At 68.6% G+C, this 41,040-nt stretch carries 30 protein-coding genes (1 of these 30 running past the window's edge); 14 read left to right on the forward strand and 16 right to left on the reverse strand.

All coding sequences use genetic code 11. The features are described from left to right. The 4 genes from Van01_RS09675 to murJ all read right to left on the reverse strand — a co-directional run. On the reverse strand, positions 1 to 975 hold the 5' portion of the coding sequence (locus tag Van01_RS09675; RefSeq protein ID WP_204004258.1) for an RsmA family anti-sigma factor. 159 nt of this gene lie to the left of the window's left edge; 975 of the gene's 1,134 nt are visible here — the first part of the coding sequence; it begins with the start codon at positions 973 to 975; its stop codon lies off the left edge, out of view. Next, the gene (gene sigM / locus Van01_RS09680; RefSeq protein WP_239098964.1) at positions 972 to 1,712 is read right to left on the reverse strand and encodes an RNA polymerase sigma factor SigM; all 741 of its coding nucleotides are present in this window, start codon (positions 1,710 to 1,712) and stop codon (positions 972 to 974) included. The genes Van01_RS09675 and sigM overlap by 4 nt, the downstream gene beginning before the upstream one ends. Before the next feature lie 34 nt (positions 1,713 to 1,746). Then, positions 1,747 to 3,345: a protein kinase family protein gene (locus Van01_RS09685; RefSeq protein ID WP_204004261.1), complete on the reverse strand. Its 1,599-nt coding sequence runs from the start codon at positions 3,343 to 3,345 to the stop codon at positions 1,747 to 1,749. Positions 3,346 to 3,786: 441 nt separating this feature from the next. Next, the gene (gene murJ, locus Van01_RS09690) at positions 3,787 to 5,532 is read right to left on the reverse strand and encodes a murein biosynthesis integral membrane protein MurJ (protein ID WP_204004276.1); all 1,746 of its coding nucleotides are present in this window, start codon (positions 5,530 to 5,532) and stop codon (positions 3,787 to 3,789) included. A 126-nt stretch (positions 5,533 to 5,658) separates the two neighbouring features. On the opposite strand from murJ, the gene Van01_RS09695 reads away from it, so the two are divergent. The 3 genes from Van01_RS09695 to Van01_RS09705 all read left to right on the forward strand — a co-directional run bounded on the left by Van01_RS09695 (position 5,659) and on the right by Van01_RS09705 (position 10,023). Continuing rightward, positions 5,659 to 7,119 (forward strand): CCA tRNA nucleotidyltransferase, encoded by a 1,461-nt coding sequence (locus tag Van01_RS09695; protein WP_204004294.1) that lies wholly within the window; start codon positions 5,659 to 5,661, stop codon positions 7,117 to 7,119. A gap of 225 nt (positions 7,120 to 7,344) precedes the next feature. Then, entirely contained in the window at positions 7,345 to 9,417 is a 2,073-nt protein-coding gene (locus tag Van01_RS09700) for a S8 family serine peptidase (protein WP_204004309.1), read from the forward strand. Between the two features lie 126 nt (positions 9,418 to 9,543). Further along, positions 9,544 to 10,023 carry a methylated-DNA--[protein]-cysteine S-methyltransferase gene (locus Van01_RS09705; protein WP_204004312.1) on the forward strand — a complete coding sequence of 160 codons (480 nt, stop codon included), beginning with the start codon at positions 9,544 to 9,546 and terminating at the stop codon, positions 10,021 to 10,023. A gap of 170 nt (positions 10,024 to 10,193) precedes the next feature. On the opposite strand, the gene Van01_RS09710 is transcribed toward Van01_RS09705, so the two are convergent. Next, positions 10,194 to 11,273, reverse strand: a complete 1,080-nt coding sequence (locus Van01_RS09710) for an inositol-3-phosphate synthase (protein WP_204004555.1) — start codon at positions 11,271 to 11,273, stop codon at positions 10,194 to 10,196. Between the two features lie 23 nt (positions 11,274 to 11,296). Next, positions 11,297 to 11,935 carry a PadR family transcriptional regulator gene (locus Van01_RS09715; RefSeq protein WP_204004315.1) on the reverse strand — a complete coding sequence of 213 codons (639 nt, stop codon included), beginning with the start codon at positions 11,933 to 11,935 and terminating at the stop codon, positions 11,297 to 11,299. 174 nt (positions 11,936 to 12,109) lie between these two features. Here Van01_RS09715 and Van01_RS09720 point away from each other — a divergent pair, with 174 nt between their 5' ends. The 3 genes from Van01_RS09720 (at position 12,110) to Van01_RS09730 (ending at position 16,418) form a co-directional block, all read left to right on the forward strand. Beyond that, on the forward strand, positions 12,110 to 12,571 hold the full coding sequence (locus Van01_RS09720; RefSeq protein WP_204004318.1) for a DUF5318 domain-containing protein: 462 nt from the start codon (positions 12,110 to 12,112) through the stop codon (positions 12,569 to 12,571). Between the two features lie 196 nt (positions 12,572 to 12,767). Next, positions 12,768 to 15,641 (forward strand): transglycosylase domain-containing protein, encoded by a 2,874-nt coding sequence (locus Van01_RS09725; protein ID WP_204004336.1) that lies wholly within the window; start codon positions 12,768 to 12,770, stop codon positions 15,639 to 15,641. Positions 15,642 to 15,869: 228 nt separating this feature from the next. After that, positions 15,870 to 16,418, forward strand: coding sequence for a DUF2690 domain-containing protein (locus Van01_RS09730; RefSeq protein ID WP_204004339.1), 549 nt, complete (start codon positions 15,870 to 15,872; stop codon positions 16,416 to 16,418). 159 nt (positions 16,419 to 16,577) lie between these two features. Here Van01_RS09730 and Van01_RS09735 read toward each other — a convergent pair whose 3' ends face one another. Then, positions 16,578 to 17,126 carry a DUF2690 domain-containing protein gene (locus Van01_RS09735; RefSeq protein ID WP_204004342.1) on the reverse strand — a complete coding sequence of 183 codons (549 nt, stop codon included), beginning with the start codon at positions 17,124 to 17,126 and terminating at the stop codon, positions 16,578 to 16,580. Positions 17,127 to 17,345: 219 nt separating this feature from the next. After that, complete coding sequence (locus Van01_RS09740; RefSeq protein ID WP_204004345.1) at positions 17,346 to 18,101, reverse strand: AfsR/SARP family transcriptional regulator; 756 nt, start codon at positions 18,099 to 18,101, stop codon at positions 17,346 to 17,348. A gap of 501 nt (positions 18,102 to 18,602) precedes the next feature. Between Van01_RS09740 and Van01_RS09745 the strand changes: the two genes are divergently transcribed. Beyond that, a complete protein-coding gene (locus tag Van01_RS09745; RefSeq protein ID WP_204004363.1) occupies positions 18,603 to 20,135 on the forward strand; it encodes a glycosyltransferase family 87 protein in 1,533 nt (510 codons plus the stop codon). A 15-nt stretch (positions 20,136 to 20,150) separates the two neighbouring features. Here Van01_RS09745 and Van01_RS09750 read toward each other — a convergent pair whose 3' ends face one another. Continuing rightward, complete coding sequence (locus Van01_RS09750) at positions 20,151 to 22,511, reverse strand: ICP22 family protein (RefSeq protein ID WP_204004365.1); 2,361 nt, start codon at positions 22,509 to 22,511, stop codon at positions 20,151 to 20,153. Beyond that, entirely contained in the window at positions 22,508 to 23,299 is a 792-nt protein-coding gene (locus tag Van01_RS09755) for a deoxyribonuclease IV (protein WP_204004368.1), read from the reverse strand. Before Van01_RS09755 ends, Van01_RS09750 begins: the two co-directional genes overlap by 4 nt. Positions 23,300 to 23,806: 507 nt before the next feature. Here Van01_RS09755 and rpsF point away from each other — a divergent pair. The 4 genes from rpsF (at position 23,807) to rplI (ending at position 25,446) form a co-directional block, all read left to right on the forward strand. Then, on the forward strand, positions 23,807 to 24,097 hold the full coding sequence (gene rpsF, locus Van01_RS09760) for a 30S ribosomal protein S6 (protein WP_013736576.1): 291 nt from the start codon (positions 23,807 to 23,809) through the stop codon (positions 24,095 to 24,097). 98 nt (positions 24,098 to 24,195) lie between these two features. Continuing rightward, positions 24,196 to 24,705, forward strand: a complete 510-nt coding sequence (locus tag Van01_RS09765; protein ID WP_093409371.1) for a single-stranded DNA-binding protein — start codon at positions 24,196 to 24,198, stop codon at positions 24,703 to 24,705. Positions 24,706 to 24,746: 41 nt separating this feature from the next. Continuing rightward, on the forward strand, positions 24,747 to 24,986 hold the full coding sequence (gene rpsR, locus Van01_RS09770; protein WP_007073789.1) for a 30S ribosomal protein S18: 240 nt from the start codon (positions 24,747 to 24,749) through the stop codon (positions 24,984 to 24,986). A 13-nt stretch (positions 24,987 to 24,999) separates the two neighbouring features. Beyond that, positions 25,000 to 25,446, forward strand: a complete 447-nt coding sequence (gene rplI / locus Van01_RS09775) for a 50S ribosomal protein L9 (protein ID WP_204004371.1) — start codon at positions 25,000 to 25,002, stop codon at positions 25,444 to 25,446. A 77-nt stretch (positions 25,447 to 25,523) separates the two neighbouring features. On the opposite strand, the gene Van01_RS09780 is transcribed toward rplI, so the two are convergent. Further along, complete coding sequence (locus Van01_RS09780) at positions 25,524 to 27,179, reverse strand: hypothetical protein (RefSeq protein ID WP_204004375.1); 1,656 nt, start codon at positions 27,177 to 27,179, stop codon at positions 25,524 to 25,526. A gap of 376 nt (positions 27,180 to 27,555) precedes the next feature. Here Van01_RS09780 and dnaB point away from each other — a divergent pair, with 376 nt between their 5' ends. After that, entirely contained in the window at positions 27,556 to 30,507 is a 2,952-nt protein-coding gene (gene dnaB, locus Van01_RS09785; RefSeq protein WP_239098965.1) for a replicative DNA helicase, read from the forward strand. A gap of 44 nt (positions 30,508 to 30,551) precedes the next feature. Here dnaB and Van01_RS09790 read toward each other — a convergent pair whose 3' ends face one another. The 5 genes from Van01_RS09790 to Van01_RS09810 all read right to left on the reverse strand — a co-directional run bounded on the left by Van01_RS09790 (position 30,552) and on the right by Van01_RS09810 (position 36,305). Then, on the reverse strand, positions 30,552 to 31,226 hold the full coding sequence (locus tag Van01_RS09790; protein ID WP_204004378.1) for a maleylpyruvate isomerase N-terminal domain-containing protein: 675 nt from the start codon (positions 31,224 to 31,226) through the stop codon (positions 30,552 to 30,554). Positions 31,227 to 31,408: 182 nt separating this feature from the next. After that, positions 31,409 to 31,807 (reverse strand): TFIIB-type zinc ribbon-containing protein, encoded by a 399-nt coding sequence (locus Van01_RS09795; protein ID WP_204004381.1) that lies wholly within the window; start codon positions 31,805 to 31,807, stop codon positions 31,409 to 31,411. 19 nt (positions 31,808 to 31,826) lie between these two features. After that, the gene (locus Van01_RS09800; protein WP_204004384.1) at positions 31,827 to 32,459 is read right to left on the reverse strand and encodes a phosphoribosyltransferase; all 633 of its coding nucleotides are present in this window, start codon (positions 32,457 to 32,459) and stop codon (positions 31,827 to 31,829) included. Beyond that, entirely contained in the window at positions 32,456 to 33,781 is a 1,326-nt protein-coding gene (locus Van01_RS09805) for a glycosyltransferase 87 family protein (RefSeq protein ID WP_204004403.1), read from the reverse strand. Before Van01_RS09805 ends, Van01_RS09800 begins: the two co-directional genes overlap by 4 nt. A 13-nt stretch (positions 33,782 to 33,794) precedes the next feature. Further along, positions 33,795 to 36,305 (reverse strand): putative bifunctional diguanylate cyclase/phosphodiesterase, encoded by a 2,511-nt coding sequence (locus tag Van01_RS09810; protein WP_204004406.1) that lies wholly within the window; start codon positions 36,303 to 36,305, stop codon positions 33,795 to 33,797. A 639-nt stretch (positions 36,306 to 36,944) separates the two neighbouring features. Between Van01_RS09810 and Van01_RS09815 the strand changes: the two genes are divergently transcribed. Beyond that, a complete protein-coding gene (locus tag Van01_RS09815) occupies positions 36,945 to 40,040 on the forward strand; it encodes an AfsR/SARP family transcriptional regulator (RefSeq protein WP_204004410.1) in 3,096 nt (1,031 codons plus the stop codon). A 145-nt stretch (positions 40,041 to 40,185) separates the two neighbouring features. Continuing rightward, on the forward strand, positions 40,186 to 41,040 hold an 855-nt coding region (locus tag Van01_RS09820), incomplete at its 3' end, for an AfsR/SARP family transcriptional regulator (protein ID WP_204004413.1).

Raw genomic sequence — 41,040 nt, forward strand, 5'->3', positions numbered from 1 at the left:
CAGCGGTCCCACGCTGTGCTCCGCGCTGATCTCCGCGAGGCAGGCGCTCAACGCCGTCTGGTCGCCGAGCCGGTTCAGATCTCCCGGGGCGGGCAGGCGCTCCTGGTTCTGCGTGCCGACCTCAGGATCACCACTGCTGGAGAACTGCCTGACGCTCGGCGTCACGCGGGTCAGCGCCTCCGGCGTGTAGTCGGTGTCGCTGCGTTGCGGGGGACCGACGACCCGGTACGGGGTGCTGGCCGCCGCGGAGGCACGTTCGGGTGCCGTTGTGGTGCCGGCCTGCCCCGCCGAGTCCTGCGGATACGCGTGCGGTACCGCCGGACTGGCGGCCCGATCGCTCAGGGCGGTGTCCGTGGCCCGCTCGCCGCCCTGGTGCGACTGGGACAGTTGGAGCGCGCCCAACCCGACCACCGCGGCGGCGGCGAGCGCGACCGGCCCGGCCACCCGGGCCCAGCGGCGCCGTCGCGGACCGGGCCGTGACGACGCGGTCCGGTCCTGTCCCGGCCGGAGCGGACCTCCCGGACGCCGGGGACCGCCCAGCGGCTGGGTCGGTACGAGTGCCGTCTTCCCGCCTGTCGACTCCGACCCGACGTCGGCGCCTTCCTCGTCGGCTGCCGGATCGTCGGCGGCCACCGGGCCCCGGGTGGCCGACCTCGCGACCTCCGGGTCTTCGGTCGCCGCCGAGACCGGCGCGACCTCGACAGTGGGTACGGCGAGCGGAACTGCGGCGGCGAGGGCGGCGCTGATCCGGTCCGTGATCTCCGGCGGCAGTTCGAGTGTCGGCTCACCCCACCCGGCCAGTTCGGCCCGGACGTTGTCGACGGCCGAGGCCAACCGGGCGTGGGCGTGGGCCCAGGCCGGATCCTGCGCGACCAACCGGGTGATCTCAGCGTGCTCGGCGGTGCCGTCCAGCGCGCCGCCGAGGTAGTCGGCGAGCAGGTCGTGGTCGACCTCGCTGAACTCCCCGGTGCTCACGCTTCCTCCTGCTGTCTGGCGGCCGGCCGGGACCGCCCCGACCCTGATCGGACGCCGGATGGCGCTTGCGGGTTCCCGCCGGTGACCTCCGGCACGTTCGGACTGGACCCGGCCGTCGGCCCGTTGCCGGGCCTGAGGTGGCCGAGCATGACCGCGAGCCGGGCACGGCCCCGGGCGCAGCGACTCTTGACGGTTCCCTCGGCGACTCCGAGGATCCGCGCGACCTCGGCGACCGGATAGCCCTGCACGTCCACCAGGACGAGTGCGGCCCGCTGCTCCAGCGGCAACGCGGCCAGGGCGTCCCGGATGACCATCGCGGTGTCGTGGTCGCGTACCGGGGCGGCGGGCTCCACACCGCCGGTGGCGGGACCGTCGTCGGGGTTGTGCTGCCCGTCGGGCAACGGCACCGTCGGGTGGGCCTGCCGGCGGCGGATCCGGTCGAGGCATGCGTTGACCACGATCCGGTGCAGCCAGGTGGTGACCGCCGAGTCGCCTCGGAACCGGCCGGCCGCGCGATGCGCGGACAGCAGTGCGTCCTGGAGGGCGTCCGCGGCCTCCTCACGGTCGCCGAGCGTACGCAGGGCGACCGCCCAGAGCCGGTCCCGGTGACGGCGGAACAGCTCGGCGAAGGCGTCCCGATCGCCGGCGACGTGGGCACGCAGCAGATCGAGGTCGCTTACCGTGTCGTCCACGGAGGCGGCGCCCATCTGGTTGCGGCCGGCGTCGCGTACCTCCATCACCCGACCCGGTGGCTGCCGCCGTGCTGGTTTCTCATGACCCCTGGACCGTGATCTCCTGCACCCCGACCTTGTAGCCGCCACCGTTCGAGGGCAGCTCCGTGATCCAGAACAGCAGGTAGCGGTACTTCTTGTCGGCGTCGAAGCCGTCGAAGGTCATCGTGGTGCCGTCGTGTGCCTCGAACGGCTGCCCGATCTTGTTCTTCAGGTACGCCGTGAGGACCTGATCGTCACCTGAGCTGGACGACGGGGCGTCGACGGTGCCGGTGAGCAGTTCCGCTGAGGCGCCCCGGTCGGAGAGGTTGACCTGCACGGACTTGACGGTCCGCTCGGCGCCGAGGTCGATCCAGACGCCCATGCCCCGCTTGAGGTTGCCGAAGTTGCTGCGGTTGTACGTCTCGGTGGACCAGCCCTCGTCCTGGTCGCCGTCGAAGACCTTCTCGGCGTCGCGTACCTCGGTCCGGTCGTTGCTGTCCGGGTCGATGATCCGAGCATTGCTGATCTTGAGGTTACGCACCGCGGGCGCTGCCGGCTCCTCGCTCACCGGCGCGCTCGAAGACGGCGCCGCGACCGGGTTCGTCTGCGGATCGGCGTTGTCGTCGCCGAGCGTGCTGATTCCGATGAGCAGCCCGATCAGGGCCACCGTCAGCAGCCCGGCGATCCCCAGGGCGACCTTGCGCCCACCGGCCGCGGCCAGCGGTGACGGCTCCTCGCCGGTCTCGCCGGCGAACCGCAGCGGGCCGCTGTTGTCGAGGTAGTCGTCGTCGGGCACGTCGAGCCGGGCCAGCTCCGCGGTGAGGACGTCCGACGGAGGCGGTGCGATCTCGGCGTCGAGCAGATCCATTGTCAGGTCGTCCAGGTAGGCCGGCACACCGGCCCGGACCTGACGTGGCGCCGCGACCGACCCGTTGGCGTCGCGTACCGCGTCGGGAATGGCCGCCCGACCGTGCCCGGCGGTGGCACCCCGCAGCGGCGCCTCGGCGTGCGGCCAGTAGCCGGTCATCGCGAAGTAGAGGATGCCGCCGACGGCCCGGACGTCGCTCTCCTGGCTGTCGTCACCATCGGTGCGGGCGTCCGCGAGCACCACCCGGCCGTCATCACTGATCATCACCGTGCCGGGGTGCACGTTGCCGTGCACCATGCCGGTGGCGTGCACGGCGGCCAGGGCGCTGGCGACGGAGTTACCGACGGCGGTCGCGCGAGCGGCGTCCAGCGGCCCGCCCGCGACCAGGTCCCGCAGGGACTGACCGTCGACCCACTCGCGCACCACGTAGGCCCGCTCGGCCTCGTCGATGGCGTCGTACACGCCTACCAGGTTGGGGTGGACGACCCGGCTGGCGGCGACCGCAGCCTGCAGCATCTCGGTGGCGGACTCGCCGCCCGGGTAGCGCATGACGACCGCGACGGGCCGGCGCAGCACGACGTCGACCCCGCGCCAGACCAGCCGGCCCGCGCTGTCGTTGTTGATGTGCTCGACCAGTTCGTAACGTTCGGCGAGGATCTCACCGGCCGTCGGAGCACCGAAGGTCATGACCGGCGGAGTGGTCTCGTCCGCGTCCTGACCCTCGCCGACCTGGGTCACCCGTCCTCCCTCGGTGATCGTGTCGATCGATGGACCCGCGCTGCTGGGCATCTGCTTCCCGCTCCGCCTTCGTCTGGTACCGGCCGGCCGGTCGCAGCACGGTGCCGCGCGCCGGTGTCTGCCGTACCCGTCGAGTGCGACCTTACCCGGGATGACCCGATCCCCGACATGTCATCTTCCCGCCGTCCGGTGACGGTGGCGTCAGCAGTCGGTGGACTCGTCCCGTTACCACCGTTGTCGGCCCCGTTGCTGGTACATGTACCAGCCAATCTAGAGGTTGACCACAACCGGCTCCGGCTGGGGCGGAACCGGTCGCATCCGCAGGTTCGGCAGCGTCCGATTCCCCGTCAAACGGCCGGGCATGCTCGACCTTCCGGTTGGTTATCCACAGGCCGATCCGCCAGTTGAGCGGCGGCGCGCGGAGTTATCCACAGGCGCATCCCCAGCCTGGTGATCCGCTGTCACTCTGGGTGCACGTCGATCGGTGCGGGTTCAGCGACCGAGTCGACGACGGACCATCCTGACCACCTCGGTGATCTCGGAGATCCGCAGCACGGTCGCCAGGCCGAGGTAGGTACCGCCGATCACCGCGCCACCGACCACCAGCTGCACCATCGCCTCCAACCAGCTCGGCGTGTCGCCGCCGGGCAGCAGGACGACCACCAGCAGGCCGACGAGCGCGGCACCGACCGCCGCGACGGTCACCCGGCCGAGGGTACGCAGGATCGCGCCCAGCCCGATCCGACCCACCCGGGGGCGCAGCAGCCAGGCCGAGGCGATGGCGGCGGCCAGGTAGGAGACGGTATTGCCGATCATCATCCCGGCACCCGCGAAGCTCGGCGAGAAGACCAGGAAGAGCGCGATCTGCACGCCGACCCGCAGCGCCACCACCGGAATGTTGATCAGTGCCGGCATCCGGGTGTCCGGCAGCGCGTAGAAGGCGAAGGTGAAGAGCTGACTGATCGCGAACGGGACCAGTCCGATCGCGGCGACCAGCAGCACCGTCGACGTGGCTACCGCGTTGTCAGCGGTGAAGGCCCCGTAGCGGAAGACCACCACCGAGATCGGGGTGGCCAACACCGCGTAGCAGACCGCGATCGGGGCGAGCACGGCGCTGACGGTCCGCGTACCCCGGCTCAGGTCGCTCGTGAAGTCGCGGAATCGGCCGTCGGCCGCAGCCGCGCTCATCCGGGGCAGCAGTGCCGTGATGATCGAGACGGCGATGATGCCGTGCGCCATCATCAGCAACAGGAAGACGTTGTTGTAGATCAGCAGGCCGGCGTTCTCCTCGCCAGCCGCGCGGGTGAGCAGGTTGACCACCACGAAGAGTCCGAGCTGGTTGACAGCCACGTAGCAGAACATCCAGCCGCCGAGTCGAGCCAGCTCGCTCAGCCCGAGCTGCCGGAAGTCGAACCGCAGCTTCCACCGGAAGCCGACCTTGCGCAGCGCCGGCAGCAGGCCGGCGGCCTGCACCGCCACGCCGAGCAGCGTCCCCCCACCGATCAGCAGAACCTGGTTCAGCCCCACGTCGGCGGGCTGCCGGGCCTGGGCGCCGAAGACGACGATGTACGTGCCGAAGGTGGCGATAGCAACCAGATTGTTCAGGATGGGCGCCCACATCGGTGCCGCGAAGTGGCCCCGGGTGTTCAGGATGGCCGCGATCAGCGCGCTGATGCCGGTGAAGAAGAGCATCGGCAGCATCAGGTACGACAGCTTGGTGACCAGGCCGGTGTAGTTGTCGTCCTTGCCGCTGGCGTAGAGGCTGGTGAGCACCGGTGCCGCGATCACCGCGATGAGCACGGTCGCGGCGAGGGCGACCACCGCCAGGGTCAACAGCCGCTGCGCGTACGCCTGGCCCCGGTCCGAGTCCAGCTTGCTCCGGCGGACCAGCACCGGGATGAGCACGCTCGTCAGGATGCCGCCGAGCAGGAACTCGTACACCTGCTGCGGCAGGAACATGGCGGTGGTGAAGACGTTGCCGATCAGGTTGCCGAGCGCCGCGCCGATCATGAGGTTGCGGAGGAAACCCGTACCCCGGCTTACCAGGCTGCCGACCGCCATGATCGCGCTGTTGGCGGCGACGCTGCTCTCCGCCACCTGCTCCTGGGGCGGCGCGACCGCCTCGGCCGCCGGCTGGTTCAACGGCTCGGCGGAGATGAACGTGGCACCGTCACCGGGCCGGCCGCCGGCCGCGCCGCCCTGCTGGGCGTTCGCGCTGCGGTAGAGCCCGCCGCTCATCTGTTGCCTCCAAGGGGTAAGCCGGAGCCGGCACCGGCCCACACGCCACAGACCTTAGTCAACAGCCGTCCGTTACCCGCGCCCGGCGGAGGAGATGCGGCTCAGGACCGATAGGCTGCGGATCCGATGTCCGAAGCCGCCGCATCCCACGCCACCGACCGCCGCGATCTCACCGCCGCGCAGCGCAACGCCGTCGCCGAACTGCTCCGGGTCTCTCCGGTGGCCGACGAGCTGGGCCGCCGGTTCGCCGCCGCCGGTCACGAACTGCACCTCGTGGGCGGTTCGGTACGCGACGCCCTGCTTGGCCGGCTCGGTGAGGACCTCGACTTCTGCACCGACGCGCACCCCGACCAGACGCTCGACATCGTGCGGGGCTGGGCGGAGGCGATCTGGGAGACCGGCCGCGAGTTCGGCACCATCGGCTGCCAGCGGGGCGGTCTGCGCCTGGAGATCACCACCTTCCGGGCCGAGTCGTACGACCAGGTCAGCCGCAACCCGGTGGTCGCCTACGGGACCAGCCTCGTCGAGGATCTGCGACGGCGGGACTTCACAGTCAACGCGATGGCGGTGAGCGTCCCCGAGCACCGGTTCACCGACCCGTACGGCGGCCTGGCCGACCTGGCCGCGAAGATCGTGCGTACCCCGGGCACGCCCGCCGAGTCGTTCAGTGACGACCCGCTGCGGATGCTGCGGGCCGCCCGTTTCGCGGCGCAGTTGCGCTTCGCGGTCCACCCGGACGTGCGGGCGGCCATGACAAGCATGTCGACCGACCTGGACCGGATCACCGCCGAACGGATCCGCGACGAGTTCACGAAGCTGCTCTGCGGCGCGGACCCGATATCCGGCCTGCGGCTGCTCGTCGACACCGGGCTGGCCGAGCGCTTCCTGCCCGAGCTGACCGGGCTCAAGCTCGAGATCGACGAGCACGCCCAGCACAAGGACGTCTACGAGCACACCCTCACGGTGGTCCGCAACGCCGTCTCGTACGAGGAGGACGGAGCGGACTTCATCCTCCGGATGGCCGCGCTGATGCACGACGTGGGCAAGCCGGCGACGAAGGCGATCGGCCCGGACGGGCGAGTCAGCTTCCACCACCATGAGGTGGTCGGTGCGCGGCTGACCAAGATGCGGATGAAGGCGCTGCGCTATCCGAAGGACGTCACCGCGAAGGTCACCGCACTTGTCGCGCTGCACCTCCGCTTCTACGGGTACGGACGGGGCGAGTGGACCGACTCGGCAGTGCGCCGGTACGTCACCGACGCCGGTGACCTGCTGCCCCGGCTGCACAAGCTGACCCGGTCGGACTGCACCACCCGCAACCGGCGCAAGGCGGCCCAACTGGCGGCGGACTACGACGCGCTGGAGGAGCGGATCGCCCGCATCGCCGCCGAGGAGGACCTTGCCCGGGTCCGGCCCGACCTCGACGGCAACGCGATCATGGAGCTGCTGGGTGTGCCACCCGGTCCGGTGGTAGGACGGGCCTGGAAGTACCTGAAGGACCTGCGGCTGGAGCGTGGACCGTTGGATCGCGACACGGCCGAGGTGGAGTTGCTGCGCTGGGCCCGCGAAGAGGGCATCGTCAGCTGACCGCAGCCTGATCGGCGAGGGCCCTCCACTGCGGATGACGCAGGCCGTGACGGTCGATACGACGAGACGCTTACGTTTCGACCGAAAGGTTGACGCGGCTCTCTCGATGCTCATTCATGATGTTGGAACGTTCGCAGTCCGCTGCTCGGCAGCCGGAGCCGGACGATTCAATGTTTGTCCGACCGTCCATCGGACACGGTCGACGACCGACGGGGGTAACACCTAGTGAAACGCCGTGGCGTACTGCGCCGCTCGGCGGCGGCGGGGCTCGCCCTCGCCACCGCCTCGTCCATCATCGGCGTCGTCTCCGGCGGTGCCGCGACGGCAGCCCCATCCGACCAGGCCCGGCCCGAGGTGCTCGGCACCACGGCCGCCGGCATCGTGCCGGACCGCTACATCGTCGTACTCAAGGACCGTGGGGCCACCTACAGCTCGATCCGGGCGACCGCCTCGGCGCTGACCCGCGCCAACGGTGGTGCCGTCCGGATGGTGTTCGGCAACGCCCTGACCGGCTACTCGGCCAGTATGAACAAGCGGCAGGCGGAGAAGTTGGCCGCCAACCCCGCCGTCGCGTACGTCGAGCAGGTCCGGCGACTGTCGGCCAACGCGACCCAGAGCAGCCCGCCGTCCTGGGGCCTCGACCGCCTCGACCAGGCTTCGGCGAAGCTGAACAAGACCTACAAGTACCCGAACACCGGCAGCAAGGTCACCGCGTACATCCTGGACACCGGCATCAACGTCAAGCACCAGGACTTCGGCGGGCGGGCCAGCATGGGCTACGACGCCATTGAGCCGCCGCCGGCCGAGCCGACCGACCCGGGGGCGGTGCAGGCAAACGCGAACGGGGACTGCAACGGCCACGGCACGCACGTCGCCGGCACCGTCGGCGGCGCGAAGTACGGCGTAGCCAAGGGCGTCAAGCTGGTCGGCGTACGGGTGCTCGACTGCGAGGGCTACGGCACCACCGAGCAGGTTCTCGCCGGCATCAACTGGGTGACCACCAACGCCAAGAAGCCGGCAGTGGCAAACGTGAGCCTCGGCGACGTCACGGCCATCCCGTCCATCGACGAGGCGGTGAAGCGCTCCATCACCTCCGGCGTCACCTACGCGATCGCCGCCGGCAACGCGTGGATGGACGCCTGCAAGGCGTCGCCGGCGCGGGTACCGGATGCGATCACCGTGGGTGCGACCGACCGGGTCGACATGCGCGCCTGGTTCTCCAACTACGGCAAGTGCGTCGACGTGTTCGCCCCCGGGGTGAGCATCGTGTCGGCCCGGCACGACAGCAACACCGGCAGCGTGGGATACAGCGGTACCTCGATGGCGGCCCCGCACGTGGCGGGCGCGGCGGCGCTGCTGCTGCACAGCAACCCCACCTGGAAGCCGAAGCAGGTGCGTGACCGGATCGTCACTACCGGCATCGCCGGCGTGGTCTACGACACCAAGGGGTCGATGGACCGGCTGCTGACCGTGGGTTCGGTGACCCCGGTCCGCAACTCGTACGGCTTCAAGGCACTGTCGAACGGCAGGTACGTCACCGCTGCCAGCACCACCAAGGCACTTGTCAACAACGGCAAGAGCATGGGTACCGCGCAGCGGTTCGACATCGTCAACGCCGGTGACGGCCTGGTCGCGCTGCGCTCGAAGCAGACCGGCCGCTACGTGGTGGCTCCGAGCAAGGGCACCAAGCCGCTTATCGCCAGCCACAAGACGATCGTCACCCCGGCCAAGTTCACGATCGTGAACCACACCGACGGCAAGGTCAGCCTCAAGGCCAAGACCAACGGGAAGTACGTGACGGCGTCGAAGACGGGTACCTCGGTGCTCCGGGCGAACCGGACAAGCATCGGCACCAACGAGAAGTTCACCCTCGAGGCACCGGCGCCGGTGATCAGCATCAGGTCCAAGGCCAACAGCAAGTACGTGGTGGCCGCGAGCAGCACCAAGCCGCTTGTCGCCAGCAGCAAGACCGTCACCAAGTCGGCGAAGTTCCAGATCGTCAACCGGGGCGACGGCTTCTTCGGCCTCAAGGCGCTGTCCAACGGCCGGTACGTGACGGCGGCGAGCCAGGGCACCAAGCCGCTGATCGCCAGCAGCAAGACGCTCGGACTCTGGCAGACCTTCGACTTCGTCGACTACAACGGCGACGGAACCGTCTTCTTCCGGGCCAGCGACGACCAGGCGGTCTCCGCCGGGGCGTCCGGCACCAGCAAGCTCATCTCGAACAAGACGATCAGGTGGACGGCCTTCGAACTGGGGCTGGGCAAGGGCGAGAAGTTCACCGTCTCCGCCGCCTGATCAGTACGCGACCGATCCGGTGCCCGCCGGAGCTCCCGACAGCTTGGGACGCTCCGGCGGGCTTCGGCCGTTCCGGGGACCGTACGCCACCTGACCCCGGGCTGCTGTCGGGTGGACAATGGCGGGATGCGTTGGACGGTGCTCGACTCGCCGATCGGTGAGTTCTCCGTGGCCACCGACGGGGACAGCGTCTGCGGGACGCACTTCGGCCCGGTTGCCGAGGGGACCACCGAGCCGGCCGACGAGACCTCCCGGCGGGCGGTGACGGAACTGCGGGCGTACTTCGCCGGGGAACTCACCGACTTCGGTGTGTCGGTGACCGTGCCGCGCGGCTCCGAATTCGAGCGGGCGGTGTGGCGGGAGATGACCCTCATCCCGTACGGCGAGACACTGACCTACGGTGAGGTCGCCCGGCGGGTCGGTGATCCCGGAGCGGCCCGGGCGGTCGGCGTGGCCTGCAACCGCAACCCGATTCCGGTGATCGTGCCGTGTCACCGCATCATCGGGGCCGGCGGGAAGCTTGTCGGCTTCGGTGGCGGCCTGGACCGCAAGGTCAAACTGCTGGAGCTGGAAGCCCGGGTGGCGCTGCAACGCGCCTGGTCCTGATCAGTCGGTCACGACGTGCGGCAGGTCGGGCGGTCAGACCGGCGGTTGGGCGCGACATGCCGTACGTCGCGACGTCCACCGCGTACCTGATGACGCCGGCCTGCGCAGAGACGGCGAGGGCCGGGTCCGCATGGACCCGGCCCTCGCCGGTGTTGCTGATGGTCAGCGCGTCAGCGCTCGATCTCGCCGGCGATGTACGCCTCGACGGCGGCGTGCGCGTCGTGGTCGGCGTACTGCACGGGCGGGGACTTCATGAAGTACGACGAGGCCGACAGGATCGGGCCGCCGATCTTCCGGTCCAGGGCGATCTTCGCGGCCCGGACGGCGTCGATGATGACACCTGCCGAGTTCGGCGAGTCCCACACCTCGAGCTTCAGCTCGGCGTTGAGCGGCGTGTCACCGAACGAGCGGCCCTCCAGGCGGATGTACGCCCACTTGCGGTCGTCCAGCCACGGCACGTGGTCGGACGGGCCGATGTGCACGTCGCTCTTGGCCATCTCGTGCGGCACCTGGGAGGTCACCGACTGGGTCTTCGAGATCTTCTTCGAGACCAGGCGGTTGCGCTCCAGCATGTTCATGAAGTCCATGTTGCCGCCGAAGTTGAGCTGGTACGTACGCAGCAGCTCGACGCCCCGGTCCTCGAAGAGCTTCGCGAGCGCGCGGTGCACGATGGTGGCGCCGACCTGGCTCTTGATGTCGTCACCGACGATCGGCAGGCCCGCGTCGGTGAACTTCTGCGCCCACTCCGGGTCGGAGGCGATGAAGACCGGCAGGGCGTTGACGAACGCGCAGCCGGCGTCGATCGCGGCCTGGGCGTAGAACTTGTCGGCCTGCTCCGAGCCCACCGGCAGATACGAGACGACCACGTCGACCTGCGCGTCGCGCAGCGCCTTGGCCACGTCGACGGGCGTGGCGTCCGACTCCTCGACGATCTCGCGGTAGTACTGGCCGAGGCCGTCGAAGGTCGGGCCGCGCTGCACGGTGACGCCGGTCGGCGGCACGTCGCAGAGCTTGATGGTGTTGTTCTCGCTGGCGACGATCGCCTCCGCGAGGTCCATGCCCACCTTCTTGGCGTCGACATCGAACGCCGCGACGAACTGCACGTCAGAGACGTGGTAGTCGCCGAAGGTGACGTGCATGAGACCCGGGACGCGGTCGTTCGGGTCGGCGTTCCGGTAGTACTCGACGCCCTGTACCAGGGACGAGGCGCAGTTACCCACACCGACGATGGCGACGCGGACGGAGCCCATCGCGTGTGCCTCCTTCTTCTCTGTCACGGCCGCTCTGTCCTGGTCTCACCAGGCGGAGGCGGGCTGTTGTCTTCTCGTGGGCCGCCGGCCGTCCCGTCGTTCGGGACCGTCGGGGCACGGCCGGAGCGCTCGTTTGCGATGAGCTCCTCCAGCCAGCGGACCTCACGCTCACAGGCCTCCAGGCCGTGGCGTTGCAGCTCCAGGGTGTACGCGTCGAGGCGCTCGGCCGCCCGGCCCAGCATGTCGCGAAGCCCTTCGCGACGTTCCTCGATCGTGCGGCGGCGACCTTCCAGGATTCGAAGTCGGGTCGCCCGGTCGGTTCGGGAAAAGAACGCGAAGTGCACACCGAAGCCGGTGTCGCCGTAGGTCTCCGGCCCGGTCTGTGCGATGAGCTGGGCGAAGCGCTCTTTTCCTTCCGCGGTGATTTCGTAGACCACCCGACCTCGTCGGCTGGTCAGCGCGGGAACCTCCTCGGCGGTGGCGGGTGTCTCGTCGGCCTCAGTGATCCATCCCGCCGCCTGGAGCCGGCGCAGGGTCGGATAGAGCGAGCCGTAACTGATGGCGGCGCGGATCGCCCCGAGCTTGGCGGTGAGCTCCTTGCGCAGCTCATAGCCGTGCATCGGAGCCTCCTGCAACAGGCCGAGGATGGCGAGTTCGAGCACCGGCCACCCTCCCTTTACCCTGTGCGTGGAGCGCTAACCGCCACGATGTATCGGGCCGATACATCGCACCGTAGCGTCTCGTTCCAGTCTGGGCAAACCCCCGTTCTGATGTCCTGCGGTCACGGATCGTCACGGTGGTCGCCTCGTCAGAAGAGACCGCGTACCCTTTCCCGCATGCGTACGCAGCGCCAGGTCGTCGACTACTCGCTTCGAAAGCGAGCGGCGCTGCGTGAGCTCCTCGCTGGCCGCGTCGGCACCTATGACCTGTGCGACGCGTCGCCCTACCTGAAGAACGCCGCTCGGTTCCACGGCGAGGCCACCGACGAGCGGTGCCCGATCTGCCGCAGCGAGAACCTGACGCTCGTCCACTACATTTACGGGGACGAACTCAAGCAGTCTGCCGGCCAAGCCCGTAATGTGGCTGAGCTGACCATGTTGGCAATGACGCTGCGTGAGTTCCAGGTCTTCGTGGTGGAGGTGTGCCTCGGCTGTGACTGGAACCATCTCGTCGAGCAGTACCTGCTCGGGCGGGACGGTCTGACCGGTGTCGCCGACGGCGACCCGGAGCATGGTGAGGCGAGCGGCATGACCGCCGACGGAACGGCTGTCCGGCGAAGGCGAGAGGCGCAACGGTGATACGAGCTCGATCGGCCGGCCCCGGTCGCGTGCCACGCGGCTGGGGTGACCGACGGCTTGTAGGTCTGAATGGTCCGATTGATGCGGATCTGACGCCGCGACCACGGCACCCCCATGCCGTGCTCGCGGGTGTCCTAACTCACGGCAAACCGGTGGCGGTGCGAACGCGCCCCACCGCGACGGCAGGGTGTGAGGAATGAACTCGTACGGCGATCCCAGCTCCTCGCGCGGCCGGGCCTGGATTCCGGGCCAGGACGAACCGGGGCAGGCGGACGACGCGTACCGCCGCCCGGGTGGTGAACCGCGCGGAGTCCACTGGTCAACCGGTCCGGAGGTCTCCGGTCCGTCGGCCCGTGCCTCGGTCGGCGGACGTGCCTCGGTCGGCGGCTCGGCGAGTGTTCCGCCGCGTGGCGGGTCCACCGGCGCGGCACCTGTCGGCCGGGCCGGCCCGGGCCGTGCCTCCGTGCCGGGTGCCCCCGGTCGCGCTTCGGTGCCGGTGTCGCCGGCTGGGCCGGGTCGCGCCTCGGTGCCGGTCTCGCCCGCACCAGGCCGCGCCGGCCGGGCTTCGGTGCCGGTGTCGCCGGCCGCCCCGGGTCGTGCCTCCGTCGGTGCTGCCGCTGTCGGCGCGGCGTCGGCCGGTCGGGCGAGCGTCGGTTCGGCGTCCGTCGGCGGTGTCGGCGGTCGGGCCGCGGTGGCCCGGGCAAGCGTCGGTGGCCCCGGCGGGCCGGGCGGTCCCGGTGGACCGGGTGGACCGACCGGGCCCGGTCGCGGTGGCCGTGACCCGGGTGCGGTGGCCCGAGCCCGCAAACGCAAGCGGATGAACATGCTGATCGCCGGCTTCGCGGTGTTCATCATGCTGGCCGGTATCGGCGTGGTCGGGTTCACCTACTACTCGACGAACGTGGTGCTGCCCAAGGAGATCCCGCTGCCGCTGTCCACCACTGTCTACGCCAAGGACGGCAAGACGGTGGTGGCCAAGCTCGGCAACGAGAACCGCACCTTCGTCACCATCGACAGCATCCCGCAACACGTGCAGGACGCTGTCGCCGCCGCCGAGGACCGCAACTTCTACCGGCACTCGGGCGTCGACTACAAGGGCATCGCCCGGGCCGCCTGGAACAACCTCTCCGGCGGCGACAAGCAGGGCGCCTCGACCATCACCCAGCAGTACGCCCGTAACGCCTACGAGAACCTCCAGGACGACAGCTACGCGCGGAAGGTGAAGGAGGCGATCCTCGCCTCGAAGCTGAACGACAACTTCACCAAGAAGCAGATCATGGAGAACTATCTCAACGTGATCTACTTCGGTCGCGGTGCGTACGGCATCGAGGCGGCGGCCCAGACGTACTTCAACACCACCACCAAGAAGCTCACCCCGGCCCAGGGGGCGGTGCTCGCCGCGCTGATCAAGCAGCCCGTCGCCAGCGCCACCCACAAGGGCTTCGACCCGGAGACCAACGAGGTCGACGCGAAGTCCCGGTGGGAGTACGTCATCAACGGGATGGTCGAGGAGGGTTGGCTGGGCGTCCCGGGCAAGCCGGAGCGGCCGACCGAGTACCCGAAGGTCGAGAAGTCGAAGAAGAACAACGGCTTCGGTGTCGCCTCCCCGCGCGGCAACGTCATCAACTACGTCCGGCAGGAGATGGAGCAGTGGGGTCTCTGCTCCAACTACGGTGCCGAGGGCAAGCCCAACTGCGTCGACGAGTTGCGCGAGGGCGGCTACCGGATCACCACCACCATCGACCCGAAGATGCAGAAGGCGCTGGAGGAGGCGGCCCAGCCGGACCGCAAGGGCTCGGTGATCAAGGGACACCCCAAGAATCTGATGGCGGCTGTGGTCTCCGTCGACCCGAAGACCGGCCGGGTGCTCGCCTACTACGGCGGTGACAGCGGCGCCGACTTCGACTACGCCGGCCTCAACACCGACCAGAACGGCAATCTCGTCGGCGGCCACCCGCCAGGCTCGTCGTTCAAGGTCTACACCCTGGCTGCGGCGATCGACGCCGGCATCTCGGTGAAGTCGCACTGGGACGCCACCCCGTTCACGCCCGACGACTACGCCAACAAGATCCAGAATGCGGGCCGGAACGCCAGCTGCGCCAAGTGGTGCACCTTGCAGGAGTCGACGGTTCAGTCGTACAACGTGCCGTTCTTCCACGTGACCGAGGACATCGGTCCGGACAAGGTCCTCGACATGGCCCGCCGGGCCGGCATCCGCACCATGTGGGACGACAAGCAGAAGGCGTACGACCTGACGAAGGAGAAGCCCGAGAAGCTCGCGCCGAGCAAGTTCGACCGGGTGATCGGCTACGGCCAGTACCCGGTCACCGTGCTGGACCATGCCACCGGCCTGGCCACTCTCGCGAACAAGGGCAAGTACAACAAGGCGCACTTCGTCCGGACGGTGGAGAAGCAGAACAAGGCCACCGGCAAGTGGGACAAGGTGCCCGGCACCGGCGAGAAGCTCAAGCCGCAGCAGGTGATCCGACCGGAGGTCGCTGACGAGGTGACAGCGGTGCTCAAGGAGATCCCGGGCAAGAGCAACGCCAGCCTGGTGAACCGGCAGGCTGCCGGCAAGACCGGAACCTGGGAGTACAACAACACCGACAAGAACGCCCATGCCTGGATGGTCGGCTACGACGAGAACCTGGCCACCGCCGTCTGGATCGGCAGCCGCGACTCGAAGAAGCCGGCGATCGTGGACAGGAACGGCGACAACGTCGGCGGTAGCACAATCCCCGCCGCGTTGTGGAAGCGCTACATGGACGATGCGCTGAAGGGCTACGACCCATCCAACCTGCCCGACGTCACAGGGGTTGGCGATCAGGACGCCGGCAACGGCGACGAGCCCGCCCCGCCACCGCCCCCGCCGGGCGCCGGCAACCAGCAGAACTGCAACCCGGTCGACCTCCTCTGCCAGCTCGGCGGTGGGAACAACGGCGGCAACAACGGTGGACCCGGCGGTGACAACAACGGCGGCAACAATCCGGGTGGCCCACCTGGAAATGATCAAGGTCCGGGTGGCGAAGGCGGCGGTCTGCTACCGACAAGAACGCCGACCCGGGACTAGGACCTAGCTCCCACTGACGCTGCGGGCGGCCGGAGAACCTTCTCCGGCCGCCCGCTGTTGGTGTGCCGGGGAAGAGGTATCTGCGGTTTGAGGTAGGGGCGCGACCCTGACTGGACTCGTGACCGGCCCGTCGTCGAGGATCACCTGGGCGTTGATGGTGCCGTGATGGCGCGGTGATGGCGAACGTGAATACCTTGTCGCCCAACACCGGCTCATCAAGGGGACCGTATGCGACGACTACTACTCATCTCCGGACTTGTCTCGATCCTCGCGCTGGGTTGGAGCGCGGCTCCCGCCTCAGCCCAGGCAGCACGCGACCCGGCCGTCCTGGAGGCCGAGGCGGTGATCGCGGCTGGCGACGGGATCAGACTCGATGCGGTCACGCTTGCCAACACCGGCTGCGGATCTTCATGCGACAACAGGGATCCGAACACCTTCAAGATTTACTACGACGGCACCAGGTACTACACCTGTGCCGAGGATGCGATCACGCCGAAGCTGTCCAGCGGGTATGTGTACCGAGTGTCGAGTCCAGCAGGCAGCGTCGAACTGCGGTACAGCCCGCGATGCCGCACCGCCTGGGCGAGGACCAGCGCCGGATGGACGGCGTTCAAGGTGGTCAGCCGACACTTGAACGGCAACCACCGTAAGACGATCGAGGGCTATTCCGAGTACGGCGGCGTCTGGACCGACATGGTCAACGACGCCAACCTTGAGGCCAGCGCCTGTTACTGGCCGGCCAGTGGCACCGACTGGCACTGCACCCGCTGGTACTGACCGCTCGACCTGCCCGGCCAGCGAACCGGCGGTGAAGGCAGCGGCTCGCTGGCACCGACAACGACCTACCGCGATCAGTGCAGCTCGGGGATCGGAACCTGTCCGGTCCCCGGGCTGCACTGGTTGTGCCGGATCGAGCCGCTCAAGCGACCGGTCCGGTCAGTACTTGCTCGTCCACCAGGTGGAGGGACCGGCGCTGGCTTCCGCCCGAGCGAGCAGGTTGGCATCGTTGACCATCTGGGTGTAGAAGGCACCGGCAAAGCCGCTGTACGAGGTGCGGACCCGCCCGTCGAGGTAGTAGCTGCGTACCGTCGGGTAGTAGAAGTCGGAACCCACCCGCGCCCATGCGGTCCGGCACCGGGGGCTGTAGCGCAGTTCCAGGGAGATTCCGTTGTTGTTCGACGCGACAGTTTGTGCGTCGTCCGAGCAGTAGTGGTAACAGGTCGAACACCCGCTGTGGTAGATCTTGAACGTCGCGGGGTTCTTGCCGTCGCAGGTCGCGCCGCAGCCGGCGGACATTAGCTCGACCTCCGGGATCATCGTGGCTTTCGTCGGGTCGAGATCCTCGGCCTTGACTGTGGTTTCCGCAACTGCGGTTTCCGCTGCGGCAGGGGCTGGCGCAGCGACGGCTGCCTGCGGAGCGGCCAGGCCGGCGGCGAAGCAGAGTGCCAGCGTGGCGGCCAGCCGGGCGCTTCTTCTCTGGAACAAGGCGGTCCTCCAACTCGGATCGGATGCCGCGATGATTTCGATGCTTCCCACTGACACGTCATCGTCGGATCACCGTGGCCGCGCCCCGCCGGGAGGGCTCTGGTGGCACGGCCATCGGCCCACGGCGAGCAACCGCACGCGCAGTCCGGAGGCCGGGTGGGGGTCGGGATGTCCCGACCCCCACCCGGCCGCGAATGCCTCAGTCGGTGGTGACGAGCCTCAGCCGATCGCGATGGTCCTTATCCCGGGCTTGCGTAGCAGGCGGTGGTACAGATCCTCGACCACCGGTCCGGCGCTGATCCCCATCTCCCGGGCCAGCCGGGCACGCAAGCCACTGAGTACGCCCAGCGCCTCAGCCGTGCGGGAGCCGGCGTCCATGGCCTCCGCGAGCCGGCAGTGCAGACCTTCGTGGTAGGGATAGCTGCCGATCCAGCTACGCAGATCAGCTGTCAACAGCCGGTGTCTGTTGAGACTGAATTCCAGATCAACCAACGTCTCGATCGCCTTCAGGTGGTACTCCTTCCACCGCAGGGCCTCCATCTGAAGTCTGGCTGATTCGACGTCCTCCACAGGGGACCCACGCCATAGTTCGAGCCCTGACCGCAAAAGGCTGACAGCCTTTTCCGTGTGGTTGGAATTCACCGCGAAGGCTGCCTCGGTGCAGACTTTGCGGAACTTGAGTCCGTCGACCTGGTCGTCTGTCACGTGCAGCGTGTAGTGGTTTCCGTTGCGGTTGATTCGGGGTGCCTCGATGCCAAATCTGGCTCTCAGACTGCCCAGCCGATTCTGTACCTGCTGACGTGCGGTGACCGGTGGGTCGTCGTCCCACACCACATCGATCAACAAATCGATGTGGACGGGACGATTGGAGTTCAGGAGCAAGGTCGCCAGAATCTTGCGGTCCCGAGTCCCCGGAATATCAATTCCGGAAGAACCCACTTTCACGGTCACCGGGCCTAAAAAATTGAGTTCCAATTCACTACCCCCGTGCCTTCTTTCCGCCCACCTTCGTCGGGCAGTGCCCATGCTAGCGTAATATTCATGCGTGTCAAGACCCAGCTAACAGGGCAAACGTTTTGTATAGTTGTTCTAATTGGACTCCTTAATCGCCTCGGAAGATATGCAATGAGCACCTCATCGCATTATTTTGTACGACCTGGGCGATTGTTTCCGGGGGCGGTCTGCGATCGTCTCAGTGGTCGCCCTGCTCATCACCCCGGCGGTCCTGTTCCTCGTGCTCTGAACTCCGGTACTGGTCGCCGCCGGCCGTCGGCTCGTCAGTTGCGGCATGTCGGGGTTTGCGGTGCCAGGGATACCGCGACATGCCGCAGCCCGCGAGCGGCGGACGCCGGTTCCCGAGCGCCGGTCGCCGATGCCTCGGTGTCCGAAGTGCCCACGACACAGGCGACAGCGCCTCGGGGATTCGCTGTGGTTTCGGCTTCAACGCGGTCGCCGGATGCGGCAGGATGCACGGTCATGAGCACGAAGTCGACGCCCGGCATCGATGGACCTGATGTCCCCGATCACCCGTCCCGCTCCGACGGCTTCGTCCGGGGGCTTTCCGGACTGATCGGTGGTCCGCTCGGTGACCACGCGGTCGCCCGGGGTCGGCCGGTCGGCGCGGAGCGTCGCTTCTGGACGGCGGTGCGGATCGTCCTGGCGCTGACCTGCCTCACGCTGGCCCTGCACTGGGTACAGAAGTCACCCTGCCAGGACGGCGCGTGGGCGAACAACGAGCAGTACACCCGCTTCTGCTACACCGACGTCCTGGCGCTCTACTACGCCGAGCGGCTCAACGAGGGTGCTGTGCCCTACCGGGATCACCCGGTGGAGTACCCGGTACTCACCGGGTACTTCATGGGAGCGCTCGGGTTGCCTGTCCACTCGGCCGGCGCTGAGAACCCGGACATGAACCAGGGCCAGTGGTTCTACAACCTCAACGCCCTCGTGCTCGGCGCGCTGGCGGTGGTCACCGTCGCGGTGATTCTGGCGCTGCGCCGCCGGCGACCGTGGGACGCCGCGCTCTTCGCGCTCGCTCCCGCGCTGCTGCTCACCGCCACCGTCAACTGGGACTTCCTGGCCATCGGCCTTGCCGCACTCGGCCTGCTGGCCTGGGCGCGCTCCGGGCCGGGCCCGAAGGGGACACTGCTTGTCGCGCTCTCCGGAGTGCTGCTCGGGCTCGGTGGCGCGGCGAAGATGTGGCCGCTGTTCATTCTCGGGCCGATCCTGGTGCTCGCGTTACGTGCCAACCGGATCCGGGCCGCGCTGCTGTCCATCGTCACGGCAGCGGTGACCGTGGTGCTGGTGAACCTGCCGGTGGCGATTCCGTACCGGGACAACTGGAACCGGTTCTTCGAGCTGAACACCACACGTCCCATCGACTGGGGCACCTTCTGGTACATCGGCCGCTACCTGGACGGGAAGTTCGGTGACCCGGCAAGTGTCGGACCGTTCCAGTGGCTCGACGGCAACATCCCCACCTTGAATCACCTGTCGTACGCCCTGTTCGGGCTGGCCTGCCTTGGTATCGGCGCACTGGCGTTGCTGGCGCCGCGACGTCCCCGGCTGGCCCAGCTCGCCTTCCTGGTGGTGGCCGCCTTCCTGATCTTCAGCAAGGTCTGGTCGCAGCAGTTCGTACTCTGGCTGCTGCCGCTCGTGGTGCTTGCCCGGCCCAAGTGGGGGGCGTTCCTCGTCTGGCAGGTCGCCGAGGTCTGCTACTTCATCGCCTTCTACGGCCAACTGCTCGGCGCGTCGACAGGCACACCTGTCTTCCCGGAGGGCGTCTTCGTGCTGGCCGCGAGCCTGCGCCTGGCCGCCGTGATGGCACTCGTCGTCCTGGTCGTACGCGAGATCATGAACCCGGAGCAGGACGCGGTACGCCGCACCTACGTCGACGATCCGGACGGTGGCCTGCTCGACGGCGCCCCCGACGCTCCCTGGTTGGACCGATGGCGAAGCCGCCGTTCGACGGTTGAGCAGCCCCCGACGCCGGTAGCCACCACCACGTGACCACAACCGGCACGCTCAGAGGCGGAAGACGACGACGTCGTCGATCTCCTCACGGGTGATGCCGAGTCCGTCGACAGGCGCGTCGACGCTCACCTCCCACGGGGTGCCGGCGATCTTGTTGCGCAGCACCAGGACGTTGTGCACGCGCAGCGTGCGCAGGTAGTCGACGCTCGTCTGGTCGGGGAAGGTCATGGCGACCCGGCGTACGTCGTTGAGTTGGCGCGGGGTGAAACCGCTGCCGCCGTTGACGATGTCCTGGAACCGGGTGGTCGACCAGAGCATCACCGGCTGGTCATGGTTCTGCCCGCTGGGCAGGACGAGCAGCGGACCGTCGATCGAACGCATCGCCGCCGGCTGCGTCGGCACCACCGGATGGGGTGTGGTGTTGGTGCCCTCGGCGATGACAAGCAGCAGCGGTACCAGGGTGGCCAGGCGCAGCCAGGGGCTCGGCCAGGACGGAATCCGTTCGGCGGAGATTTCCCGGACCCGCTCGGCGTACGCGCTTACCGCCCCGGCCGCGAGCAGACCGAGCAGCAACGTGGCCCACAACATCAACCGGCCCGGTGTCCGGATGCCACTCCAGCCGGGCAAATGGTCGAAGAGTGGTACGTAGGTGAAGCGACCACCGAACAGCTCGGTGCCCATCGACAGGGCCATCGCGACAAGCACCCCGGCGAACAGCAGGAGCCGTTGGCGGACCTTCCAGACGGAGAAGAACAAGCCCCCGAGGGCCAGCGCGTACAGCACGAAGCCGGGCAGCAGCGTCATCTCCGGATGCCACGGCAACAGCGACCGGGCGCCCTCATGCAGGCCACCCCAGAGACGGGACTCGGCCGGGGCGGTGACGAAACCAGTCGCGGGCGGCGAGAAGACGGCGATGTCGTCGATCGTCCGCTCCGCGTTCGGATGCAGCTGCGCGACAGTGAAGTACGGGATGGCCATCAGGGCGCCCACCCCGGCGAAGATCAGCCCGCCGATCAGGTCTGCCACGAGAAGCCGCTGGCCGAAGGGGCGCTTGACCCGCCAGAAGATCCGCTTCACGTACCAGATGACGGCGGCCACCAGAACGATGCCGGCGAGCGCGTACGCGAACGGCAGACCGATACCGAACCCGAGGCTGAGCTGCCAGGCGGCCACCAGCCAGCCGGCGTACACCCAACCCTCGTGCCGACGCTCGGGCCGGTAGCCGTGCCGGAGCGACCAGCCGTGCCCTCGGGCCAGCATGGCCAGCGCCAGCGGAATGCCGCCGTTGGAGACCACGTGCAGGTGACCGGCCTGGGCAAGCAGCCACGGCGCGTAGGTGTAGGTGACACCGGCCACCGCGGAACCGATCCGGCTCGCGCCGAGCTGCCGGGCCAGCACGTACGCGCCGAAGGTGGCGAGGGCGTGCGCCAGCACGAACATGATGTTGTAGCGAACGAGGGCGGCCTCGGGGCCGCTACCGATCATTCCGGCCGGCGCGTACCCGAGCAGGGTGTCGGAGAAGGCGAAGCTCCACCGCTCGGGAAAGAACGCGTTGGCGTGCCACAGTTGGGCCGGCTCGGTCAGCAGGATGTGCCCGGACCAGGCCATCTGCCAGGCCTGGAGGCTCGGGTCCCAGTAGTCCTGCGGCAGCGTGTGTGCCGGGTAACGCAGTGTCGGCCAGGTCATCAGCACGGCCAGCGCCAGTGACCCGACGGCGGCCAACGTCCACTCGTGGATCAGGAGCCGGCCGAACCACCGGCCCAGGCGCCCGTACCAGGACGGGACCGGCTCGGGCGCGGGCCCGAAGGCGGACCATCGATCCGGCTTGCTGCCATCCTCTACCTGGCCGGCGCTGTCCGGCTTGCCGCTGCCGGCCTCGCCGGGCCTGTCGCCGCCGGCCTGCCCGGAGGGGCTGCGCTCGCCGGCGGGCTTGTCCGTGTCCCCGCCCGCGTCCTTGTCGGCGACCTTGGTCTTGTCGTCGGACTTACCCTCGTCGTCGGACTTGCTGCTGTCGGCCTTGCTGCCTGCGGCAGTGTCCTTGGCTGCGGCGGTCTTGTCTGCGACCGCGCCGCCAGCGGGCCCGTTCCTGCCCGCAGCATCGCTGCCCGCGGTGGTCCTGCCGTTCTCGTCCTTGCGGGCAGCGGTCGTCGCTGCGGCGGTATCCGTCGCTGTGCCTGCCGGCTTTCCCGGAGCATGGTCGGTGCCGGTGCTCTTCTCCGCCGGGCGAACCGCGTCGGCCGGACCGTTCGTGGTGGCCACGCCCGGGTCAGCCTTGTCCGAGGCGTTCGACCGGACCTCGTCGGCAGCGTCGCCCCGGCGCTCCGGGGCAGTGTCGGCGAGCGCCGACCCGTCGGTGGCTCGGCCGCGTGAGGTCGGCCTGCGGCCGCCGGGGGCGGACTGATCCGTGGTCATCGTGCCCCGGTCTCCCCGTCGAGCTGTCCGCGCAGGTAGGCGATGTCGCCGCCCTGCCCCTCGGCACCTCCGGGCGTCTCGACGATGACAGGTGCGCCAGCCGCGCGGATCACCGCGACCACGAGGTCCGGGTCGATGGTGCCGGCCGACAGGTTGTCGTGACGATCCCGACCCGACCCGAACCCGTCCTTGGAGTTGTTGGCGTGCACCAGGTCGATCCGACCGGTGATCGCCTTTACCCGATCGACCAGGCCGAGCAGTTCCTCCCCGCCGGCGTGGGCGTGGCAGGTGTCCAGGCAGAAACCGACCTCGTGGTCGCCTACCGCGTCCCAGAGCCGGGCGAGCGCATCCAGCCGTCGCGCGCAGGCGTTCTCACCGCCGGCGGTGTTCTCGATCAGAATCGGCAGCCCGAGGCCGCCGGACTCGGCGGCGTACGACAGTGCCTTGCGCCAGTTGTCGAACCCGGTCGCCGGGTCGTCACCGGCGTTGACGTGCCCGCCGTGAACCACAAGGCCCTTCGCGCCGATCGCGGTGGCCGCTTTCGCGTGCGCGAGCAGCAGCTTGCGGCTGGGGATCCGGATGCGGTTGTTGCCGGTGGCGACATTTATGACGTACGGCGCGTGCACGTAGACGTCGACGTCGGCGCTGCTCAGCGTTTCCGCGTCGGCGCGCGGCTGCGGAGTCTTCCAACCTTGGGGGTCGGAGAGGAAGAACTGCACGGCGTCCGCCGCTCGGGCGGTCGCCTCCGCCAGCGGGTCGGTCGGATCGACGTGGGCTCCGATACGCATGCAGGCGAGCCTACGTCCCGCCCCCGACGGCCGGGGCGACGCCCACTACCTGGTCGCGTCACCCTCGCCGACGGTAGTCGTTGATGCCAATGGATCCTCCGGTCAAGGCGACGCGGCCGGAACCGAGTAGTAATTTGTCGTTAATTCCGGGATTTGCCCCATGAAGCACAGCTTCCGCGATAACGTCAGGTAACAACGTGATAAAGCTCCGCGGGGCGTCTCCGGTCCAACCTCATCGGTGTGGTCGTTCCTCCCCAGGTCCCACCCAAGGAATGCGGACCAGGCGCCCCGCGGCCCCGTGGCCGGGGGTCCGTGCCGACAGCGACGTCGGCCGGGCCCCCGGTTCGCTGTGCCCCGTCACCTCGGTGATGGTGATCGTCCGGGCCGGGTATCCTGGTCCGGTTGTCCGTCCCCGGCCGGGTTCCCCTGGCACGGAGCGGGCCACGACGCACGACCTCCTGCCACGGAAGGACCGTGGCCGCATAGCCCACAGGAGGTGAGCACGTCTTGCGTCATTACGAGATCATGGTGATCCTCGACCCCAGCCTCGAGGAGCGCACCGTCGCCCCGTCGCTCGACACGTACCTGAACGTGATCAGGACCGCGGGTGGCTCGGTGGAGAAGACCGATGTGTGGGGCCGTCGTCGCCTCGCGTACGAGATCAACAAGAAGGCCGAGGGCATCTACGCCGTCGTCGACCTCCAAGCGACGCCGGAGGCGGTGGCCGAGCTGGACCGCCAGCTGCGGCTCAACGAGTCCGTGCTGCGTACGAAGGTCATCCGGCCGGAAATGCGCTAGCAAACCCACCCCGGCCCCACCCGGATCAGCCTCACCGTCGCTGTCAGAGGGTTCTGAGAACCTGTACGGCGAACGGATGAGCGCGCGAGGAGTTGGTCATGGCAGGAGACACCACCATCACGGTCATCGGCAACCTGACCGATGACCCCGAGTTGCGGTTCACCCCCTCCGGTGCCGCGGTCGCCAAGTTCCGGGTCGCCTCGACGCCCCGGTTCATGGACAAGGCATCCGGCGAGTGGAAGGACGGCGAGCCGCTGTTCCTTTCGTGCACCGTCTGGCGGCAGGCCGCGGAGCACGTGGCGGAGTCGCTCCAGCGCGGTGCCCGCGTGATCGTCTCGGGTCGGCTGCGTCAGCGGTCGTACGAGACCCGCGAGGGTGAGAAGCGCACCGTCATCGAGCTGGAGGTCGACGAGATCGGCCCGTCACTGCGCTACGCCACGGCGAAGGTGCAGAAGATGTCCCGGTCCGGCGGCGGTGGCGGCGGCTTCGGTAGTGGTGGCGGTGGTGGCCAGGGCGGCGGAGGCAACTTCGACGACCCCTGGGCTTCGGCCGCACCGGCCCCCTCCCGTTCGGGTGGCGGCAACTTCGACGAGGAGCCTCCGTTCTAATGGCGCCGAGCGCCCGTGATCGTAAACCAGGAGCAAGAGCAATGGCGAAGGCTGCGGCACTGCGCAAGCCGAAGAAGAAGGTGAACCCGCTAGACAAGGACGGGATCACCTACATCGATTACAAGGACACCGCGCTGCTGCGCAAGTTCATCTCCGACCGCGGCAAGATCCGCGCTCGGCGGGTGACCGGCGTCACCTCGCAGCAGCAGCGGCAGATCGCCCGTGCGGTCAAGAACGCCCGTGAGATGGCGCTCCTGCCGTACACCGCGACGGCCCGCTGAGAAAGGCACCGATATGAAGATCATCCTGACTCAGGAGGTGTCCGGGCTCGGTGCCCCGGGCGACATCGTGGAGGTCAAGAACGGCTACGGCCGTAACTACCTGCTCCCGCAGGGCTTCGCGATCGCCTGGACCAAGGGCGCGGAGAAGCAGGTCACGCTCATCAAGCGGGCCCGTTCGGCCCGCGAGATCCGCGACCTGGACCACGCCAACGAGGTGAAGGCACAGCTCGAAGCACTGAAGGTGACCCTCAAGGCTCGTGCCGGCGAAGGTGGTCGGCTCTTCGGCTCGGTCACCCCGGCCGAGATCGTCGACGCCGTCAAGGCGGCCGGCGGCCCGGCTCTCGACCGGCGGCGGCTGGAGGTCACCGGCCACATCAAGTCGATCGGGTCGCACCCCGTGCGGATCAAGCTGCACCCCGAGGTGACCGCCTCGTTCAACCTCAACGTCGTGCAGGGCTGAGTGTCCGGCTGACGAACGACACAGGGCCCGCACCGTCCACCGGTGCGGGCCCTGTTCGTGTGTGTCGAGTTTCCCGGTCAACCGATGGGCTGGCCGGTCACCGCGCTGATCATCACTGTGGAGAGACCGCCACCGACCACGGCGGCGGCGAGCGCCACGGTGGTCGGGCGCCAGGTCGTACCCACCCGGCGCAGCAGCGTCGCGATCGCCAGGCTGCTGGCCAGCGCCAGACCGAAGCGTGGCATCCCGCCCACCATCGCCCCGAACGCGCGCGCCCGAGGCGACTCACAGCCACCGCCACTGATGTCGGTCACGCACCCCACAGGTGGCGTCCCGTCCAGGGTCAGCAGCCAGACGAAGACCACTACCGCCGGCAGGACGTAACAGGCCGCGGTGTAGAGCAGGGGCAGCCAGGGGCCGCCCGGATCGGGGTCGAGCAGGTCGTCTTCCAGTCGGCGGTTCCAACTCGCGTTGCCCACCGACTCGATGCGCCGTCGTACCGCCGCGATGCCGACCGGCCGCGCCTGCGGGACTGCCGCCGCACGACGCCTGGGGGCCGGGCGGGGACGCGGTGCCGTGTAACCCACCACCGGCGACCGGGGCGCCGACGCGGAAGCATCCACCCAACGCGGATCGTCGCCGGCCAGTCGGGTGCCAGGCCAGAAGGTCTCCTGCGGTGGCTCCGGCTCAGGCTCAGGTCGGGCGCTCCACGACCCCTGCTGCGCACCGGGTGCGCCGCCCGAGCGGGGTCGCGCTGTCCGATCCCAGCGGTCCGGCTCGGAGTAGTCGTCCCACCGGTTGCGATCCCACTGCCGCTCCCGCCGGTCCAGCTCGGGATCGCGGTCCCACTGGCCCGTGCTGTCCGGCTCCAACCACTGGTCCGTCGCGGGTGACTGAAGCCACTGGCTCGTACTGTCGGCGTCCCAGGGGTCGGCCGGGCCGGACTCGGCACGACGGTCCAGACCTGCGGGTTGCTGCCAGGCGTGCAGACCGGAGGCATCCCACGGATCCACCGCCTGTCGTCGCGGCGCCGGCTCAGCCGCCCGCTCCCACGGTTCCGCCGCCCGTTCCCACGGATCCACGGCCGGGCCCGGTGCCGGCTCAGCCGCCCGGCGTCGACGTCGAGGTGTGGGGTCGGCGGCCGGCTCGGCGTCGGGCTTCTGCTGGTCGTCCTCTGCCAGGCCGGACCAGGTCACCTGGCGTTGGCGGGACTGCGCTCGACGTGGTCGGCTCTGCGGCGCCACACCCGAGACCGGATCGTCCTCCTCGGCCCGGCGGCTGCCGACGTACCCCTCCTCCTGTGGACGGTCGAAGGTCCACTCGCGGGTGTGGTCGGACTGCGGTGCCACTGCTGGTGACGGGGCGATGGCGCGGGGCGACGCCGCACGCCAGTCCGTCTCATCGGCTCGCCGGCTCCGGGCAGCCCGCGACGAACGCCCGCCGCCGTCTCCGTAACGCGGCCGGTCGTCATAGTCATCCTCGTCCGGCGCGGCGTGCCGACCGCCACCGTCGACGCTGCTGACACCCGACTCCAGTGCCCAGCGCGGCAGATAGGGCTCGGCCGGCTCGTCCTGCCCGCGCTCGATCGCCCGTCGACGGCTCGGAGTGCGATAACGCTCCACCGCCGAGTCGTAACGCCCGGCCCGTGAATCCTCGACGGGCTCGGCCCACGAAGCGGTCGGTCGCCGCTCGCGCGGACCGTCCTCCCCGCTTGCCCAGTCCCGGTAACTCACGGCCGGAGCGTGACCCTTCTCAACCGAAAGTGCAATCCGCTGTCCAGGTGTAGCCGTAGGCCACCGATCTTACGGGAGGTTCAGGACAAAGCCCTACCCGGAAATTCTCTCCACAGGCTGGGGAAAGAGTTCATGCAGGTCAGAGCCTTCTCGCCGAGAATTCCCCATCTGTTATCCACACCCTGTGCACACGCTGCGCACACGGTTGTGCACCTGCGTCCACAGGTTGTCCCGAGGCTCGTCCACCGCCATGGTTGAGCGGCTGACCTCGGAGTCCGTATGGTTGCCACCGACCTGCCGCCCCGATGGCCCCCGATCGACGCGGCCGGTCGACGTTGTCGCACCCGGGCGGTAAGCCTGGAACCGATCCGACGCAGTGGAGGGGGGCCCGGTGTCGGTCACCGACGACAGGCGGACGGAGTCGTTCCAGAGCGGTGGGCAGCAGTCCGCCGACATGCCACGCGACGGTCAGTTCGACAAGACGCCACCCCAGGACGTGGCCGCGGAGCAGTGCGTCCTGGGCGGCATGCTGCTCTCCAAGGACGCCATCGCCGACGTCGTCGAGATCCTCAAGACCAACGACTTCTACCGGCCGATCCACGCCACCGTCTTCGACACCATTCTGGAGATCTACGGCAGGGGTGAGCCGGCCGACGCCATCACCGTCGCTGCGGCACTCGCCGACTCCGGCGACCTGGCCCGCGTGGGTGGCGCCCCCTACCTGCACACGCTCATCGCGAGCGTGCCTACCGCCGCGAACGCCGCCTACTACGCCCGCATCGTCAGCGAACGCGCGGTGCTCCGGCGTCTGGTCGAGGCCGGAACCCGGATCGTCCAGCTCGGCTACGGCACCGCGAACGGCGGCAGCCGGGACGTGGACGACATCGTCGATTTGGCTCAGCAGGCCGTCTACGACGTGACCGAGCGCCGGGTCAGCGAGGACTTCGCGGTGCTGGCCGACATGCTGCAACCGACACTCGACGAGATCGAGGCGGTCGGCGCCCAGGGCGGCGTGATGACCGGCGTGCCGACCGGCTTCACCGACCTGGACCGCCTGCTCAACGGGTTGCATGCTGGTCAGTTGATCATTGTGGCGGGGCGACCTGGCCTGGGAAAGGCGCTCGCGCTCGACACACCCCTGCCGACTCCGGCCGGCTGGACGACGATGGGCGAGGTGCGGGTAGGCGCGCAGCTGATCGGTGCGGATGGCCGCCCTACCACCGTCACGCACGCCTACCAGGTGCGCCACGACCGCCCCTGCTACGAGGTCGAGTTCTCCGACGGTTCAGTCATCGTCGCCGATGCCGAGCACCTGTGGACGACGACCACCCGGGCCTCACGCCGCCAACAAAATGAGCGCCGGCCGCGCTACCAGTGGGATGCTTCGGCACGTGCGAAGGCGGCAGCCGTACACCGGGCCGTCACCGCCACTCCCGATCGGCTTGTCACTTACCGAGAAGCCGTGGAGATCGCCGGGGCCCAGTTCCGGAACATCCTGCACGTCGTGGCGGCCAAGGTCGGCAACGCCGGCACTGTCGAACGTCAGTACTCCCGGAACGGCAGGCCCTGGCGTCGGACGGTGGACGCCTACAGCGCCCATGCCCTGTTCGACGCCCACCTGAGCCGGGTGAGTCGGCTCATGAACAGCAATACGACCGTGGCACACCCTCGGGCCGTCACTACCGAACACATCGCCGCGACACTGCGGCATCCGGCTGACGGGCGCGCAAACCACGCGGTGACCAATGCTCAACCGCTGTCCCTTCCTGCCCGCGAGGACCTGCCGATCCCCCCGTACACGCTTGGCGTGTGGCTGGGCGACGGGCACTCGGCAGGTGCCCGGTTCACGTCGGCGGATCCGGAGATCGCACAGTACGTCGCAGCCGATGGCTTCATCGTCGCCCGGGAAAGCGGCACCTACTCCTACGGCATCAAGCTGCCGCCGCGGGCACCACTCGACGATCGTCGCTGCATCGTCTGCGGCGTCATCTTCACCCCACGCGCGTCTGCGGTGAGAACCTGCGGAAGGACGTGTGGCGCCAGGTCGAGAGGCATGGTCGAGGCTGCCGACCGCGAGGGTTGCAAGACCTGCGGCACGACGACGAAGTCGAGCTGGAACGGTGCCCGTCACTGCACGTCGTGTCGCCGGTTGAGTGGCTCGTTCACCGGGCTGCTTCGAGCCGCCGGTGTCCTCAACGACAAGCACATCCCGCAGCCTTACCTCCGAGCGTCGGAGGAGCAGCGACGGGAGTTGCTGGCCGGACTGCTCGACACCGACGGTACCGCCGCGCCAGCCGGACACATCCAATACACCACCGCCTCGGAGCGGATAGCCGAGGATGTGTACGAGCTCGTCGTCAGCCTGGGTTACCGATGCTCGATCTACCGAAAGCGAGTCAACGGCCGCACTCCCGAAAGCTCTACGGCTTTCACACTGAGCTTCTCCACCTCGGACGAGGTGTTCCGGTTGACCAGGAAGCGGGAGTCGCACGCCACGCGCCGGCACGCGGTCGGCCGCGCGGGTACCCGATCCCGCTACATCGTGGATGTGCGACCGGTGCCGAGTGTCCCCGTGCGGTGCGTCACGGTCGACAATGAGGATCACCTGTACCTTGCCGGTCGGTCGATGATTCCCACGCACAACAGCACTGCAAGCATGGACTTCGCGCGGAACGCTGCGATTCGTGCCAACCAGGCGGCGGCGATCTTCTCGCTGGAAATGAGCAAGGTCGAGATCGTCATGCGGCTGCTCTCGGCCGAGGCCCGGGTGCCACTGCACGTGCTGCGAAGCGGGCAACTGTCCGACGACGACTGGACCAAGCTGGCCCGATGCATGGGTGAGATCAGCGAGGCGCCGCTGTTCGTGGACGACACGCCCAGCATGAACCTGATGGAGATCCGGGCGAAGGCCCGTCGGCTCAAGCAGCGGCATGACCTCAAGTTGATTGTGGTCGACTATCTCCAGCTGATGACCTCGCCGAAGCGTACGGAGAGCCGGCAGCAGGAGGTCGCGGACCTGTCCCGGGGCCTGAAGCTGTTGGCCAAGGAGGTGGAGTGTCCGGTCATCGCGGTCAGCCAGCTGAACCGTGGCCCGGAACAACGCACCGATAAGCGTCCACAATTGTCTGATTTGCGGGAGTCTGGCTCTATCGAACAAGATGCGGACGTTGTCATACTTCTGCATCGCGACGACTACTACGACAAGGAGTCACCCCGCGCCGGGGAGGCGGATTTCATAATCGCTAAACACAGAAATGGCCCGACTGACACTGTGACGGTCGCCGCCCAGCTGCACCTGTCGCGCTTCGTCGACATGGCAATCGTCTGACCTGGCCCAACCGAGTCCGACGGGCACAGCCGAGGCTCACCGGCTCAGCCGAGCACCGGGAAACGGGCTGCGGACCCGCCGAGAGCACGCCGCTCCGGTTCGCCGAGGGGTACTCGCCCGGTGGCCTTCAGCAGGTAGTCGTGGTCGTTCCAGCCGGCCGGTCGGGTGGCGGCAGCGCCGAGCAGGGCGTCCACTGTGGCTGTCGCGATCCGGGTCGCGGCCGGACCAGGTAGGGATGCGCCCGGCAGGTCCAGGACCAGGTCGAGATGATGGACCACGGCCTCGGTGGTGAGCGTGTCCAGCAGATCGGCTACCCGCAGCACGTGACCCTGGGTGGTGACGAAGCTTGTCGGATCGGCGCTGCCGGCGGCGCGTACCGCGGCCGGTGCCGTGTCGGCCCAGAGTTGGACCACTCCCGACGGACTCTCGAATGCAGCCGCAGAGCGACGAGCCCACCAGGCGTGCCTGGCGTTTCCGGTACCGCCGGGGAACGCGTGCCAGTAGCTGACGGAGTCGACTGTCGCCGGTGGGGCGGCGGGGCTGGCCAGGGCGACGAGCGCCCGCTGCGCATCGCAGAGCACGTGGAAGAGCAGGTCTGCGACAAGCCATCCCCGACATCGGGTCGGTCGCTGGAGATCGCTGTCGTCCAGGTCTGCCACTACGGTGCTGATGCCGTCGTACGCATTGGCCAATGCGATGTGCGAAGCTCGCGACGCCATGCCGGCAGCGTCCCACACCCGCCGACCGCCGGCACGTTCAGCGACCTGCCGGGCGATGCCGGGTCGCGGCCGGATCCGGTTTCAGCTGGGCAACGACGGGCTCAAGCTGTGGGCTGGCCGGGCTGAGGCACCGGTGACCGGTCCGGCCATTCGGCCGGACCGGCCTTCCGGGGCTGAACGGCTCAGCCGAACATGTCGTCGAGGAAGCTCTTACGCTTCTTCCGGCGGTAGTGCCCGTGGTAGCCGTAGTGCTGCTGGCTGTGGCCGTAGGCGGGTGCCGGGGCCGGGTAGCCGTGCTGTGGAGGCGGGGGCGGCGGCACCGCACCGTAACCGGGCTGGTGCGGCGCGGGCGGCGGGGGCGGCGGGGGCTGGTAGCCGCCCGGCTGGGGGGCGTGCTGGGCTGGCTGCGGCGCGGCGGGGGTCTGCTGCGCGCTCCAGTTGGCCTCCGCCTCGAACAGCTTCTCCAACTCGCCGCGGTCGAGGAAGATCCCCCGGCACTCGCCGCACTGGTCGATGACGACGCCACTGCGCTCGTACTGACGCATTTCTCCGTGACACTTGGGACAGGTCAGGCTCATCACCCGACGGTACCTGGTCGACTCACGCGGTAGCGGTCAGCGCCGCCGTCACCTCGTCGTCGGAAACCTCGTGGAAGTCGTCGTAGTACGCCCCGACGGCGGTGAAGGCTTCCGGCCGCTGGGCACAGATCACCTGGTCAGCTTCGTCGGCGAGCATCTCGTACGCCTCCTGGGCGCTGACCGGGACGGCGGCCACCACTCGGCGGGCGCCGAGATGACGAGCCACCTGCACGGCGGCCCGGGCGGTGGCGCCGGTGGCCAGCCCGTCGTCGACGATGACCGCGGTGCGCCCGGTCAGCTCCAGCGGTGGCCGCCCGGCCCGGTAGAGATGCTCCCGCCGCTCCAGTTCCGCCTGCTCCCGGCGCTCTACGTCGGCGATGTCGCCGGGGTCGAGCTGCCTGGCCACCATGTCGTTGAGCACGCGTACGCCGGCCGGACCGAGCGCGCCGAAGGCGACCTCGGGCGCCCATGGCATGCCGAGCTTGCGGACCACGAGCACATCAAGTGGTGCGCCGAGGCGTTCGGCGACGACCTGGGCCACCGGCACGCCGCCGCGTACCAGGCCCAGCACGACGACGTCCGGTTCGCCGATCAGGGCGGTGAGTCGGTCGGCGAGCACCCGGCCCGCCTCGGTGCGGTCGCGGTAGGTGGTCATGTCCTCAGGTCTACGCCCTGCGGGCCCTCTTCGCCCGCCGGTTGCCGGATCCCGGGAACGTCGAGTGCGGCTGCCCAGACGAGGAACGCCACCGGATAGAGCAGATAGCCGAACCGGGTGGTGGGCATCAACAGGATCGCCACGAGCAGCCCGTACCCGCAGACGAGTGCCGCCGTGCGGGCGGTGCGGGGTGGACGGCGGGCGAGCCGGACGGCGATCGCCACCGCCGCGGCGACCAGCAGGGCCGCTGCCACGGCCCGGCCTGCCGGCAGCGCCTCGGCGATCAGGTGCCCGGGAAACGGTGACTGTGCCGGGCTGGAGACCAGGCCGTGCCCGAGGGGGAACCGCAGCACGTTCTCCACCAGGGCGTCCCGGTCCACCAGCAGGGTGGGCAGCAGCGCGGCGGCGGGGAGGCCGAGCGCACCGGCGGCGACCCGCAGGCCGACCCGCCGGGAGATACCCCAGAGGACCAGGACCGCGGCGACCGGCCAGGCGAACAGTTTGAGCGCACCGGCGAGCCCGACGGCGACGCCCGCCCAGCCGGGTCGTGCGGTGGCGGCGAACGCGAGTGCCAGCAGGCAGAGCGCGAGCACGGGCAGGTCGTCGCCGCCGGTGGCGAGGGTCAGCGCGCAGACGGGTAGGACGGTGGCGGCCTGGACCCCGCGGAGCAGGGCGGCGTCGGGGCCGAGCGCGGCGGCCGTACCCATGGGTCGGCGCAGGACGCGGACGGCGAGCAGGAGGGCGAGGGCGGTGCCGACGGCGAACCAGACCCGGGCGTCGCTCCACCACGCGTCGGTGGCCGCGCGGGGCAACCCGAACAGGGCCATCCCCGGTTGGTACGGCGTGTAGCCGAGCAACTGCTCGCCGGGCGGCAGCGCGGCGATGGCGTCGGGTCCCAGGTAGGGCGTGCCGGTCTCCACCAGCCGCCGACCGGACTCCTCGACGACGAGCACCTCTTCCTGAGCACGGTCGGTTCGCCCCGCCGCACGCTGCACGCTCTGTACGACTACCGGTAGCAGGGCGACGGTGCTCCAGGTGAGGACGGTGACCAGCCAGCGCGCGGGCAGTCCGACAAGCGTCGAGCCGGGCCGGTGCCGCCGGAGCAGGAGTTGACCGAGCGCCACGAAGGCCGCGGCGAGGTAACCGAGTGCGGCTATGCCGCCCCAGGCCCGGTGTGGCAGGAGGGTGGAGGTGGCCGCGGTGACCGCGGCGAAGGCGGCGGAGACGGCGTAGAGGCCGAGGTCGAGAGCGAGACCCCCGGCGGCGGTGTCGATCCGGTGCCACCACCCGGGACGGCGGCGGGTCGGGGTGGTCGTGCTCACCCGGGCAAGTGTGTCAGGCCGGCTGGTGGCGGCCCCGGCCACCCTGTCGGCGTCCCTGCGGTAGCCGGACCACCGCGCCGGCGTCGTGCAGGGCGACAGCCAGGCAGCCGGTCCGGTCGCCGGTGCCGCGCTGGAGGGCGGCGAGCAGCGTACCGGCGGGCAGTGGGCGGGCGAAGAGATGACCCTGGCCGGCGGTGCAGCCCAGTTCCCAGAGGGCGTGCCGTTGCGCCTCCCGCTCCACGCCTTCGGCCACCACGGCGAGGTCGAGGCTGCGACCGAGATCAAGGGTGGAGCGGATGATCGCGGCGGCCTCGGTGGAGGATTCCATGGCGGTGACGAAGCTCCGGTCGATCTTCAGTTGATGCACCGGGATCCGGGAGAGCAGCGAGAGCGAGGAGTAGCCGGTGCCGAAGTCGTCAAGGGCGAGCCGGACTCCGGCGTCGCGCAGCCGGGTGAGCACCTGGTCGACGACGTCGAGCTGACTGAGGGTGAGGGTCTCGGTCAGTTCCAGGATCAGCCGGTCCGGTGGCAGGTCGTGGGCGCGCAGGCGAGCCAGCACCGAACCGGGGAACCGGGCGTCGAGCAGGCTGCGGGGGGAGACGTTCACCGCCACGGGTACGTCGAAGCCGGCGTCCCGCCAGGTGCCCGCGGCGATCAGGGCCTGGTCGAGGATGGCGTCGGCGAAGGCCGGGAGGAGTCCCGAGCGTTCGATCGTCTCCAGGAAACGCAGTGGGTCGATCATGCCGTGGGTGGGGTGACGCCACCGGGCCAGCGCTTCGGCGGCGATGACCTCTCCGGTGCCGAGGTCGACGATCGGTTGGAAGTTGACTGTGAACTCGTGGTCGGCGACGGCCCGGGGCAGGTCGCCGCCGAGGGTGAGGCGACCCAGGTCGGCGGTGTCCCGGGCGGACGCGTAGGTGGCGACGCGTTGGCCGGTCCGCTTGGCCTGGTACATGGCGACGTCCGCGCGACGCAGCAGTTCGACCATGCCGCCGGTGGCGGGAGCCGCGGCGATGCCGCCGCTGGCCTCCACGTTGATTCGCATGCCTTCGATGTCGAAGGGTTCGTGCAGCGCCGCCAGCAGCGTTTCGGCCCGGTGGGCGGCGACCGCGGGGGCGGGCAGGGCACGCATGAGTACGGCGAACTCGTCACCGCCGAGCCGGGCGACCAGGTCCTCGGCGTGGGCGGCGGCGCGCAGTCGTTCGGCGACGGCCGCGAGCATCTGGTCACCTGCGGTGTGACCGAGGGTGTCGTTTACCTCCTTGAAGTGGTTGAGGTCGATCAGGACGAGGGCGCTCACCCCGTCGGCGTGCCGTTGCTGCAGGTGGTCGTTGCCCGCTTCGAGCAGGTGGCGCCGGTTCGGCAGGCCGGTGAGGGCGTCGTGCGTCGCGTCGTGCGCGTGGGCCCGGGCCACCCGGGCGAGTTCGGCGTACGCCTGGGCGTTGCGGATGGCGGTACACAGTGCCGAGGCGAAGGTGTACAGCGTGTAGTGCTCCCGCTCGGAGAGTTTCACAGGTCCCCGGAAGCGCAGCCGCAGCATGCCCACGTCGACGGTCTTGTCGTGCCCTTCCAGACGGGCGGGGACCACCGCGCCCTGGACGGTGGTGGGCTCGGCTGCCGGACCGTCGTAGGTGACTCCGTCGGCGCCGCCGCGTACCACCCGGTCGGCATCGCGCAGCTCGACCTCCACCTCGTCGGCGGAGAAGAGCTCGGAGGCCCGGGTGACCGCGGTGGTCAGGACCTCGTCCAGCTCGACCACGTTGAGCGCGTCGGTCGTCTGGGCGAGCCTTTGCCACACCTGCTGCTCGGTGCGCTGCCGAATCCTCCCTGAGTACGCCAGATGCAGACTGAGCACGAGCGGCGGTACGGCGAGCAGCAACCGGGTATCGATCTCAAGCAGGAGGAGTGTGCAGAGGGCAACGGCGAAACGTACGCAAAAGCCGCCGACGCGGAGATCGAGGTTGTTTCGGAACTGTCGGGAGATCCTGGTGCCGGTGGCGAGGGCGATGACCGGGATGGCGAGGACATCATCGACAAGCGCAGCGGCGAGGTAGGCCAGCGCCAGCGCCAGCGACATGCGGAGCAGGTCGTCCGTTGGCCGGGACCAGTCCAAGAGAGCCAGCGTCGCTCCGGCAGCCCAGGCAACGAGGATGTTCTTGCCAATGCTGAAAGCCATCTTGATGGCTGGTAGCCGGTACGTGGCGATCACGACGCCAATGCCGGTGCACAGCACCACCCAGGGGGTCGGAGCGACGGCCACTCCGATCACGATGGCCATCTCGTTCCAGTTGATCTGATGGGTGGTCGACCGGATGCGTATCCGTGCCTTGACTGACATGCCCACTGCGATCATAAAGACGACCGTCGCGATTGTCGTGAAGTCGTCTAGTGACCTCGGTGTGGTGGAGGTCAGAACGAGCCTTGTCGATGCAATCACGACAATCCCCGCAGATACGACGACGAGACCGACGAGCAGCCGTAGCCGCCGATCGGTCTCAGTGCCGCCTTGCCCGAAGAGTGTCATGACACCTTAGGTCGCGCCTTACTTCAGGTCACCCTACCTTGGTAAGGCCGGACGGGAAGTTTGTTGGAGCCTCAGGCCCACTCGCTGCCTTTCATGCCCTACTCCTCACTCGTTGGGAAGCGGGATTACTGATTGAATGTGCCCGCCTCGCGTGGTGTGAGGAGCTTAAGTAGAGAACCTGGCTTTTAGCGATATTAAATGTCGCTATGCTCTCTATCAGCCAATACCGTCCTGATTCGTGACGTTCTGTCTATGATGTCCGTGCGCAGCGTTCAATCAGGAGCGCGCGTATAGGTTGTTTTCGGTGTTAGCTGAACGCAAAGACGATCCTGCTACCCGGCAGTGTGACGGGTCAAACAGGTGCCGTGCACCGGCGCTGTGGGCCGACTTGAATGTCGGTACGTCCGCAGGCCGCCACGCCATTGTCCACTGCGGAGCGAGGAGGCGCGCGCACGTACAGATTAGAGGTGCCTGCGGTCTTCAGTTGTTCTCTACGGCGTAACCTGTCCTTCTAGCCGGAGAGCCTTGCTTCGTTTCCTGCCGCTTCGGTTGAGCTTGCCGCGACCGAGTGCAACGTACCGGGTGTCGGCGGCGCTAAGCTGCATACAGTGATCCTTTGAATGCGGTCAGAGGGGCCGGGTGCAGATTCAGGTTCTCGGCGGTCTCGCGGTGCGCCTCGGCTCACAGGCGCTACCGCCTGGAACGCCCAAGCAGCAAACCGTCCTCGCCCTGCTCGCCTGCAACGCGGGGCAGTTGGTGTCGGTCGAACAACTCGTCGATGAACTGTGGTTCGAAGATCCGCCTCCCTCGGCTATACCGAATGTCCGTACTTATGCGGCTAACTTGCGACGCGGTCTTGAGGCGCTGCTGCCCGGTCGGGAGGTGTTGATCCGCTCTCGGGACGGTTACCGCCTCGAAGTCGACTGCGAGAGCGTGGACCTCTGTGCCTTTCGAGCAGAGGTGACCGAGGCACGGCGACTCCTCAGCGGTGACGAGCGGGAGGCGGTGCGACTCCTGGCCCGAGCGCTGGCCCGCTGGCGTGGGCCGATGCTCACCGGGATCGCCCTCGGACCGCAGCTCTCCGCACAGGTGGCCGCTGCCACCGAGGATCGACTGCTGGCCACCGAGCTGTACGGCGATCTGCAGATCCGGCTTGGGCGCTATGACGAGGCCCTGCCGGTGCTACGGGAACTGCTGATCAGACATCCACTGCGCGAGCCGGCTCACCTGTTGCTCATGCAGGCTCTCCACCTCGGGGGAGACTCCGCGGGTGCCGTCGCGGCGTACACCGCAGCTCGTCGAACCCTGCGTGAGCAACTGAACGTCGAGCCCGGCGCGGAACTGCAACGCTTGTACGGTCGTATCGTCCGGCATGAGGGGAAGCCTCAGCCAGCAGAAGCAGCCGAAGCGCTGGAGAAGGAGCCGGCCACCTTCGTTGGCCAGACGCAACGGCTGCTCTTCCACCTCCCGAGGACGGTCCCGGACTTCGTGGGTCGTGCGGACGCCGTTGAGCACCTGTTGTCCACGACCTTGCGAGCCGGAGAGCACACCTGCGCGGTGCACCTCATTGACGGGATGGCCGGCAGCGGCAAGACAACGCTTGCCGTACACGTGGCCAACCGGCTCGCCGACCGGTTTCCGGACGCCCAGTTGTTTATCGATCTCAAAGGTCACGACCCCGCCGAGAAGCTGCACCCGGCGGCGGCGATAGCGCCGCTGCTGCGGCAACTCGGCACACCTGCCAGCCGGATACCGCCAGACCTCGAAGGTCGGCTCGACCAGTGGCGGCGCGAGTTGGCAGGGCGCAAGGTGATCGTCGTCCTGGACAACGCGGCCGACGCCGCGCAGATCCGACCGTTGCTGCCCAGCGCGCCGGGAACCATGGTGATCGTGACGTCGCGTCGGCGGATCAACGGCCTGGACGTCGATCCGCCGGTGTCTCTGCCGCTGTTCGCGCCGGCTGAGGGTGTCGCGCTACTGGCTTCCACAGCGGGGGCTGACCGGGTGGCGGCGGAGCCCGAAGCGGCAGTGGCGGTAGTGGAGAGTTGTGGTCACCTGCCACTGGCGATCCGGCTCGCCGGTTCCCGGCTGGCGCATCGCCCCAACTGGCGAGTGGCGGATCTGGCAAAGCTGCTGGCGAGCAACGCGCGCCGGCTGGACCACCTGACCTCGGGTGACCGCAGTGTGGCAGGTGCCTTCGCCGCCTCGTACGCCTCGCTGAAGGAGCCGGCGCAACGACTGTTCCGACTGCTCAGCATGCACCCTGGTGACGAGTTCGGCCTGCTGGTCGCCAGCGCGCTGTCTGGTCTGCCGCTCGACGACACCGTCGGTGCCCTGGACGCTCTGCTCGACTGCCACCTGATCGACGAGTCGGCAGTGGGGCAGTACCGGATGCACGACCTGATTCGGCAGTACGCCCACGATCTGTCGAGTCGAGTGGACCAGGTGAACGTTCGGAGATCGGCACTCGGGGAACTACTCGACCTGATGCTGCACATGTCTCTGGCGGCGGTGGACACCGTTGAGAGAAGCCGTATCCGTAACCACGTTTCGCTGGGCCCCCCGCGTCGCCCCGACCTGGTCGGGACGCAGCACGAACTCGCCGATAAGTGGCTGGAAACCGAGCGGGTCAACCTGGTGTTGCTCGTCGGTAGGGCCCGTGAGTGGGGTCACCACCAACAAGCGTGGCAGTTGGCGCGGGTCCTGTGGCGCTTCCTCTACACCCGAGGTTGCTACGACGACATCGTAGTGACAAATCTCCAGGGCCTCGCGGCTGCGGAAACTATCGGCGACGAGGGCGCCGTGGCCGTGATGCACAACTATCTTGCCTCGGCCTATCTGCGGACCGGTAACTATTCAGGTGCGTTGGCCAACCTGGAGAAGGCCGTGGAGATCTGCCAACGCCGTGGTGATCTGATGAACCTCGCGCGCTACCAGGCGAACCTGGTAGCTATCTACTGGATTCTCGGTGAACCGGAGAAGGCCGTGGCCGCGGCGCTTGAGCGGCTACGGAGGGGATTTATCTCGGACGCCGACGAAGTCGCCACCCACCTGCCGAACCTCGGCCTCGCACTGGCGTTGCTCGGAAGATACGACGAGGCCCTGCGTGTGCACCGCCTGCACCTCTACCTCGGACGCCAGTTGGGTAGCCAGTTTCATCTGCTCAACGCGCTCGGTCACATCGGCGCGGTGAAGTGCCGCATGGGCCGGTACGACGTGGCCGCGCGAGCACTGCGGACCGCGCTCGCCATGCGGGAACGTACCGGCCACCGCTATGCGGAGCCCGAGGTCCGGAACGACCTCGGAGTCGCCTTACGTGGTCTCGGGCGTGCCGGTGAAGCGGCCCGCCAGCACGAGGCTGCCCGGAGAATGGCTGTCGATGCCGGTGAACCCCACGTCGAGGCGGCAGCCATCAATGATCTCGCGTTGACTCTGGCCGGTTCGGCGGACACCGTGACGCTCATTGATCTGCATCGGGAGGCGCTGCGGGTGGCCACCCGGATCGCTCACCCTTACGAACAAGGGCGTGCCCTGGCTGGATTGGCCGAACACCTGAGGTCCACTGATCCGGCGGAGGCACGCCGGCACTGGGCGCGGGCGTTGGCGATCTTTCGACGTATGGGAGTGCCAGAGCAATTCGACGTCGCTCGACGATTGGCCGAGGCAGAGGCACAGTGGACGCCGGAGAGCGGGTCATCCCCCGCTGCCGGGCAGTATCTGACCGGACGCGTTTGATGATTCGCCTTGGCCGGACCGGGTAGGCAAGGTCGCACATTGCCGATGTTACCGCCGTTCCGAGCGCTCGTTGGGGTGTACCCGGCTCGATGCGCATTGTTAAGGTGCGCCCACGCGAATGCCTGCCTCACAAGGGGTTCGAGAAGTGAAGATTGAGGTGCTTGGCGGCTTTCGGGTCTCTTTTGGTTCATCTGAAGTGGACCTCGGTACGCCGAAGCAACGAACCGTTCTGGCCAAGCTGGTGATGAGCCCGAGCCGGACGGTTGCCATAGAGGAATTGATCGACGAGATCTGGCCAGACGATCCACCGCGATCGGCTGTGCCGAACGTTCGGACCTACGCCGCCAACCTGCGACGCACCTTCGAGGCGCACGATGCCGGCCAGGGGGTGCTGATACGCCAGCGCGGCGGGTACCAGCTGGAGGTCGCGACCGACGACGTGGATCTGTTCCACTTCCTCGACCAGGTTGAGCGGGCCCGTCAGTTCAACCTCCGCGACGACCCGGAGAGCGCGCGGTCACTACTGAGCAGGATGATGCCCCTCTGGTGCGGCCCTCCCCTGCTGGGTGTGCCTCTCGGGGCTTCGCTGGCTGCTCACGTGGCGGCCGCGCAGGAACAGCACCTTCTCGCGGTGGAGTTCCTCGCGGGTCTCCACCTCGCGGCGGACCGCGTCGAGGAGGCTCTTCCGCTGCTGTGGCGAACGGTTGCCGCTCATCCGATTCGAGAGCCGGCGCTGCTGCTGCTGATGAGGGCGTTGCATCGGCGCGGCGACGTAGCCGGCGCGATCTCGGTATTTCGATCCGCAGCCCGAACGATGCGGGCCGAGCTCGACGTCGAGCCAGGATCCGATCTCCGGCGACTGCATCACGAGATGATTGGGCACCGAGCGGCTGTCGTACCCGCCTCTCCTTCGGGGGGATCCGGCCGCAGTGACAAGTCGAGCGCGGGGACCTCGACGAGACCTGGCATCGATGGGACGGACTGGGACTGGCTGCCTAGT

The sequence above is a fragment of the Micromonospora andamanensis genome, from assembly GCF_016863495.1.
GTDB lineage: Bacteria > Actinomycetota > Actinomycetes > Mycobacteriales > Micromonosporaceae > Micromonospora > Micromonospora andamanensis.

Bases quoted from the DNA above. Each gene is read 5' to 3' on its own strand.
- Van01_RS09685 (WP_204004261.1), bottom strand. From the start codon at position 3,345: ATGCCCAGCAGCGCGGGTCCATCGATCGACACGATCACCGAGGGAGGA.
- Van01_RS09695 (WP_204004294.1), top strand. From the start codon at position 5,659: ATGTCCGAAGCCGCCGCATCCCACGCCACCGACCGCCGCGATCTCACC.
- Van01_RS09790 (WP_204004378.1), bottom strand. From the start codon at position 31,226: ATGGCGTCGCGAGCTTCGCACATCGCATTGGCCAATGCGTACGACGGC.
- Van01_RS09765 (WP_093409371.1), top strand. From the start codon at position 24,196: ATGGCAGGAGACACCACCATCACGGTCATCGGCAACCTGACCGATGAC.
- Van01_RS09810 (WP_204004406.1), bottom strand. From the start codon at position 36,305: ATGACACTCTTCGGGCAAGGCGGCACTGAGACCGATCGGCGGCTACGG.
- sigM (WP_239098964.1), bottom strand. From the start codon at position 1,712: ATGGAGGTACGCGACGCCGGCCGCAACCAGATGGGCGCCGCCTCCGTG.
- Van01_RS09725 (WP_204004336.1), top strand. From the start codon at position 12,768: ATGAACTCGTACGGCGATCCCAGCTCCTCGCGCGGCCGGGCCTGGATT.
- rpsR (WP_007073789.1), top strand. From the start codon at position 24,747: ATGGCGAAGGCTGCGGCACTGCGCAAGCCGAAGAAGAAGGTGAACCCG.
- Van01_RS09730 (WP_204004339.1), top strand. From the start codon at position 15,870: ATGCGACGACTACTACTCATCTCCGGACTTGTCTCGATCCTCGCGCTG.
- Van01_RS09800 (WP_204004384.1), bottom strand. From the start codon at position 32,459: ATGACCACCTACCGCGACCGCACCGAGGCGGGCCGGGTGCTCGCCGAC.
- Van01_RS09750 (WP_204004365.1), bottom strand. From the start codon at position 22,511: ATGACCACGGATCAGTCCGCCCCCGGCGGCCGCAGGCCGACCTCACGC.
- Van01_RS09745 (WP_204004363.1), top strand. From the start codon at position 18,603: ATGAGCACGAAGTCGACGCCCGGCATCGATGGACCTGATGTCCCCGAT.
- murJ (WP_204004276.1), bottom strand. From the start codon at position 5,532: ATGAGCGGCGGGCTCTACCGCAGCGCGAACGCCCAGCAGGGCGGCGCG.
- Van01_RS09710 (WP_204004555.1), bottom strand. From the start codon at position 11,273: ATGGGCTCCGTCCGCGTCGCCATCGTCGGTGTGGGTAACTGCGCCTCG.
- Van01_RS09720 (WP_204004318.1), top strand. From the start codon at position 12,110: ATGCGTACGCAGCGCCAGGTCGTCGACTACTCGCTTCGAAAGCGAGCG.
- Van01_RS09755 (WP_204004368.1), bottom strand. From the start codon at position 23,299: ATGCGTATCGGAGCCCACGTCGATCCGACCGACCCGCTGGCGGAGGCG.
- rplI (WP_204004371.1), top strand. From the start codon at position 25,000: ATGAAGATCATCCTGACTCAGGAGGTGTCCGGGCTCGGTGCCCCGGGC.
- Van01_RS09705 (WP_204004312.1), top strand. From the start codon at position 9,544: ATGCGTTGGACGGTGCTCGACTCGCCGATCGGTGAGTTCTCCGTGGCC.